The following is a 57,671-nucleotide window of genomic DNA, read 5'->3' on the forward strand; positions in this document are numbered from 1 at the left end:
GCGCGCTTCTGGCTTTCCACCGCATAGGCATCGCATTCATCGCGCGAAAAACCGTATTTGGTGGCAATCAGATCAGCCGAGACGCCCTGGGGCATGAAATAGGAGGGGATGGCCACCTGCGGCTCAATCGGCCAGGCACCGCCGGAAGCGCCAAGGCCGACACGGCTCATGCTTTCCACGCCGCCGGCGATTACCAGCTTGTGCTGGCCTGCCATGACCTGGGCCGAAGCCATGTTGACCGCGTCGAGACCGGAGGCGCAGAAGCGGTTGATCTGCATGCCCGGAACCGACTTGTCGTAACCGGCCGCAAACACCGCCGCACGGGCAATGTCGCCTCCGGCTTCCCCGACCGGGTCGACACAGCCCAGGACGACGTCGTCCACCCGGGTCGTGTCAAGACCGTTCCGGTCGCGGATCGCTTCCAGCGCGGTGGCCGCAAGCCGGACGGCGGGCACTTCGTGCAGCGAACCGTCCTTCTTGCCGCGTCCGCGCGGCGTGCGCACGTGGTCGTAGATATAGGCTTCGGGCATCAGATCCTCCTCTAGATCGGATTGGCCTCAGGTCTTATCCGGCAAGGGATGGCCGGGCATGAGGTCGTAAGGATGTTTCCAGCCGGGCAGAGCCTTGATCCGCCCCAGCCACTTGGTGACATTCGGATAAGCCTCGAGATCGATCCCGAGCTCACCTTCGTAAAAGAGGTAGCTGCACAGCGAGAAATCCGCGCTTGTCGGCTTCTTGCCGATGGCGAAGTCATTCTTCGCGAAATGCTTGTCCAGGATGGCAAGGGCGGATTTCGACCGCCCGTCGAGCCATTTGACCACGTCCGTCTCGCCGGTCTTCATCAGCGTGCGCAGGAAGCGCAGCGGGCCGAGCAAGCCGGAAACCTTCTGGTTGTCGAAGATCGTCCAGCGCAGGATTTCCCGCCGCTCTTCATCGTTTTCCCAGCCAAAGGCGCCGAACTTCTCGGACAGGTCGTCCATGATGACGGCGGACTGGGTCAGGATGTCATCACCATGCACAAGCACCGGCACTTCACCCATCTCGTTCAGCGTGTCCCGGAATTCTTCGGTTCGGGTGGCCCCGTTGAAGAAGTCGACCCACTCCGGCTTCCAGTCGGCGCCGCACAGCTCCAGCATCAGGGCCACCTTGTAGGAGTGTCCCGACTGGGCCATGCAGTGAAGAACGTATTCAGCCATAACTTGAAATTCCCCTCGCAAATCAAATTGGAACGCGACTATAGCCGCCGGTTTCGATTTGCGGGCTCAAATTTCCGCCATCAGCGAGCTGGCCCCCGGACGCTTTAAAAAGCGTCCGGGGCAACCGACATCATGGTTTCGGACCCGGACGAGATTCGGGCAAGATGCGCGCCCGTTTCCGGCAAGGTGCGTTCCATGAAGAAACGCCCGAAGGTCAGCTTGGTTTCCAGCCATTCGGCCTTTTCGCCTGCACCTTCCGCGACCTTTTCCTGAATGGCCTTTGCGATCTTCGCCCACATGTAGCCAAGGGCAACAAGCCCGAAGAGATGCATGTAGTCGACGGAGCCGGCGCCGGCGTTGTCCGGATTCTTCATGGCGTTGTTCATGAACCACATGGTCGCGGCCTGAAGATCGTCCATGCCCTTCTTCAATGGCCCGGTGAAGGCGGCAAGGGCTTCGTTGTCCTTGTTCTCCTTCAGGAAGGTATTGACCTCGTTGAAGAAGCTCATGACAGCCCGACCGCCGTTCGCGGGCAGCTTGCGGCCGACGAGGTCCAGTGCCTGGATGCCGTTGGCGCCTTCGTAGATCATGGCAATACGGGCATCGCGGACGAACTGCTCCATGCCCCACTCGCTGATGTAGCCATGGCCACCGTAAAGCTGCTGGGCATTGACCGCGTTGGCAAATCCGGTGTCGGTCAGAACGCCTTTGAGCACAGGTGTCATCAGCCCCATCATGTCGTCGGAGAACTGCTTGGACTTTTCGTCGTCGGACCTGTGCGAGACATCACCATGAAGCGCGGTCCAGATGACGAGAGCACGGGCAGCTTCGTTGAACGAGCGGATTTGCATCAGGGTGCGGCGTACGTCCGGATGCACGATGATCGGGTCGGCGGGCTTGTCCGGGTTTTTCGGTCCGGTGAGGGCGCGGCCCTGGATGCGATCCTTGGCGTAGATGACGGCATTCTGATAGGCGACCTCCGACTGGGAGAGCCCCTGAACCGCAACGCCGAGGCGGGCCTCGTTCATCATGGTGAACATGGCGCGCAGGCCCTTGTTCTCTTCCCCGACCAGCCAGCCGGTGGCATCGTCGTAGTTCATCACGCAGGTGGCGTTGCCGTGAATGCCCATCTTGTGCTCGATCGAGCCGCAGGAAACGCCATTGTTGTCCCCCACCGAGCCATCGTCGCCGATCGCGTTACGGGGCACGACAAACAGCGAAATGCCCTTGGTGCCTTCCGGGGCGCCCTCGATGCGGGCCAGCACCAGGTGGATGATGTTTTCCGCCATGTCGTGCTGACCGGCTGAGATAAAGATCTTCGTACCGGTAATCTTGTAGGAGCCGTCGGCTTGCGGCACTGCCTTGGTGCGGATGAGGCCGAGATCCGTTCCGCAGTGCGGTTCGGTCAGGTTCATGGTGCCGGTCCAGGTTCCGGCGATCATGTTGGGAAGGTATGTCTGCTTCTGATCATCCGTGCCGTGGATCGTCAGGGCCGCAACGGCCCCTGCGGTCAGGCCCGGGTACATGGAAAAGGCCATGTTTGCGGAAGAGGCAAATTCATTGAAGACGGTGGTCAGAGTATGCGGCAGGCCCTGTCCGCCGTAATTCGCGTCCGCCGACAAGGTGCCCCAGCCGTTTTCGCAAAACGCCTTGTAGGCTTTCAGGAAGCCTTTTGGTGTCGTGACCGTGCCGTCGTCGTTGCGCGTGCAGCCTTCGCTGTCGCCGGTCTGGTTCAACGGCTGGAGAACTTCTTCCGCGAACTTGCCACCTTCGCGCAAGATCGCTTCCACAAGGTCGAGAGGTGCATCGGAAAAACCTGGCAGGTTGGAATATCGGTCATAGCCGAACACGTCCTTCAACAGGAAAAGCGTGTCATCGACGGGAGCGGTATAGCTCGGCATGGAAATCCTCCCAGATCTGCCGTTTATGTCTCGACCTTACGTTTCCGTAAACGTCACCTTGAGGCCTATATACGCGTGTTGTTATTGCCCGGCAAGTGGTGTCCCAACGGAAGGGTTGTCAAAAAAATACGCCTAAAACATGCTGATGGGAATGATTTCCGAAGGTCCCGTACGCGAAATCGTGTTGCGAGGTGTCGTTTTTGAGGAATTTCTCAGTTTTGGAAAAAGGGTGTCAATTCTCGCAAAAATTGCAAGTTGGCGGACGCACAAACAAAAACCGCCGGCGTTGCCGCCAGCGGTTTCAAAACTCTGAGGTCGAAAGGAAAGGGACTTATGCCTCTTCCGCTTCCTTGTGCTTCAGCATGCCGGAAACGATCTCGACAGTGCGTGACAATTCCTCGATGGCCTGTTCGATGTCCTTGCGCTGATCTTCCAGAACGGCGATCTGCTCGTTGAACTTGGACAGGGCGACGCGGAGCTGGGTCACCTGACCGTCGCGCAGGTCGTAAAGGTCGAGCATGTCGCGGATCTCGGACAGGGAGAAGCCAACGCGTTTGCCCATCAGTACCAGTTTCAGGCGGGCACGGTCGCGGCGGTTATAGACGCGGTTCAGGCCGTCGCGCTTGGGGTTGAGCAACCCCTTGTCTTCGTAAAAGCGCAGCGTGCGCAGGGTGCAGTCGAATTCTTTCGCCAGGTCGCCGATTGTGAACTGGGTTTTCTTTGTGCTGTCGTCGTTTGCGGACACAACGTCCACAAGATCGTCTTCATTGAGGATCGAAAGCGCTTCGCTCATAGCAGTTTGTTCTCGTTTTTCAGCCGTTGTCCGGCTCATCGTTGATGTTTTGCAGTTTTCGAAACCCGCTCCGAAGACATGATCTCCAGTGCGTTCTCAGGCGATGCGGTTGTGTGCACAGTGGCTCAGCCGGTTTCTTGCGCACTGTTTAGCTTACGTTTGCGTTAAGGTCCAGTCACGGAAGGTCGCAGGGGGAAAATTCGTTAACGCAGCGTTTGCCGATTCGCGTCACCCTGATCGCGTGAACATCGGATTTTCATTCGAAAACGGTCTGTTTTCGCATTTAGCAAGGCCAATTAACGGCCTGTTTACCCTAAAACGACAAAGTCTTTCAAAACGCTGTGCCTGTCCCGTCCTCGGCGGAATCATGGCGCAGCCTGTTTCATCAGCGGTCTGAATGACCGTCAGCCCAGGGTCAAGAGATGCCGGCTTGGAAGAAAAACGAGGCAGGACGCCGCGGCCGTGATGCGTATGAAGGCGACGACTTTTACGATGCACCACGCCGCGAGCCGGCGCGAAACCGCATAGAACGGTTGACGCGCACTGCAACGGCGCTTGGCAAAAATGACCGTTATCCCTCCGAGGAACGTGACGAGGATCTCGACGCCGTGGCCGACGAGCTGGACCGGCTACTGGCCGACCAGGCGGAACCACGCCGGCCCGAAGTGCGTCGGCCGGAGCCTCACCAGTCTGCGCCGCGCCGCAGGGTGCCTCGTCGCGAGCCGGGCATTGATGAAGTCATGGGTGCGCTCGACCGATTGGACGAACAGGTGCAGGGGCTTGCGAGCCCGGACCCGCGGGAAGACTATCGTCAGGAGCATCGCGCGGACTACCGGGATGAGCCGCTTCGGCCGGCGCCGAAGCCACGTCCTCGCCCGGGGAGCTATGCCATCGACAATCTGCCGGCTGACGAACCCTATTATGACGAGGACGATGCCTACGAAGCGCAATATGCGCCGCAGCCCTCTCGCCAGCGCGACCGGGACGTACGCTCCAGAAGCGAAGCGTCCATGCATATCTACAAGGACCTTGGCCGCCGCATCGACGCATTGAGAGCGCCGCAGGAACAGGCCTTCAATCAGGTTCGCGATGAGCTTGGTTCGCTGCGCGAGGCACTTGGCGGCCTGTCGCGCGGCACCAACGAAACCGTGAGCCGGCAGAATGCGGAACTGCGTCGCCTGTCCGACATGGTCGAGCGTCTGCGTGCCGACAAGAAGAACGACCAGCTGGCCCGCGAGATCCGCAAGGAAGTCGCCGACCTGAAGGACATGGTCGGCCGCACGAACGTGGAAGGGGCACTCCAGACCCTGGAGCACGGGTATGCCCATATCCTGCAGCGCCTTGATGAATTGTCCCGTGCGTCTGTGGATCCCCGCGTCCTGCGCGGTGTGACCGCGCGCCTGAATGAAATCGAGGACGCCTTTGCCGCGCTGCCGCGGTCCGAGCACATGATGGTGCTGGAAGACCGGGTCGTCAGCATTGCCGAACGTATGGAAGAGCTCCTGCAGCGCAAGGGCCATGCCGATATCGAACCGCTTCGCGCGGAACTGCGTGAAGTGCGCGGTTTTGTCGAACAGATCGATATCAAGGGTCTTGTCGAGGGTATCGATGACCGGATGAAGTTCGTGTCCGGCCGCCTTGACGATCTGGAAGTCCTGGCCCGGGAACAGCGCGGCCTGGACAGCCGTCTGTCCGCCATGGAACAGCGCATGCCCGAGCCGGAAACGATCTCCAGGCTGCAGGGCCGCTTGGAAGACATCGTCGGCATGATGGCCGACGACCGTGCAGCTCCGGCGGACACTCAGCATCTGGGTCAGGTTGACCGGCGCCTCGACGAGATCGTTGACCGTCTCGAGAGGATGGAGCAGGCAGGTCCGCTTCCGTCGACAGACACGGGCGCCTTTGCAGCGCTGGAACAGCGTCTGGAAACGATCTCCGGCAAGATCGACGCGATCGAAAAGAAGTCTGCGCGCCCGGTGCCGGTTTTGGATGCAGCCGCGATGCGGTCCGGCGGCAATGCGCCGGACACCAAGTTCATGGCCCAGCTTCAGGAGCGGTTGAACGATCTGACTGCTCGTCTGGATCAGCCGAAAGACACGGTCACGACATCGGACCTCGACAAGCTGCGCGCCGAGATCGGATCCATGCGTGCCAGCGTGTCGGCACCGGCATCGACAGAAGCGCTCGAGCAGCGGATTGCCGATCTGGCACAGATCGTGTCGAAGGGGGCCGAAGTTACCGACGACAGCCGCTTCGAACAGCTTGGAGCCAAGGTTGCCGCGCTCGCGGAACAGATCGAAAGCACGTCCACTCAGGCGTTCAGCATGGAGCAGTTCTCACCGTTCCTGGAGCGGATCGAGAAGGGCCTGGAAAAAACCCGCTCAGACGTTGTGGGCATCGCCCGCGAAGCGGCAAGGGAAGCGATCGAAAGCGCACCGGCACCGAGAAACGGCCAGTACGATCAGGCCATCACGGAGCTTCAGTCTGATCTGAAGCGGTTGCTTGACGCTGCTGAAGGTACTGACGAACGGACGCGGAACACCTTTGACGGGGTCAAGTCCGTGCTGGGCTCTCTGACTGAGCGCCTGGACAACCTGGAACGTGCCGACCACTTCGGTGAAACGCCGGCCTCCAGCTTCTCCCCGATCAAGGTTGATGAACCGGCCCCGTTGTTCTCCAAGGCCCCACAGGCCAGGAAGACGGAAGGCGAGCAGCAGCCCGCTGATGCACCGCAGGCACCGCGTGCCGATGACCGGACCCGTGATCGCAAGGCAGACTTCATCGCAGCTGCCCGCCGTGCAGCACAGGCAGCTTCCGCGGAAGCTGCCCAGCTGGAAAAGCGGCAGAAGGTAACGGAAGAACCTGAAGCTGCCGACGAGGAACGCGGCAAGGCCCGTGTCGGCTGGCTGCGCAACGTTCTCAAGCGCGACAAGTCCGCAGCGAAGGAAGACAAGGCCGAGCCGGTCGGAGATCTGGAGCTGAATGCCGAGGACGTTGCCGATCAGGCGTTTGAAACCCAGGATTCTGCCGTTCTGCCGGGTGATCGCCCGGCACCGGAAGCTCCGCAAGCCTCCAGCGGCCGTCGTCGGGCCATTCTCTATACAGCTGCCGCCGTTGTCCTGTTGATCGGAACACTGCAGGTGTTCCGCCTGGCAACCGGTGGCCCGGAAGAGGCCGATCAGCTTGCCGCGAACACGCCGGAAACCGTTGAAGCGGTTCCTGCGCCGGAAATGGCAGACGCTGCTCCGGCACAAGCCGACGTGCAGCCGGACGTTGAGGTTACTAGCGAGGTCGCTCTGGCAGAAAGCCGCGGCGTCGGATCTGCGGCCGAAGGCGCAGAATCCGGGGCTGTCAGCGCGATGCCGGACGAGACAGCCGACACGATGTCAGAACAGGCCCAGGCTGTTGCATCAGCGCAGTCCGCGCCGCCGCAAACGACACCGGTCACCGAAAGCAGCAATGTTGAGGCTGCTTCCGCGTCCGGTCCGCTTGCCCCTGAAACCGAACTGGCGTTCGCGCCGCCCGCAGGCGTTGCAAGCAGCTTCGGCGAAGCAGGTGAAAGCACTGTGTCCGGGTTCCAACCGGCAAGCGAAGCCGGCGCTCCGGCAAGCCTCCTTGCAAACCTGCCGCCGGAAGGCGTTGGCCCGATGGCGCTGCGTAGCGCTGCTGCCAGTGGCAATGCGGCCGCAGAATTCCTGGTGGGTGTGAAATTCACCGAAGGCAGCGGTGTATCGGCGGATCTGTCCAAGGCAGCAGTCTGGTATCAGAAAGCGGCCGACAAGGGTCTCGCGCCTGCTCAGTACAGGCTCGCAAGCCTCTACGAAAAAGGCCGTGGTGTCGACAAGGACCTGCCAAAGGCAAAGGCCTGGTATTCCAAGGCGGCCGAAGCCGGTAATGCGAAGGCCATGCATAACCTCGCGGTTCTTTATGCCGAGGGAGGTGGTGAACAGCCCGACTATGCAGCTGCTGCCAAGTGGTTCGAAGAAGCCGCCAATTTCGGCGTCAAGGACAGCCTGTTCAACCTGGGCATCCTCTATGCCGGAGGCATCGGCGTCGATAAGGACCTGGTAGCCAGCTACAAATGGTTCGCGATTGCGGCCGATCAGGGCGATCCGGAAGCAGCCAAGCGCCGCGACGATGTCGCCAACATGATGGATCAGGAAACCCTGGCCAATGCCCGGCTCGCGGTTGAAAACTTCAAGCTGAAGACGCCGAACGCGGCAGCCAACAAGGTGACGATGGAGCCGGGTTGGGTGGACAGCGCTACATTGCCGGCGGAAAAGGTGTCGATCCAGGCACCCGACAACACGGCCATGGTCAAGGAAGCCCAGGACAAGCTCAACTACCTTGGTTTTGACACCGGTACCCCGGACGGCCAGATGGGTCCGCGCACCCGCAGCGCGATCCGCGCCTTCCAGCGGAGCATCGGAATGCCGGAAACCGGAGAAGTCGACAACCGTCTGCTGGACGAGTTGAAGAGCCAGGCGATCTAGACCATCCCTTGGTGTATCCTGGGTGGGCGCGACAAACGGCGACCTGATGAAACAAGCACCCAGCCAGGCCAGATGCCCGGCTGGGTGTTTTCACATTGCGGCCCGCATTGTTTTTTTCACGGCGACACGAAATGGAATTTTCTTCGGTAACGGCGCTAAAGGCAATTTGCCGATGGAAAAGGCAGAGCCTGAATGCAGTCAGATATTCGAACGTGAAGCCCTATGGGCGTGGTTTCAAAAACAGACCGGAACGCGGGATATTTGCGCAACGCAATGGTCGAATTCCGCCTGGCACTTGTCTAAAATCGGCGAACCGAACCAAACAGACCTGCTGGCCGGTTGACATGCTGGACTCTACAGGTCTTTAACCATTTCATCGTAATCTTTACGCAGTCATTTCTGCAGTTTTCCGGTTGATCCCGTGCAATTATACCTGCCCATAGCCGAGATTCCGGTGAATATCTTCGTGATATTCGGCATGGGCGGCGCCGTGGGTTTTCTGTCGGGGCTGTTCGGTATTGGCGGTGGCTTCCTGCTGACACCGCTTTTGATCTTCTCCGGTATCCCGCCCGCGGTTTCCGTTGCCACTGTCACCACGCAGGTGGTTGCCTCTTCATCATCGGCCGTCGTCACTTATTGGCGACGAAAGGCCATCGACCTGAAACTCGGCACAATCCTGCTCTGCGGCGGTGTCATAGGGTCGTTTATCGGCGTCATATTGTTTGAGGTTCTGCAGTCCATCGGTCAGCTGGATGTCGTGATTTCGCTGTCCTATGTGACGTTCCTGGGCGCCATTGGCGGCCTGATGCTGTTCGAATCCATCCGTGCCATCCGTCGGCGCAAGTCCGGCGTTGCGCCCAAAGCCCGCAAACCCGGTCAGCATAACTGGATCCACGGGCTGCCGCTGAAGGTCCGTTTCCGGCGCTCCAAGCTTTATGTGAGCATCATCCCGGTTGTCGGCCTTGGCGCGATCATCGGCTTTCTCGGCACGATCCTGGGGATCGGCGGCGGCTTCATGATGGTGCCTGCGCTGATTTACCTGCTGCGCGTGCCCACCAGCATCGTCATCGGCACATCCCTGTTCCAGATCCTTTTCACAATGGCAGCCGCGACCGTGTTCCATGCCATGGGCACGAAGACTGTCGACATCGTTCTGGCCATGACGCTGATGGTCGGCGGCGTGATCGGAGCCCAGTTCGGGGCTCGCATGGGCCAGAACCTGCGCGGCGATCAATTGCGTCTGCTGCTTGCGCTTCTGGTCCTGGCTGTCGGCTTGCGCTTTGCGGTCGACCTGCTGCTGACACCGGATGATTTCTATTCCATCGCGATCCGGAAGGGGGCAGGGGCATGAGCCGGCTGATCCTGCTTCTGTCAATTGTCGTTGGCCTGGTAACCGGCGCTGCTGCCCAGAGCCGGCCGAACCAGGAACTGGTGACGTCCCTGTCCTCGGATCTGATTTCGATCCAGTCCAATTTCACGGGCACGGAAATCGTCATCTTCGGGCAAGCCAGCAACATCGAGCGCCAACCCAACGATCCGAGCGGCTATGAACTGGCCATCGTCGTGGAGGGACCACCGCAGGACATCACCACGCGGCGCAAGGGCCGTTTTCTGGGCGTTTGGGTGAACCGGGAGGCCGAGCGATTCCAGAACGTTCCTTCCTACTACGCGGTCGCCAGCACCATCAATATCGGCAACCTTGCGAACCGCACGGTTCTTGACGACCTTGGCATCGGCCTCAACCACATCAACCTGGCTGTCTCGGGCGTTTCCAATGTCGCTCTGTCAGACAGGGATGATTTTCGCCGCGCCTTCGTCCGGCTGCGGGAGCAGATGGGTCTTTACTCGGAACAGCAAACGTCGATCACCTTTCTGACCGACACAATGTTCCGAACAAATATTCCCCTGCCAGCCAACATCCCCGTGGGCGACTACAAGGTCAAAAGCTTCCTCTTCCTCCACGGCGAGGTGGTGGCCCAGACGGAGCAGACGCTGGCTGTTGCCAAAAGCGGTTTCGAACAGGTCACCTTTGAACTGGCGCAGTCCTATCCGTTCTTCTATGGCCTCCTCGCGGTGTCACTGGCCATTTTCACAGGCTGGCTCGCCGGTGTGATCTTCCGCAAGGACTAGGCAGACCCGATCTCGGCCCGCCGATTTCGTCTTCTCGAGCCGATTGTGTCCTACCGGCTTACCCATCTGACTGACCGTCGAATGTTATCGTCGGAAACCGCATGTTCGCGCACTTTCCGCTGGCGCTTGCCGCCGCCGCGGCTATTCTCGAGTCCAAAGAATTTTCAGGCTGTTGGGGCAGGCGGACATGACAGAAGAACCCTCATCCACACCACGGGTGGAAACAGTTGTGAAACCTGACCCGACACTGGATGCAAAGGTCATCGATATCGCCATCCGCCTGGGCGTTCTCGGGCTCTTTGCCTATTTTTCACTTCAGCTCGTCGCGCCGTTCTTTCTGTTCCTGGTCTGGGCGGTTGTGCTGACGGTCGCACTCTATCCGGTGTTTGACTGGCTCGTCGCCAGGCTTGGTGGACGAAAGGTTCTTGCAGCAGTCCTGATCACGCTCTGCTGTCTTGCAATCGTGATCGGTCCCGTTGCCGTGTTGATCGTCAGTCTCGTGGACACGCTTCAGGGCTGGTACCACGGCATGGCGAACGGCGTCCTCAAGCTGCCACCCCTGCCTGAAAAACTCGCCGGGTTGCCGGTCGTCGGTGCCAAGATTTCCGAATTCTGGCAACTCGCCGGTCAGGGGCTGGAACAACTCCTGGCCAAGGTCGGGCCGACGCTGGTGCCGGCCGGCAGCCGCATCCTCGGTGTTCTGGCTTCGCTCAGTGGCAGCGTGCTGTTCTTCATCGTCTCCATCATACTCGCAGGCTGCCTGTTTGTACCGGCCCCGTCCCTGGCAAAGGGCAGCAAGCTGTTTGCCGACCGCATCATCGCGCCGCGCGGATCGGAATTTGTCGATCTGGCCGGTGCCACCATCCGCAACGTCTCGCGCGGTGTCATCGGTGTTGCTGTCGTCCAGGGGCTGCTGACGGGGATCGTGCTGATCGCGTTTTCCGTGCCGCTTGCCGGCGTCCTGACCTTCGTGGCGCTGATCCTGTGCATCATCCAGATTGGTCCGGCACTGGTGATTATTCCCACGATCATCTGGGCCTGGAGCTCCTGGGAACTGGTGCCCGCACTCCTGTTCACCGTGCTGATGGTTCCGGTGATGCTCATCGACAATGTCCTGCGGCCAATCCTGATGTCCCGTGGCCTCAACGTGCCGATGCTGGTGATCCTGATCGGCGTTCTCGGCGGCACCATTGCCTATGGCTTGATCGGTCTCTTCCTCGGGCCCGTCATCCTGGCGGTGTTCTACGAACTGATCATTGCTTGGGTGAAGGCAGGCGAGAAAAGGCCGCCTGAAGCGACGACCTTGCCCGATCGCTAGAGCGTCTGAAAATAGCCACTCACCGGATCTTCGGCGAGATGGCCGGAAATCATGGCCCAGGTTCCGTCAGCAATCAGTCCGTCGATATGTGCCTTGTGGATTGCTTCGTTTTCCCAGTTTTCGACAAGCGTGAAGCAGCATGCATCATCCAGGTCCTTCAGAACCTCGACACCCTGACATCCGGACACGCCCGGAAGATCGGCCGAAACCGAGTGCATGATGGCTTCAAACGCCTCTTGCCGGTCCTTGAGGGCCTTGAATTGAACGACAACTTTTATGGCCATGGAGGGTCCTTTCCGCGTCGGCTGTATGTTGCCGGCATGGGATAAACAGCCAAGGCAGCTGGCGACAGATCCATTCCTGCTGAACGGCTGCCCGATCCTGCGGAACTTTCCTCAAGTATCGTTCTGGCGAGGCGGGTCCAGCGTTTCGGCATATTGGCGCGGAGCCAAACCGAAAGCGGATTTGAAATCACGCGTGAAGTGGGACGTGCTTGCATAGCCGGCAGCCTCGGCTGCACGGGCCACGCTGACGTTTGACATAAGTAGGTGTTGCCGGGCGCGGTCGAGCCGTAGCTGCTTGCGGTATTGAAGAGGGGACTGACCGAAAAGAGCAGTGAAACCATGTGCGAAATGGGAGGGGCTCATGGCAACTTCGGCTGCGATTTCGGCAATCGTCAGGTCCGGTCGTGCCGCATGGGTCTCGATATAGCGCAAGGCCTTGACCAGCCTTTCATCCCTTGCGCTGACCAGGGTCCTCAAGACGCCAAAGGCGTCGGACCGCAGGATCCGGTAACAGGTTTCCTGCAGGCACAGCGGTGCCAGAACATTGCAGTCGGCTGGATCCCGAAAAGAGGTGACAAGGCGCAGCAGCGAACCGGCAAGTTCATCGTCCAGTGGTTCACAGGAGATAAGCGCGACTTTGGCCGGGGAAGACGCATGGGCATCGGTTTCGGCAAGGCGAACCAGTGTTTGAGCAATCAGCTCAGGTGACAATTGCAGTTTGAGGGCCAGATAGGGCTTTGCCGGTGTGCCCTCGACAACTGCGCTGTAAGGAGCCTCACCATGAAACGCGATCACGTGGCCGGGGTCATTGAGGATCTGCTTGTCACCCAGGCAAACGCGTTTCAGCCCGGATACGGCAACGGCGACGGAAAGTCCCTTGTTCCGGCCACGGTGATAGGGAAGGCATTCCGACAGTTTCAAAGCCCAGACGGAGCCGAGTGGGGACGGAGTGACCCCTTCCGTTTTCGCAAACTTCCGAACGGCATCACTCAGTGCAGCGATTGCCGGCGAAGCACTGTCGGTATGGACGGAGTGGCAAGCTTGTACGGGAGAATTCGTCAGCATAGCTCTGGCTTAGCCAACGGCAGCCATGAGCACAAGCGGCAGATGAAGTGTCAGTCCCCGACCAGACGGCTGGCAGTGAAGGGGAACAGGCGGTCATTACCGAGCATGAAAACGGAAAACTGCCGTCGCCGGAAGAGCATGCCATAGGCTTCATCGGTGACATTGAGCCCGCCGGTCAAGGCGCCAAAGGCGGGCAGGACAAGACGGGTGCCGTCGGTAACGAAGCAGGCCCGCCGGATCGAACGGCCGAAGCGGCGCACGCGAGCGGCCGGATGCAGATGTCCGCAGATTTCTCCTGCGGTCGACGTGGAACCGACCTTCTCGATTGGTTCGTGCCGGAAGGTCAGCGGGCCGATGGTGATTTCGTCGACCGTTACACCGCACAGGCGCACCGGTGCAATCGGATCGTGGTTTCCCGTGACCCAGATCCATTCACGGCCGAGCTGAAGGGTCGTCAGCATCGCGCGGTAGGGCGCCGGCAACCGGTCGGAGCCGTCGGGATCGTGGAAACTGTCGCCAAGGCAAATGACGCAAGCCGGATCGAAGGCATCGATTACGCCGGCAAGTTTCTCCAGCGTTGCTCCGGTGTCATAGGGCGGAAGCATCACGCCGCGCCGGGCGTAGCTGGACCCTTTTTCAAGATGGAGATCCGCGACGATCAGGGTGGACTCGTCCGGCCACCACAAGATCCCGCTGTCGTGCAGACCGACCAACTGGCCATTGATCTGAATGTCATGACATACCGGCGCAGCAGCATATTTGCGCAAATGGGATGTCAGGGCACTCATTCCATAGCCTCCAGTACGAGTTCTTCGGCTGCCTCTGCCAACAGCGTGTCCATGGCCTCCCCGTAGACCGGTTCCTTCCCTATTTCCAGGAGAATTGGCACGGCAAGGGGAGAGACGTGCGGGAGTTCAGTATGCGTGATTCGTCCGCGGATCCGGGCAAGAAGTTCCCCCAAACGCGAGATATCCAAAAGTCCTTCGGCGGCGTCGTTCCAGGTTGCCTTGAGTAATATGTGGTCTGGTTCATGGGCTCGCAGCACGTCATAGATCAGGTCCGAGGATACGGTTACCTGCCGGCCCGACTTCTCCAGCCCCGGATGGCGGCGTTCGATCAGACCGGCAATGACGGCACAATTACGAAACGTACGTTTCATGAGGCTGGATTCGGCAAGCCAGGCATCCAGATCGTCGCCGAGGATGTCTTCCTCGAACAATCGGTCGAGAGGGATTCTGCCGGAAGAAAACAGCAGAGACAGGTCTCCGAGGCCCCATATGGCAAGCGCATAGTCGTTGGCGACGAAGCCGAGCGGGTTCGCACCCAGCCGCTCCAGACGCTTGGTCAGCAGCATGCCAAGTGTCTGGTGCGCCAATCGTCCCTCGAACGGATAACAGACCATGTAGTGCTTGTTGGCGCGCGGAAACGTCTCCACCAACAAGCCGTCCCTTGCTGGCAGGACGGATTTCTCCCTCTGGATGTTCAGCCAGTCGCGCACTTGTTCGGGCAGCGCCTTCCAGCTCTCGGGTGTCGCCAGCATCGTGCGGACGCCTTCAGCGAGATAGGTGGAGAGCGGAAATTTTCCGCCCATGTAGGACGGGATCATCGGATTGTCCGATGTGGTGCGCGAGACATAGGCCTCGTTTTCGCGGATGCCCTCGAAACGCACCACCTCGCCGCCGAAAAGAAACGTGTCGCCCGGCGCCATCTGCTCCAGAAAATACTCTTCCATCTCACCCAGAACACGCCCGCCGCGGCCGACGGGTGTTCTTCGCCCGGCGGCCTTGGAGCGCACCAGCCGCACCTTGAGCATCGGTGCTTCGACGATGGTGCCGACATTCAGCCTGTATTGCTGCGCGATCTTCGGGTGGGAAATCCGCCAAAGCCCATCCTGGCCTTTCCGCAGCTTGGCATATTGATCGTAGCTTTTCAGTGCGTAGCCGCCGGTAGCGACGAAATCGAGCACCCGTTCGAAGGTCTCCCAGTCGAGATGCCTGTAGGTTTCAGAGGACCGAATTTCATTAAAGACATCCAACGCATCAAGCGGGTCTGCGCAGGCAAGGCCGAGCAGATGCTGGGCAAGCACGTCCAGCGCGCCCTGGCGCAGCGGCGGCGTGTCCTGGTCGCCGTGCATCGACGCGGCAAGGGCCGCCTGACACTCGAGCACCTCGAACCGGTTGGAGGGGATGAGGATCGCCTTTGACGGTTCGTCCATGCGGTGGTTGGCACGGCCGATCCGCTGGGCAAGGCGGCTGGCCCCTTTCGGCGCACCGATGTTGACCACCAGATCGATATCGCCCCAGTCGATGCCCATATCCAGCGAAGAGGTGGCAACCACCGCCTTCAGGGCACCGGTGGCCATGGCCGTTTCGACTTTCCGCCGCTGGCCGACATCAAGCGAGCCATGATGCAGCGCGATCGGCAGCGTATCGTCGTTTATGCGCCAGAGTTCCTGAAACACCATTTCGGCCTGGCTGCGCGTGTTGACGAACAGCAGCGATACGTTGTGTGCCTTGATCAGCTTGTAGATGTCGGCAATGGCATAGCGCGACGAGTGGCCGGACCAGGGAACGCGTTCTTCGCTCTCCAGGATCGAGATGTCGGGCTTGGCGCCACCGGCAACCTCAACGACATGAGACAGCGACCGGGCGTCCGGATTGGGCTGATCGACAAGATAGGCGCGCAGGTCATCCGGCTCGGCGACAGTTGCCGAAAGCCCGATAGTCCTGAGGTTCGGGGCAAGACGCCTCAGCCGTGCCAGGCCAAGTGCCAAGAGGTCGCCACGCTTGGAGGTCACCAGTGCATGCAACTCGTCCAGAATGACGGTTCGAAGCGAGGCAAACATCCGTGCCGAGGCTGGATCCGACAGCAGCAGGGCAATCTGTTCCGGCGTGGTCAGCAGAATGTCCGGTGGATTGAGCTTTTGCCGCTGGCGCTTGTGAGAGGGCGTGTCACCGGTGCGGGTTTCCAGCCGGACGGCAAGATCCATTTCCGAAACCGGAGCCTCCAGGTTGCGGGCAATATCGACCGCAAGTGCCTTCAGCGGCGAGATGTAAAGTGTGTGGATGCCATTGCCCGCGGAACCGGGTTTTCTTTTGCCCTGTGCTTCCAGTTCCACCAGGCTTGGCAGGAACCCGGCCAGGGTCTTCCCGGCGCCCGTAGGTGCAATCAGCAGCGTGGAATGGCCTTGTTGCAGATGATCGATCAGTTGCAGCTGATGGGGCCTTGGAGCCCATCCCCGCGAGGCAAACCAGCTTTGGAATCTGTTTGGTAGCAACTGCACGTCCATGGCTTTGGTTTTAGGCCAGGGATGGGTGAAAGGCGAGGGGGAATGTTCCTTGATTGTTCAGCTTGTGTTCAGGTGACCTTTGGTCAATTCTGCGCGAATATGACCTAGGGGAGGTTCTTTTGAAAACATTGGTATTTATGGGACTTTTGTCAGTAACCGTTCTGTCTGCAGGTGGAAGCGCAAATGCTTCGGAAAGCCTCAATTACCGTTGCAAACTCGGCAATGAGTTCGTCTTCATTGAAACGATCCCGGAAGAGGGACGCGCAATTCTCGAGGATATCAACGGCAAGACAATCCTGGTGCCGGACGGGCGGGGTGGTTACTTCAACGATGACGAGGAAATCTCTTTTGAGCGGGCTAAAGCCGTTCCTGAACTCTGGCTTGGCGATGTGTCACATAACTGCGAAATAGCGGCGCCAGATTCCATCGGGCAGAGCCAGGCAAGCAACGCAGTTGGAAAAAATGAAACGCAATTGGATCTCCAGGGCCAATCTCGGGGGGGCAAGTTGCGCGCAGGTCCGGGAACGAATTTCGCGCAGGTCGGCAGCCTTTCGGAGGGGACCTGGGTCACCATCCTGAAAAACAGTGGTGTTCGAATGGACGGCTACGACTGGTTTGAAGTTGTGGCCGACAGCGGATTGCGCGGTTTCCAGTGGGGCGGAATCATGTGTTCCAACGGCTCGAAGATTGCCGGTGTCGATCAAGCTTGTGGTGCGCAGGCGTCTGCGCAGCCGGCCACGAAAGTGGCTCAGCAACTCGGTGGTGGCTGGATGGCGTTTGCCCTGGCACCTGGTGGAGCCTTTGGTCATGGAGCTGCCCCCACCAGGGCAGCCGCGGAACAATTCGCCATGCAATATTGCGGCAACAATCAATGCCGGATTGCGGACGCCACCCAGGCAAGGTGCCATGCATTGGCTGTTTCGCCTTCCAGCAACGGTATTGGCGCTGGCGACAGCGAGCAGGCAGCGATGAACTTTGCCATGGGCTGGTGCTCGAACAGCGGCGCAAGCGGCTGCCGTATCGAGTATTCCTATTGCCAGTGAGCCACTTGCCAGTGAACCACGACGCCATGGCCATGCGACCTTTTCGCCGCATGGCCATGGCAGATCCGCAAATCAGACCTATCTAGCGACGGATGTCCGATCTACTGACGCTGACACCCGAAGGCCTCTATTGTCCTGAAGCAGGTGTCCATATCGACCCCGTCCGCCCGGTCGAAAAGGCGGTCATCACGCATGGCCACGCAGATCATGCGCGTTCGGGTCATGGCGCGGTGCTGGCAACGGGCCAGACCCTCGACATCATGGCAATCCGCTATGGCGAGAACTTCTGCGGATCGGCGCAGGCGATCGGATATGGCGAGACGTTGAGGCTTCGGAATGTCGAGATCTCGCTGCACCCTGCAGGTCATGTACTTGGCTCTGCACAGGTTCTGCTGTCATCTGCCGGGCGGCGAACCGTCGTATCGGGAGACTACAAACGGCAGGCAGACCCGACCTGCGCGCCTTTCGAAGTGGTGCCCTGCGATACCTTCGTTACCGAGGCGACCTTCGGCCTGCCGGTGTTTCGTCATCCCCCGGCGCGAGAGGAGATTGCCAAGCTGCTGTCGTCGCTGGAGCTGTTTCCGGAACAGACCCATCTGGTCGGTGCCTATGCGCTCGGCAAGGCGCAACGTGTTCTCGCAGAATTGCGGGCGGCCGGTTACCAAAAGATGGTCTACCTTCACGGCGCATTGGAGAAGCTGACGGCCTATTACCGAAGCCAGGGGATCGAACTTGGCGATGTCGAACCTGTCGGCCAGCGCGGCAAGGAGCTTGCCGGTGAAATCGTCATGTGTCCGCCCGGCCAGCTCTCGGACCGTTGGTCCCGCCGGTTCGGTGATCCGGTCGCGGCAATGGCCTCGGGGTGGATGCGTGTTCGGGCGCGGGCGCGACAAAGAGGGGCAGAGTTGCCTCTGATCCTGTCCGACCATGCCGACTGGGACGACCTTTGCCGCACCATTCTGGAAACGGGTGCCGAGCAGATCTGGGTGACCCATGGCGCGGAGGAAGCACTTGTCCACTGGTGCGAATTGAATGGACGAAACGCCCGCCCGCTCAATATGATAGGCTATGACGACGGCGAGGACGCCGACGTTGCGCGGGCCGCACAAGGCTGATCCGGCCCACGCGAAATTGCGGCATTTATTTCCTTTTGGGGGAGAGGCAGTCATGGCGGACGACGGTGAATTTGCAGGTGCCGGCAACGGCCAGACAAACGGCGCCGGGGCTGGTGCCAACGGCGAAGCCGAAGAGGCGATTGCACAGCTCTTTGACGACTATCAGGCCGGCTTCAACGATTATGACATCGACAGGATCTGCGACTGCTTCGCCCTGCCGACCATCATCTGGCAGCACGAGAAGGGGCATGTCTTCAACGACGACGAAGAGTTGATCGAGAACATCGAAGCGCTCCTTCAGGCCTTGGAGAAGGAAGGCGTGTCCCATTCGGACTTTCACGTCGTATCCAGCCACGTGAGCGGCTCGGTCGCACTGGTGACCCTCGATTGGAGCCAGGAAACGGCGGACGGCGAAGCCGTGTTCGAGTTCACCTGCCATTATCAGCTTATCCAGGACGGACCGGATTGGGTTATTGCCTGCATCGTCAATGAATAGAACGACAGGCCGGAGGGCAGGGTGCCTTGCCCTGCTGCCGATCCTTTGCCTGCTTTCGGTTCTGTCGGGAACCGCAGCGGGCGAAACGCGGGCTATCTATGGGGCATTGACGCCAGCACCGGAAACCTTGCGAGCCTGCACACTTCCGGAGATGACGCCTGGCAAGGTGTTACTGGAGACCGATTGCCGTTATACGGAACCGGTCGTCATCTCTGCCGACAACATCCTGCTGGATTGCCGCGGTGGCACTATCACGGGCATGCACCGGCGCGGCATTACCATTCGGCCAGGCCTGAAAAACATCACCATTCGCGATTGTCGCCTCGACGATACCGGCGGCATCCTGATTGAAGGTCAAACGCCGTCGGATGATGCGGCGGCGCGGGACGAGGCGCGGGCAAATTCGTCCCAAGGGGTTGTGCTCGACCATCTGACCATCACCAAGTCCTACATGACAGGCGTCTTTGTCGATCACTACGTCGTCGGCGCGACGATCCGTAATTCCATCGTTGCCGATGGTCATCATGTTGGTATCTATCTGGAGCATGGGTCGCAGAAGAACGTCGTTTCCGGCAATCTGATCCGCAACAATGGCCTCTTCACCAACAAGGGTATCCGGCGCATCGGCCCGACCCGCCGAGAAGGCCTGTCCGTGGATGGATCCGCGTATAACCTGATCGAAAACAACATCTTCGACAGCAACGCTTTCGGCGGCATCTTTCACTACAAGAACTGTTGGGAGTTCCACACCACCAACCCGGAAAGCCGACCGCGCCTGCAAGGATCGGACGGCAACGTCATCCGCGGCAATGTCTTTCGGAACATGGACATCGGCATCTGGGTTGCCTCGCGCCAGGCGCGCGATCTGGTGATGTGGGACTGCGGCGACAAGAGCCCTTACGACAGTCCGGTTTCATTGGCCCCGATGATGGGCGACCGCCCATGGGGGCAGTCCGACACTTTTCTGGGGTATCACTTCAACCCGGAACTCATCGCCGGTTTTGTCGACAAGAACGCGCTTGCTCCCAGATGGCCGTTTCCGATGGAGCTGCGCCTTTACGAGGATTTCGCCGAAGACAACACGTATCAGGACAACTGCTTCGAGAACCTTGTCACGGGCATCCGGATCGAGGACGACGGCAACACGGTCCGGGACAATCTGTTTGTGGGAGACTTCGAATACCTTTATCTCGGCAGTCCGTTCCGGGCAAAAATGCTGAACCGGCCGATAGAGGGAACAGTGATAGAAGGCAACAAGAATGCCTCGCCCTCGTCGCGAAGCTTCCTGCAGAACAGCTTTCTGGCCGATGACGAGCACAGGGACACTGTCATCGTCCAGCCCGATGCTGGTTCATCCGTGCCTGCGCCGGATACCTGCAAGACGGGACAGACCTAGACCGGTTCAAATGAAAAAAGCCGGTGACACGGGTCACCGGCTTTCTGTCAGGGCTTTGTTTTCGAGGCCTTGCGCTCGGCGCGCGACGGCTTGTTTTTCTTTGCGGCCTTTTTCTTGGGCGGCGCGGAGTTGGCAGCCGACCGGGTCCGCGGCTTGCGCCGGTCGCCGTCCGGGCCATCCGCGGCACGTTCCTTGCGCTTGGGAGCGCGGTCGCCGCCGTCGAGGTCGCGCGCCAGTTCCTTGGTGTTCAGAGGCTCGTAGGCAGGGTGGTGCGGCACGAAATCGTCGTCACCGGACCGGCGGCGGGATTTGCCACGAGGTCCGTCAAACTTGCCGCGCGGCCCGTCGAATTTGCCTTTGGGACCGTCGAACTTGCCTCTGCCCTCGCGCTTCGGCCGGCCGGATTTCATGCTGTCTTCGGCACCGAGGCTTTCATAATCCGGTGCATCTGCACCACGTGGACGGCGTTTGGGCGGGCCGGAACGGTCAGACCGGTCACGGCGGAAGCCGTCTTCCTTCGGCGGGGCAGGGATCTTGCCGCCACGTGCATCAAGCAGTGTGATGGTGGCATTTTCCTCGCCAGTGCCTTCGCGCTTGACCACATCGGCGAAGCGCTGGCCATGACTGCCGGCGATTTCGAAGTACAGCTCGTTCTGGAAGATCTTGATCGCGCCGACTTCCTTCTTGGTGACGTGACCGGCACGGCAGATCATCGGAAGAATCCAGCGCGGTTCTGCGCGCTGGCGGTGGCCGAGCGACAGCGAGAACCAGATGCCGTCTTCGAACTTGCCGGTGATTTCCGCATTGCGGCCGCCGCGCGAGCCGGCGTCCCTACCTCGGAGCGAGGTCTCATCGAGATCGGAAACTTCTTCCGGAGCGGGCAGACGCGACTGACGCAGCTTGACGAAGGCGGCAGCAAGCTGTTCCGGGCTGTGAAGCGCAAGCAGCTCGTTCGCGATCGCCAGTTCTTCTTCTTCCAGTTCCACCTTGAGTGCGGGATCGGCCAGAAGCCGTTCCTTGTCCTTGGCACGAATGTCGTCGGCGGTTGGAGCACCCTTCCAGGTCGCCGTGATGCCGGCAAAATGCAGCACGCGCTCTGCCTGGCGGCGGCGCGGGAAGGGAACCATGAGCACACAGGTGCCCTTGCGGCCGGCACGGCCCGTACGGCCGGAGCGGTGCAGCAGGGCGGCCTTGCCTGTCGGCAGGTCGGCGTGGATCACCAGATCGAGGTTCGGCAGGTCGATACCGCGTGCGGCAACGTCGGTTGCCACACACACACGGGCGCGGCCGTCCTTCATTGCGGCCAGTGCGCTGGAGCGCTGCTCCTGGCTGAGTTCGCCGGAAAGGGACACGATGGAGAAACCGCGGTTCGCGAGTCGCGATGTCAGCCGGCTGACAGCTTCACGCGTCGAGCAGAAGACGATTGCCTTTTCCGCTTCATGCTGGCGCAGCACGTTGATGATGGCGTTTTCGCGCTCGTTCGGGGCAACCGGATGCGCGACGTAGTCGATATCGCCGTGCTGTTCGCGAGCGTTGATGGTCGACAGGCGAACGGCATCTTTCTGGAAGCGCTTGGCGAGTTCTGCAATCGGCTTCGGAACCGTTGCTGAGAACATCAGCGTGCGCCGGTCCTGCGGCGCGGTATCCAGAATGAATTCCAGGTCTTCGCGGAAGCCCATGTCGAGCATCTCGTCGGCTTCGTCGAGCACGACAGCCTTGATCTCCGACAGGTCCAGTGCGCCACGTTCGATATGATCGCGCAGGCGGCCAGGCGTTCCCACGACAATATGAACACCGCGTTCCAGCGTCCGCCGTTCGGTGCGCGGGTCCATGCCGCCGACACAAGAGGCGGTTACGGCGCCGGCTTCATTATAAAGCCAGGTCAGTTCTTCCTTCACCTGAAGGGCAAGTTCGCGGGTCGGGGCAATGGCCAGCGCGATGGGAGCGCCTGCCTGGCCGAGACTGTCCTGGCCGTCAAGCAGCGTCGGGGCGAGTGCGAGGCCAAAGGCAACGGTCTTGCCGGACCCGGTCTGCGCTGACACCAGAAGGTCGGCTTCCGGCGGAGCGTCGCTTAGAACGCTTTCCTGCACGGAGGTGAGGTTTTCATAGCCACGTTTCGCCAGCGCGGCCTTCAGCGCCGGGGCGAGAGAAGTCAAATCGGTCATAGAAATCTTTCAACTGCTCCGGATCTTCTGCATGCCAGTCAGCAGTCTACCGGATAGGGCCATCCAGTTATCGGCCCATGGATGGCCGCGGCTTATACAGGCATTTTTCCTTGCCGTCCATCCCGCATTTTTCAGGCGTGAAAGTGGTGCACTGGCAAAAACAGCAGTGAATTTCCCGATCCGCTTGACCCACTATTGGTAATTATACCGTAGATTGGTGTCTGCCTATTTTTTCATCTTTAGGTTATTGAAAATATTAACCTGCCCTAGCGTTAGATTTTGCCACCTATTGTTCGGGGGCTAAAAATGCTGAAATCGATTCGAGTTCAGATTGCGCTGCTCGCAATGGTTCCGTTACTTGCTTTTGTAGTGGCCGGTGCGATTGCCTTGCAGGAAGCGTACACAGAAAGCCAGCAGGCGTCTGAAATCTTGCCTATTGTTGATCTTGCAGAAAAATCCGAAATGGTTCTGCATGAGCTGCAGAAGGAGCGCGGTCTGACAGCAGTGATGCTGGCATCAGGCTATGCGGATGAGCCGCGAAAGCTTCTTCAGGCGCAACGCGAAGCGACCGACGCAGCAGTGAAAGAATTGCATTCAGCCGTGGACCAGTTCGACATAGGCAATGAGCAATTGCTTTCAGAAGCTCGCGAAACGGCTGCCGGCATGGATGCTATTGCTTCGCATCGATCTGGAATTGATGGCAAGACCATCGATGGTGGCAAGAACCTGGCCTTTTATTCCGGAAAGGTGCGCGACCTCATTACGCTCGTCCAGTCCGCCGCGCAGGCAAGTTCAGATAACGCCTATGCCAACCAGATGAGCCCCTTCATTCTTTTGACGGAAGCCGGAGAAGCCGGAGGGTTGGAGCGAGCAATCGGTGGACAGCTTTTTGCACTTGTGGGCAAGAGTGGAGAAGTACCGCCAGATCGGTTCCTGGCCTATTTCGACCGCCTGTCGGTTGAAACCGCATTCCTGAACAATTTCAAACGGACCGCTACACCCGCGCAACTGGCGGCTTTCGAGAAACAGGTGGCCGGATCATCAGTCGAGCAGGTTTCAGAGTGGCGCAAGGTCTTGCGGTCGCTGCCTGAAACCAAGGATGGGCAGGGCATTGACGGGACTGTCTGGTTCGGCAAGGCTACCGAACGGTTGAACCTCATTCGCGCAGCCTCTCTCGAAATGCTCAAGGCAGCGGAAGCCCGCGCGGCAGTGATGGCCGATGAAGCAGCATCTCATCTGCGAAATGTTATTGTTGTAAAGTTGGCTGTCGTGTTGATCACCATCGCGCTCTGCATTTGGCAGATCGGCCGCGTCAACGGCATTCTGGGCAAACTTACAAGTGAGCTTGTCCGGATCTCGAAAGGCGATCTCGACTTCAAGATGTCGTTCACCGAGCGCGCGGACGCGATCGGCGATCTTGCCCGTGCTGGCGGTATCTTCCAGGAAAACGCGAGGGTTCGGGAGACACTCGAACGTGAAGCCGTGAAGGAACGCGACCGCGAGCGCATGCGCCAGAACCACGTCGAAAATCTTATCGAAAAGTTCCGCAACCTGATGGAAACCGTTACGGGCGACGTTGATAACCGGACTGCGGCCATGGCGGATATCGCAGCCCGCGTCCGGGAAATTTCGCAGGAGGCCTCGAACGCTGCTTCCGAAGCGAAAAACGCTTCGACGTCGTCGTCGAACAACGTTCAGACCGTTGCCGCTGCTGCCGAGGAAATGTCGGCGGCAATCCAGGAGATTATGAACCAGGCGGAACGGGCAAGTGGTGTTATCGACGAGGCAACAACTGTTGCGCAGTGCACGGATACCAATGTTTCCAGCTTGGCCGAAGCGGTTGAAAAAATCGACACGGTTGTTGAAATGATCCGGGCGATTGCCGAGCAAACCAACCTGCTTGCCCTCAACGCGACCATTGAAGCTGCCCGTGCAGGTGAGGCTGGAAGGGGCTTTGCCGTGGTTGCAGCGGAAGTCAAGGAACTCTCGACCCAGACCGCCAAGGCAACGGAAGAGATTTCAAGCCAGATTTCTGCCGTACAGGGGCTTACGGATGAGGCGGTGGATTCCATCCGAAGGATTTCCGGGTCCATCGAGTTGATCCACGAAGTCACCGGCGCCATCACCGTGGCAGTCGGCGAACAAAGTGTCGCCACGCAGGAAATCTCGCAAAGCATCACCATGGCGGCAAGCGAAACCAGCAACGCTGTCAGCAGTGCAGAAACAGTTGACCAAGCCATCCAGACAACAGCCGGTGAGGCGGAGAGGGTCGACACCATCGCCGGTGAGGTGAAGCAGGTGGCAGACCAGATGGCCCATGGCATTGAAGGCTTCCTTGAAGAAATGACGCGCGATGTCGAAGAGCGCCGCCGGGCAAGCCGCAAACAGGAAATGGGGCAGGAAGTCACGCTTGTGACCGAGGATGGCCGGTCTTTCGAAACGCGTCTGATGAACAGCTCGGAAGGCGGTATCGGTGTGATGTATTTCGACGGAGCGCGCGAAGGCCAGTTGCTGACTTACGAGGACTTTTCCGGCCGCAAATACCCGATGGAAATCAAATGGGTAAAGGAAGACACGGTCGGTCTGCAATATCGTGCCGAAGCGGACCGCGTGGCCGCGGCAGCCTGACAGGCTGCAAGCTGTCCCATGTAACGTCTGCCGGAACCCAGGTATTTGTTTTGACCGGACACCGAAAGGCTGTCCGGTCAAATCCTTTCTGGAAAAACCACCAGGGCTTGCAGTCCAGGCGCTTTCGCGGTTCGTATAGCGCTTATGCTGGCTTTTTCCCATCTGCTCGACCGGCTTTCGCTGGAACCCAGGCGCCTCGCCAAGGAAGCGCTCCTGATCCGTTATTTCCAGGAGGTCGCGGATCCGGACCGGGGCTTTGCCCTGGCCGCACTGACAGGCGGGCTGAGTTTCAAACACGCCAAACCTGCCCTGCTCAGGGCTTTGATCGGCGAGCGGACGGACCCGGAGCTGTTTGCGCTTTCCTATGATTTTGTTGGTGACCTGTCCGAAACTATTGCGTTGATGTGGCCGCAGGCTGCAAACGGAGAGGTTGCCCTGAAAGAAGCTGCCCCCAGCCTGTCTGAAGTGGTCAAGCGGCTGGAAGGGGCCGGAAAGAGCGAAGTGCCCGGTTTGCTGACCGACTGGCTGGACACGCTGGATGAGACCGGCAGATGGGCCCTTTTGAAACTGGTGACGGGCGGTTTGCGCGTCGGGGTATCTGCGCGCCTCGCGAAAACGGCCGTGGCAAAGCTCGGTGGACTGGACGTTGCTTCCGTAGAGGAGGTCTGGCACGGGCTGGAGCCCCCCTATGAGGCACTGTTCGCCTGGGCGGAAGGACTGGCCGGACAACCGCAAACATCCGATCCCGCACCATTCCGGCCGGTGATGCTGGCGCACCCCCTGGACGAGGACAGGGACACGGAGCTTCTGTACGCGGAGGACTTTGCGGTCGAGTGGAAATGGGACGGCATTCGCGTTCAGGCGGCAGCCGGTCTGACAGAGCGTGGCGACCGCGTACGCCGCCTGTTCAGCCGGACCGGTGAAGACATATCCAGGGCCTTTCCCGATATTCTGGATTTGCTGACATTCGATGCCTGCATTGATGGCGAATTGCTTGTGGTGTCGGACGGTCAGGTGCGTCCTTTTGCAGATCTGCAAAAACGCCTCAACCGCAAGACCGCCGGGCCAAAACTGATCCGCGAATACCCGGCAGCGATCCGTGCCTACGACCTGCTCAGTGTCGGCGGAACCGATTTGAGGGAGCTGCCGTTTGCAGAACGGCGCAAGGCGCTTGAAGCCTTTATCACCGGATTGCCGGAGGGAAGCATCGATCTGTCGCCCATGGTGAAGGTAACCGGATGGGAGGAAATCACCGCCGCGCGCACCGATCCCCATGCCCATCTGCCTCCTGCCGACGCCGATGCCGTTGAAGGCTTGATGCTGAAGCGGTGGGATGCGCCCTATGTCACCGGCCGGCCGAAGGGATTGTGGTTCAAGTGGAAACGGGAACCCTACCTGATCGATGCCGTGCTGATGTATGCGCAGCGCGGCCACGGCAAACGCTCATCCTTTTATTCCGACTATACCTTCGGTGTCTGGCGTGACGGGGAGGCGGGAGCCGAGCTGGTTCCGGTCGGCAAGGCATATTTCGGCTTTACCGATGAGGAATTGCGTGAAATCGACCGCTATGTGCGCAACAACACCATCAACCGGTTCGGACCGGTGAGGGAAGTCGTTCATAGCGCTGAAAAGGGGCTTGTGCTGGAGGTCGCCTTTGAAGGGCTCAACCGGTCCAGCCGGCACAAGTCCGGCGTTGCCATGCGTTTTCCTCGCATTTCCAGGCTGCGTTGGGACAAGCCGGCGGCTGAGGCCGACAGGCTGGAAACGCTTCAGGCAATGTTGCCAGGCGAAGAAGGGTAATTCGGTGTTCGACAACTCGCTTTTGAAAACCCGCCCTTAAGTCGTGCTTTGGCCATGGAAATATGGCACCCATGGCAAGATACAAACGGCCAGACGCTTGTGCCCCTGTTTCAACTGAAATGCCTGGGGTGCGAAAGCGCGAGGCCGGCAACCGGAGAGGCAATATGACGATCCGCAACAAATATCTGGCTCCCGTGGTCCGCGGGCTGGCCTTGGCCATTCTTCTGGCCCCGGCAGCTGTCGCCCAGGACAGCGTCTCCCCTGAAACCGCAGACGCAGTGACAAAGGGACAGGCGGACCGCTTTTCCCTGGTCAGGGTGGATGAGGATATACTCAGGGTGGACCGGCAGAACGGGACCGTCTCCATTTGCAAGGAGCAGAGCGACGCCTGGCGCTGCAATCCGGTGCCGCTGGCAGAAGATGCCTATCTTGCTGAAATCAACGAGCTGGCCGGTGAAGTGGATCGCCTGACAGCCCGTGTGGAGGAGCTGGAAGGCAACGGCGTAAAGTCCGACAAGCAATTGCCGCCCGGTTCCGCACTTGATCGCCCAAAGGCACCCGGCTCCAGTCAGGGCGGACGCAGCCCATCGACAACCGAGGAAGATGAGGAACTGGAAAAGGTTCTGACTTTCACAGAAAGCGCCATGCGTCGTTTCTTTGGCATGGTTCGCGATCTGCAGAAGGACTTCGAAGGGGAAGCCAACTGATCGCCTGAAGTCAGGATGAAAAAAACAGCGTGCCCCTGCCAGGGGCACACTGTGTCCGGCAAAGTTACTTGGCCGGGAGACGTCAGTCGATCAGCATCTTGTTGATGCTCTGATAGGCTTCATCCGGCTGTTCCACGGCAACACGCCTGGTCAGATCCATCGTCAGCGCGACAACATCCAGGACGGCGGCGAGACGGTTCGTCCGCGTTTCAAACAGGTGATGGCGCATCGAGAAGGTCTTTGGATTGACGCCGGTAAAGCCGGAAACCACCAGCATTGCGTCGCCGGTCTTCAGCGGTGTGATCCAGGTCAGCTTCATTTCAACGGCCACCCGGCCGAAACCGTTTTCCGTCAGATAGGCGTGTGTCATCGGCGTACGCTGCCAGACATGGGCTACGCCGTCCGTGCAGCAGGACAGCGCAAATCTGTCGTCGGCCTTGCCGTCCGGACCGATATCGCGTGGCAAAACGGTCCCCCGGTAGACGATCTGGGCGCCTTTCGACTGCAGGGCCGCAAGCGTCGCACGTGCATTTGCCGGTCCGGCGGAAATCCCCCTTGGTCCGGCCTCTGCAATCATTGGCGTCTGGAAGTCGCGGAAGCGCTGGCGCAAGGTCTTCGCGGCGCTGGCGCTCGGCTCATATCCGTCGAGAGCTGTTGCCGAAAGCGTTCCTGTGGCGGCGTCGCGCATTTCGTGAATGACAGTGAGCATATGCGGGCCGTCGAAGGCGATGCTGGAGTGCACCGTGATCAGGTCCCCCGTGCGCATCTCCTTGTGATAGCGCACGTGGCGCACCCGGCGAGCCCCCACGACGGTTTCGCTCAAGCCGGTCATCAGCCGGAACTGGCGATCTGCTTCCTCGAAGCGGCTGAAGTAGAACTGGACGTTCAGATGATCGTTTTCGTCACATTCCCAACGGTTCACAAATGAAAACAGCGTTGCCTGAATTGTCATAATTGCTTCGTGCACTCAGTGATTTTTGATTATGTGATGTGTATTGGACAGGTCATTTGTTGCTGTCTTTGCATTGATTATCAACAAGAAATGTAGATTCTGGAAAATTAGTTCAGGCAACGTTGAGGAAGCGGGTAAAATGAAAAGATCAACTGCGGCGGCGTGATTTAAACTTTAGGTTGTTTTTGTTGGTGGTTCTAACTTGACTATTTTTCTTGCGCGTAAAGGCAGCCTATTTGCCGTGCCAACAGCGAATGCGCAGCGCGTGAACATGGGGTGTTGGTCAAAAGCATGGTTTGACTTGCGCGTAACCCATGTTGCAAACATACTTCACAATGGCCGCAACAACGGGGCTTCGCCACAAAATCAAGAAGCGAGCGGGTGCAGGATGACTGCGACACATGGCTCTGGCGGAACCTGCGGGCCAAACGGACCGTTGAGGGAGGAATAACAACGTGTCGGCGACATCGTACCGGTTCATCATCGCGGATGATCATCCCCTGTTCCGGGGTGCTCTGCGTCAAACGCTCGAAACACAATACCCCGATGCTGTGATCGAGGAAGCCGGTGCGTTGGAGGACGTTACGGCCAAGCTGGAACAGGATGGCGAAGTCGATCTCATCCTGCTTGATCTGTCCATGCCCGGCATGCGCGGTTTTTCCGGGCTTATGTACTTGCGGGCCCAATATTCCGGCGTTCCTGTGGTGGTGGTATCGGCCAATGAAGATCCGCAGGCCATCCGGCGCGCGGTTGAATTCGGTGCTTCCGGCTTCATTCCGAAGTCTCACGGGATCGATGTCATCCGCGAGGCGATTTCGGAGGTCATGTCCGGCAACATGTGGACCCCGCCGGATGTCGACCTTGCCGCCGACGATGGCAGCGGTGATCTGGTCCAGCGCCTTGCAACGCTTACCCCCCAACAGGTTCGTGTTCTGATGATGCTGTCCGAAGGTCTTCTGAACAAGCAGATTGCCTACGAACTGTCCGTTTCGGAAGCGACCGTAAAGGCCCATGTATCCGCGATCCTGCAAAAGCTTGGCGTGGAAAGCAGAACCCAGGCCGTTATTGCAGCGTCCAAGATCGAGGCCGGGCAGTGGCAGGTTGGCGGCGAAACCGCAGAGGCTGCCCAGGCCCAGTGAGGCCAGGCACACGCGCCACGTTACTTTCTGGCAGCTCTACCTGGAAACGGTCTCCAATGCGGGAGACCGTTTTCTGCTTTGCGTGCTGAGAGAGACCTGCCCGGATGCAATTTCTGTAGGCCTTCAGGGCGAGCTTTCCAGTCAGGATTGCAAAAACATAGCGGAATCCGGACCACCGTTTTTACCGTAATTTCAGGGAATGGCTGTAACCGTCATTGCTGCGGGGCGCTGCCACGCAGAGTGCGAGTAGCCACCCGGAGAGAAAATGCGGTCCAGCTTCAATTGGCGACTGATCTTCAAGACGATCGGCATGGCCTTCGTGTTGCCCGGTCGTCAGCTCAAGGTGGACTTCCAGTCTGACGCGGACACGCAGACCGGACAGCAGGAAAGCAATCCTGTTCGCGCCTTCATGCTCGCGTTCGGTCACCCGGTGGTCGACGAACTCCTCGCCCGCAAGGTACGTGCAGCGCAGATCGCAAGTATCGCGCGCCTGACACCCTTTATCGTGCTGGCAAACGTCGTCAACGTAATCGTCATTACGCTCGCGTTTCAGCACTTCATGCCGTTCAGTTTCATTGCGGTCTGGATTGCGGCCATTGGAGCTTTTCTTGCCTACACTCTGTACAAGTGGCTGAAAGCGAACAGATCGCCAATTCATCTTGCCTCGCGGCGATCGCTGAACAAGGCGGTCTTGCACGCGACGATTTTCAGTGGTCTTTGGGCGGTCGTTCCAATTGCCGCATTCGGCTATGGCGATCCCGATGGCATCTGGATTGCCTCCTGCGTCACCACCGGCATGCTGTGCGGTGGTGGCTTTACGCTGGCAACCGTGCCGCAGGCAGCCTTTCGCTGGGTCGCGATCCTGTTCCTTGCATCGCTCGTATCGTTCGCAATCGGACGCAGCGCGGAGCTGTGGCCGCTGGTCTTCCTGTTGAGCAGCTACACGCTGGTGGTGGTCGGCAGCGTTGCTTCGGCAGGCTGGCTGTTTGCCTCCCATTTCCTTGCTGAAGCCGAGCTGGAACAACGCGGTGAACTGATCGCCCTGCTGCTGAACGAGTTCGAAGAAAAGTCCAGCGACTGGCTCTGGAAATCGGATAGCCACGGTAATCTGCATTCCATTTCCGACCGGTTCTTACATGCCAGTGGCCGGGACCGGGCGGAACTGGAAACCATGCGCATGGTCGATCTGGCCTATTCCCTGGACGAGAACGATGCGCGTTCAGCCGTGATCAGGCTGGAAAACGCCATGAAGCGTCAGCAGGCTTTTCGCGAAATCGTCATCGGGGTGGACGTGAACGGCGAGGAGCGCTGGTGGTCCCTGGCAGCACGTCCGGTCTACGACGACCATGGTTCCTTTACCGGTTACCGCGGTGTTGCTTCCGACATCACCGAAGCCCGCAGGGCAAGCGCCCTTGTTTCTCACCTGGCCGAGCACGATTCCCTGACGGGGATCGGCAATCGGAGCTGGTTCCTGAAACAGGCCGAGGCGCAACTGGAAGAGCAAAACCAGAATGGCCAGAACACACTGACGCTCTTCCTCATTGACCTCGACAATTTCAAGGTCGTGAACGACACCAGCGGTCACCCGGCAGGGGATGAACTTCTGCGGCAGGTCGCAAGCCGGTTTACCGCCCTTGGCGAAGGCAGGACGATGCTCGCACGTTTCGGTGGCGATGAATTCGCCGCGCTCGGCCGTTTCGTCAGCGATCAGGCGGCTCTTGCATTTGCCGAGGAACTGGTTGCCGTGACACGCAAGCCTTTCCGGATTGGCCGTCGCGACTTCGCCATTGGTGCCACCGTCGGGTTCACCCGTCTGTGCGACAGCAAGGACACTGTCGACGATCTGATGCGCAAGGCTGACATTGCGCTTTACAAGGCAAAGGAAGGCGGCCGGGGACGGTCGCTCGCCTTCGAGCAGGACATGGAGCGTGAGGTCCGCGAGCGCCGCGAACTGGAATCGGATCTGCGCGAAGCATTCGAATACGGCAAGCTCAATGTCGATTTTCAGCCGATCGTGGACGCCCGGTCCGGCAAGGTGGTGTCCAGCGAGGTCCTGCTCCGCTGGCTGCATCCCGAGCGTGGTGAGGTGCCGCCGGACGTGTTCATTCCGATTGCCGAACACGCCGGTCTGATACTGCCGCTCGGCAGTTGGGTTCTGAGGAAAGCCTGTGCAGCAGCAGCCCAATGTCCTGAACTGGAGAGCGTTGCGGTCAACCTGTCGCCGGTCCAGTTCATGGATCCAAATCTGGTGGAACAGATCCTGACCGTGCTGCAGGAAACGGGGTTCCCGCCGGAACGCCTTGTCCTGGAAATCACCGAATCCGTGTTCCTGCGCGATTTCGGCACAGCATCGATCAAGCTGCAGAAACTGCGTGACCTTGGTATCCGCATCGCGCTGGACGACTTCGGCACGGGCTATTCGTCTCTTTCGTATCTGCGGCACTACAAGTTCGACAAGATCAAGATCGACAAATCCTTCGTCGATGAAATCGGCGAACGCAGCGACGGTCTGGCGATCATCTCTGCAGTCATTGCGCTTGCGCATAACCTTGGTCTGGAAGTCACGGCAGAAGGCGTGGAGCGCCAGTTTCAGGTGGATGCTTTGCGCACGCTCGGCTGCGACACCATGCAAGGCTATTACTTCGGCAAGCCGGATCCCAATCCGATGCGGGTTGCCCAGATCCGCAGGGAAGACTGGCACGACCGTTCGCCGAGCACCGCGCCGAAGAACCCTGGAGCGCTCCGCTCCGCTTCCTGATGCATTGGTGCCGACAGCGTCCGGATCCCGGGCTCCAACGCGGCTTATTCGGCCGCCTGGCCTGCCTGGCAGCGGGCCAGATGGGCACGCAGGGCAGCTGGTTTCAACGGCTTGTTGAAGAAGGCGATGTCCTTTTCCTCGGCTTCCGTGCGCACAGGCCGGCTTCGGTCCGCGGTGATCAGGATCGCGGGGATCTGGCGACCGAATTTCCATCTCAGTTTCAAGATCGCCTCGATACCGGTGCCATTGTCGAGGTGATAGTCCGCCAGTATGACGTCCGGCGTCAGGCCGGCTTTGCTGAGCTCGTTTGCCGCCTCCACGTCATCGGCAGCTGCAATCACCTTGCAGTTCCAGTTCGTAAGCAGGTGGCGCATGCCGCTCAGGATGTCCGGCTCGTTGTCGATGGCCACAACGCAAAGACCATCAAGCTGGCCAGCCATGGTTGGGGCCTGCGGAATGGGAACGAGATCGGGCATGTCCGCGGAACGAGGCAGTTCGACCGAGAAGCACGAGCCCTTGTTGGCTTCCGAGCGGAGTTCAACCGGGTGGTTCAGAACGTGGCTGATGCGCTCGACAATGGACAAGCCTAGCCCCAGCCCCTTGGCAACGCGCATGCCGTCATCCAGCCGGTGAAATTCCTGGAAAATCGCCTTTTGCTTGCTTTTCGGGATGCCCATGCCGGTGTCGTGAATTTCCACGATCACCCGATTGCCGCGTCGGCGGCAGCCCACAAGGACGCGGCCTGACTGAGTGTATTTCAAGGCGTTCGAAACGAGGTTCTGCAGCAGGCGCCGCATAAGGCGCCTGTCTGTCCGCACCGAAAGGGACGTCGGCACGATCCGCAGTTCCAGTCCCTTTTCCTTGGCGACAGGCTGGAAATCGAGATCTATTCCGCGCAGCAGTTCGTCCAGCCGGAAGACCGTCGGTTCCGGTTTCAGGGCGCCGGTGTCGAGCCTGGAAATATCGAGGACGGCGCCGAGAATGTCCTCGACCGATTCCAGCGCCATTTCCACATTGCGGACCAGCGAGCCGTCGTCGCCGTCCTTAAGCTTGTCGACCAGAACCGAGGCGTAAAGACGGGCGGCATTCAGAGGCTGCAGGATGTCATGCCCGGCCGCTGCCAGGAAACGGGTCTTGCCGATATTGGCTTCTTCCGCTGCGTGGGTGGCCTCCACCAGGCGCTCGTTGACGTGGGTGAGTTCTTCCGTGCGTTCCCTGACCCGGCGTTCCAGCGTCTCGTTGGCGCGGGCGAGCGCTTCTTCCGCCAGAACCCGTTCGGTGATGTCTGTATAGGTGGTCACGATGCCGCCGTCGGGCATCGGACTGATGCGGACTTCGAACACCGCTCCGCTTGATTCCAGTTTTTCCTGAAAGGTTTCCTGGATCAGCACCAGTTTCTCGATCCGGTCGGCGACGATCGCTTCCACAGGCCCGGGGCCATGCTCGCCCCGTTCCGCGTTGAAACGCAGGATCGCATCCAGTGTGGTGCCGACCTGACCATATTCGGCAGGCAGTCCCAGCAGGTCGCGGAACTGCCTGTTCCAGCAGATCAGACGCAGATCCCGGTCGAACACTCCGATGCCCTGGCGCACCTGATCGAGTGCCGTCTGCAGAAGGTCGCGGTTGTACTGAATGGCGATGGAGGCGTCGTCGAGCAGCTTCACTGCGCCCTTGGTCGACGGGTCGTGCCGCTTGAGCATCAAGGTCAGCACAAGGCGGGACGAGGCCGCGCCAATGGCACTTGCCAGAAGTTGCTCGGAAAAGCGCAGCAGGTTGGCGTCCGCCAAAGTTTTCGGATCGAGTTCGATACCTCGTTCGCTCGCAAACCGCCGGAACGAACGGGCCGTCCGTTCTTCGCCGAGATAGCGTGCGACGGTTGCCTGCAAGTCTCCGGCGGTAACGGACGTACGCCAGTACCGCAGGCTGGGGGAGGGCGCGAACTCGGCCGGTACGAAGACGTTTGCCTGAAGGGTTTCCGCAGGCAGAGGCTTTCTCAGGAAGGAGCCGCCTACAAACAGGACAATGTTGACGAAGAGGCTCCACAGGGTGCCATGGATAAACGGATCCATGGTGATCCCGAGAAGGGCTTGCGGGTTCAGCTCGCTAATGCCGAACGGGCCGGTTTCCAGGAAACCGTCGGAAATCAGGCCGGATTTGGCGAAGGTCGGTAGCAGCAGCGTATAGGCCCAGAAGACAAACCCGCCGCTCAACCCGGCGATGGCCCCCAGAGACGTGGCCCGGCGCCAGAAGAGGGCGCCGACGAAAGCAGGAGCGAATTGCGCGATTGCTGCGAAGGACAAAAGCCCGATGGAAACGAGCGCCGCGGTATTGCCGGCCGCCTTGTAGTAGGCATAGGCCAGCAGAAGGATGCCGAAGATGGCGAGGCGGCGGATCGTGAGCAGCCGGTCGCTCATGTCCTGGCCGCCGATGTTGACGATGTCGTCCTCGCTGTGCCGGCGCAGCAGGAGCGGAACAACGATGTCGTTGGAAATCATGATGGCCAGCGCAACCGTCGCCACGATGACCATGGCTGTTGCCGCCGAAAGGCCTCCGATAAAGGCAAAGAGGGCAAGCCACGGATGTCCGGCGTCTATGGGCAGGGCCAGAACGAAGGTATCCGGATTGACGTCCTGTCCGAAGCGCAGCAGGCCGGCAGCCGCAATCGGGATCACGAACAGGTTGATCAGCACCAGATAGAGCGGAAACATCCAGGTCGCGCGGCGCAGCTCGGCGTCTGAATTGTTCTCCGTCACCGTGACGTGGAACTGGCGCGGCAGCAAGAGCACCGCAAAGGCCGACAGGCACGACATGACGAGCCAGTTGCCGATGTTCAGCGGTTTTTCGAAAATCTGCGCGACTTCAGGCGCTTCCGAGATGGAACGGATCAGATCGACCGGGCCGTCGAAAAGCGAGTAGGTGACCCAGAAGCCGACCGCGAGAAAGGCAATGAGCTTGACCACCGCCTCGGCTGCGATCGCCAGCATCAGCCCTTCCTGGTGCTCCGTCGCATCAATGTGTCTTGTCCCGAACGCCCAGCTGAAGATGGCCATGCCGAGGGCAATCAGCAGGGTGACGTCATCGAACACCGGCGTGAAGATGTCACCGGGGGAAATCAGCGGGCCGATCATGGTGGTGATCGACAGCGACACGGCTTTCAGCTGCAGGGCGATGTAGGGAATGACGCCAATGACCGCAATCAGTGTGGCAAGTGCTGCGACCGACTGGCTCTTGCCGTACCGCGCACCGATGAAATCGGCGATCGACGTGATGCTTTCTGTCTTGGAGATCTGGATAATCCGCTGCAGCAGCGGATAACCGAGCGCGAAAACAATCAAGGGGCCGATATAGATGGTCAGGAATTCGATGCCCGTCCGGCTGGCGTTGCCGACTGAGCCGTAGAAGGTCCAGGAAGTACAATAGACCGAGAGCGACAGGGCATAGATGAAGGGGCGGCCGCCCGTACGCGACGAATACCGGCGCGGCATCCGGTCGCCGAAGCTGGCGATGGCGAACAAGCACAGGATGTAGGCCGTTGCGGCCAGTATCACGAGCCATCCATGCAGCATGATCTGGTAACCGTCCTCCCGAGCGGCTTGGGGTCCGTCGGCCTCTTGTCGGGCCGGCTCGAACCTGTTTACCGGCAACCCCTTACGCTGCCTTGTCCGATCCGACCACAGCCAAATCGATCTGTCTATTCGCCTTGCGACTGATCTGCTTTCAAGGCTTTCCCAAGGTATGTGAATTGATCACCTTCGGTGAAGTCTTCTTCACATCCTTTCATGGAACATTGGCAAGCAAACCCGATAAGGTGGCGCCAATTGACAATGAAGGATCTGCCACGTGACCAGCCTGATCGAGCGATTGAGCCCGGAAGCCAGAACCGCACCTGAAAGCGGTATCGTCGAAGTTTTCAATGCCGGACGTGACCGGAAAGATCTGATCCCGCTCTGGGCCGGCGAAGGCGATCTGCCGACGCCCGAGTTCATCCGCGCAGCCGCAAAAGCGTCGCTCGACCGGGGCGAGACGTTCTACACATACCAGCGCGGCATCCCGCAGCTGCGCGAGGCACTGGCGGCCTATCATCAGGATCTTTACGGCAAGCCTTTCTCGCCGGAACGATTCTATGTGACCGGATCGGGCATGCAGTCCATTCAGCTGGCCGTGCAGGCGGTTGCAGGAGCCGGGCGCGAAGTGATCGTGCCGACGCCGTCCTGGCCGAACATATCGGCTGCCATCGAAATTCACGGGGCGCGTTCGGTCAGTGTGCCGATGCGGGAGGAAGATGACGGCTGGCGGCTGGCCATCGAGGACGTCGAAGCAGCGATCACACCGCACACGACCGCGCTCTTCCTGAACTCGCCCTGCAACCCGACCGGATGGGTTGCAAGCGAAAACCTCTTGAAGGCTTTTCTGGATCTCGCGCGAAAGCATGACCTTTGGATCATCGCGGACGAAATCTATGCACTGTTCTATTACGGGGAAGGGGAGCGTTCGCCCTCCTTCTACGATATCGCCGAAGAAGACGACCGCATCATCTTCGTGAATTCCATGTCCAAGAACTGGGCAATGACCGGGTGGCGGGTCGGCTGGATCTCGGCGCCGCCGGAACTCGGCCAGGTGTTTGAAAACCTGATCCAGTATTCCACGTCGGGTGTTCCGTCCTTTTCGCAGTGGGGCGCCGTTGCCGCCCTGACCGAAGGGCGCACGTTCCTGCAGGAGCAGGTCGCACGTGCTCGCAAGGGGCGTGACTGTGTTCTCAAAGGATTGCAGGGCCTTAACCGCGTGAAGGTGCTGCCGCCCGACGGCGCGTTCTATCTCTTCTTTTCCATTGAGGGCGTCACGGACACGCGCAACTTTGCGCTGGACCTTGTTCGCCAGACAGGTGTGGGTCTTGCACCGGGCACTGCGTTCGGCAAGGGCGGCGAACATCACCTTAGGTTATGCTATGCCCGGCGCGAGGATCACCTGGAGGAAGCAGTGCGTCGAATTAGCACTTGGATACCAGAGATTTAGAGCCCTGACGGGTTGCTGGCCTACGGGAAAACCCTTAAACCTAGACGGGACGAGAATTCCATTTGGGTGCGGGGACGGTGGGCGACGACGTTTTAGATCACGATGATGACAATGCAGCCGTAACGGAAGCGCGTCTTGCCAGTGTTTTCGATACCGCGGCCGACGGTATTGTCGTGATCAATGACCGTGCGCAGGTGCTGGCCTTCAACAAGGCCTGCGAACGGCTTTTCGGCTATGAAGCCGCGGACCTTCTGGGACGCAATGTCAACAGGATCATGCCTGCAGAATATGCCAACGCGCACGATCACTACGTGAACAATTATCTCACCACCGGTCATAAGAAGATCATTGGTATCGGCCGCGAGGTCCAGGCCCGCCACAAGGACGGCACGGTCTTTCCCATCGAGCTGTCTGTCGGTGAGGCATGGACACCGGCCGGACGACAATTCATCGGCATTCTTCGCGACCTGCGCTCGCGCCGACAGATGGAAGACCGGTTGGCCAAGACTCAGGCACAGCTTCTCCACATGACCCGGATCAGCGCACTGGACGAAATGGGCGCGGCGATTGCGCATGAGCTCAACCAGCCGCTGACCGCTGTACTGCTTTACCTGCAATCCGTATCGCGCAAAACCCGTGCCGATAAATCCCTGGATCCCTTCATCATCGAGGTTATCGACAAGGCGGTACGCGAAGCCGAGCGGGCGGGAGAAATCATCCAGCGCATGCGTCAACTGGTGGAAAAGAAAACGCCCAATCGCCAGTCGATCGAAGTGCGGGACTTTGTCACCAGCTGCCTGGAAATGGCGGAACTCGGCAGCGGCAATGGCAGATCGATCATGAAGGCCGAGATCGCAAGAGGACTGCCGCCACTAATGGCCGACCCGGTGCAGATTCGGCAGATTCTCATCAACCTGCTGCGCAATGCGCGCGAAGCGGTCTGCGATCAGGCCGACCGCAAGGTAGTGCTGGCCGTATGCCGGAATGGAGATCGCCTGGAATTTCGGGTTACGGACAACGGCCCGGGCGTTCCCGAAGAGCTGGTTGATAACCTGTTCCGGGCCTTTACGGGTGCCAAGCACAAGGGGGTTGGCCTGGGCTTGGCGATATCCCGTTCGATTGCTCAAAACCATGGTGGTGATTTGCGCCTGGAGAAGGGGGCAAACGGACGAGGAGCCTCCTTCGTGTTGTCTCTGCCAATAGACCCGCCCGAAGAAGATGTTGCAGAAAGAGCCGAAACGAACGGTTCGAAAGAAATGAGCTGAGGAAGTGATGGACATGAAAGCTGACGCGGAGGCCATATACATCGTTGATGATGATCCGGCGGTGCGCGACGCCCTGTCGGTGCTTTTCAATATGGAAGGCTATGTGGTCGAAACCTTCTCGGATGGCGACACTTTCGTGCAGTCTGCAAGCAAGGCTGTTCCTGCCTGTGTCATGCTGGATGTCCATATGCCTGGGCGCTCCGGTATCGAGATTCTCAAGGCGCTGAATGCCGAACACTATCCGGCGCCGATCTTCATCATTTCCGGCCAGGGCGACATTCCGATGGCTGTTGAAGCCATTCGCAACGGCGCCTTTGACTTCGTGGAAAAACCGTTTTCCGCCGAAACCGTGCTGGAGCGGGTGAAGGAAAGCATCGCCATCACCAAGCAGCGTCAGGACGAGGTCGTCACGGCCTCCTTCCAGGGAGCGGATCTGCTGACCCGCCGTGAGCTGGAAGTCCTGAAGGAAATCACCGACGGAGCTTCCAACAAGGAAGCCGGCCGCACTCTTGGAATCAGTCCGAGAACGGTAGAAGTGCACCGGGCGCGGATCATGGAAAAACTGGGTGCACGCAATGCGGCGGATCTCGTTCGCATTGTTTTGGGCCACTCCGCCTCGGGATAAGCCGGGTTCAGGTGAACGGCTGGAATGCATTTCCGGATGACCGGCATGCCGAAACGTATTTCTGCGTACATCCGGCAAGCAAAAAATCGCGTATGTATGATTGATCGTCTGCGTTGGGGGCAGGCTTTGAGGATCTACATTCGTGGTTGTTCACATTGTTGAAGATGATGAAGCAGTCGCCGATGCATTGGCGATTGCGCTCGAAGATCTCGATCATCATCCGATAACTTACAAAGATGCGGAGAGTTTTTTCGCCGGCGGTATTCCTTCGTCGGACGATTGGGTGATCGTGGACATCGGCCTTCCTGACAGATGCGGCACGGATGTCGTTCGTGAACTCATGGGCCTGCCAACACCTCCGAGCATCCTTGCCATTTCCGGCAAGTCGAGAGTGAACCTGTTGCAGCAAATTCGTGAGCTTCCGGGGCTCAAGGTCCTGAGGAAACCGCTGTCGATAGACATGCTGACGGCGGCCATGGCTCAGAAGGCGATCATCTGACCTCTCCGCCTGCTTGACCCAATTTCAGAAAATTGAGTGTGCGAGATTGAGCGCTGCCGATTTTGGCGGGCGTTGGCTTCGCGCGCCCGAAACGCGCAGGCAGTCCCGGCCTGATTAGACCTTAGTCGGCTGCGTCGTTACAGCTCATATGTAGTTTATCTTACGCAGTCGACCGAATTACGTTGTGTGCACTCCGCGTTTTAGAGTGCATCCTGCAAGCTGCGGGGTGTCGGACGGGACACCTGCAAGCAGTGGTCGATTTTTCGAGCGGTGCGGAAATGGAAGCACCAAGGAATGGAGATCACCCGCTGACGTAGCAAATGAAGGCCGTGCCACAGGCACGAAGGAGGGACATATGGCTTATTTCGACGCGGGTACCCCCGGCCAGGGCGCAGCACCAAGAATGACAGGTGCTCCCATCTGCACACCCAGCAAGACATCGTTTTCGGAATTTGGCGGCAAGGCTGTCCAATACGATACCCATGCGGTGATCTATTACGAAGGCGATCCCGCAAAGCGGCTCTATGAGTTGGTGAAGGGCTCGGTGATGCTCTACAAGCTGCTGCCGGACGGACGCCGCCAGGTTGTCGAAGTCCTTCGTCCCGGTGACATTTTCGGTCTCGCCGGCAGTGACGAGAACGACTGCACCGCCGAAACACTCACCAATGCCGAAATTCAGGAAATCGATCTGAAGCAGGTCGAACGTTCCGATGCGCTTCAGCGCACGCTCACCAGATGCCTGACCAACCAGATGCGCGTGCTGCACGAACATGCGGTTCTGCTTGGCCGCAAGTCCGCCGTCGAACGGGTTGCAAGCTTTCTGATGCATCTCGTTCCGGATCGCGGTGGTGTCGGCTGCATCGGGCCGATTGACGACAGCGACGACGGGTTCGACCTGAGACTGCACATGACCCGGCAGGAAATTGCCGACTATCTGGGGCTGACCATCGAAACTGTCAGCCGCGTTGTGTCCGATCTGAAACGCCGGGGCGTTATCCGCGTCGACCGCGCCGACCAGATCCATCTCAACAAGGTCTGCAGCCTCTGTCAGATGACAGGTATGCACTGACCCGTTGTTTAATAGTCGACCTGGAAAGGGCTGCGATTTTCGCGGCCCTTTTTTGTTGTCGATCTTCGGCGATCCGTAAGCTGGCAAGTTCGGTAGTCAGCCCCGAGGTCTCGCCTCGGGGCCATTTTCTTCAAACCGCGGCAGAATGCCGAGCCTTGCCACTTGCCTGGCTCGCCGCCAGGTAGGCGTCAAAGGCGGCGGCTGCGAGACGTACGTAAGGCCGTCCGGCCTCAGTTACCTCAACCCTGGCAGTTTCATTGCCCACTTCCAGATGGACCAGGCCGTCGGCGGCCAGGTCCTGCAAGGCATCGAAAGCATCGTTCAAGTGACTTGTCGGCAGGCCGAAAGCACGGCAGGCCGGTACGAGATCGCAGGCATAGTTGGTCATCAGCTCTTCGATGATCCGTGCCCGCAAACGGTCGTCGGCAGAAAGCGCCAAGCCCTTGGAAACCGGCAATTCGCTCGCCATGATTGCCCGGCGCCAGTTGCCGACATCAGACATGTTCTGAACATAGCCGGCAGACAGACGTCCGATGGAAGAGACGCCGAAGCCAACGAGTTGTTCGCCCTGGTCCGTCGTATAGCCCTGGAAATTGCGCTTCAGGGAGCCGTCCGAAAGGGCGATGGCCATGCTGTCGTCCGGCCGGGCAAAATGATCAAGCCCAATGGCGACATAACCGGCCTTGAGCAGTTCCGCGCGGGCGAGGTCCGCAAGGGCCAGCCGTTCGGCGGCATTCGGTAAAGTGCTTTCGTCAATCAGGCGCTGATGCTTGCGCATCCAGGGCACATGGGCATAGCCGAACAGGGCAATGCGCCCGGGTGCCAGCGAGAGCGTCTTTTCCACCGTATCGAGTATCGTTTCCGGCGACTGGCCGGGCAATCCGTACATCAGGTCGAAATTGAGCGCGGTGACACCGGCTGCTGTCAGAAACTCTACGGCCTGTTTGACGACCCTGTAGGGCTGAAGACGGCCGATAGCCTTTTGAACGTCGGGATCAAAGTCCTGAACGCCAAGGCTGGCACGGTTCACTCCGATGATGGCCAGCGTCTCGGCGAGCTGTTCCGTAACAAGCCTCGGATCGAGTTCGATGGCATGTTCCAGGTCCGGTGCAAGGTCGAAATTGACACGCATCAGGCCGGTGAGGTCGATCAGGCTCTGCCGTGGCAGAAGGCTGGGGGTGCCGCCGCCCCAGTGAATGTGCCGGACAGGACCGGCATTCGGCATGTGCCCGGCAACCAGATTGATTTCCTGGCCGAGTGTCGCTGCATAGGCCTTGAGCGGCGCATCCTGACGGGTCGCCTTGGTATGGCAGCCGCAATAATGGCAGAGCTCACGGCAATAGGGGACATGCAGGTACAGCGAAAGCGAATCCTGCGGCGAAAGCGCCTTGAGCCAGTCCGCATAAACGCCGGCCGTTACGCCGTCATGAAAATGCGGTGCTGTCGGATAACTTGTATAGCGCGGTACGTTGCGCATGGCGTAGGAGAGCGGATCTTTCATCATGTGTCGATCTATCCGTCCTTCGCCCGGTCGTGCCTTGATATCGCTCAAGTCCAGCCGTTTGAAAGACACGCAATTTGATGGAGAGCTGTGGGGTGACCGATTTGCTTGTCGCAACTGAGCCGACCCGGAAACCTGAGGGTCTGGAGCGCTATCGCCTGCACGGTTCGCCTGACAGCGCCAATTTCATTGTCAGGATGATATTGGAAGAACTGGGTCTGCCCTATGACTACGTGGCTGTTGACAGGTTGATCTCCGAACAGAATTCGGAAGCATATCGGCGGCTCAATCCTCAAGGTTTGATCCCGGTTCTGGAAGTGCCGGGTCAGGATGCCCCCATGTTCGAAACCGCCGCGATCGCTCTGCATCTGGCAGATGCGCACGGCCGTTTGGCCCCGGGGCTGGCCTCTCCACAGCGCGGTCGATTTCTGAAATGGCTGTTTTTTCTCTCAAACACCCTGCATTCCGACCTTCGGATCTCCTTCAAGCCGGAAAGATATGTTCGCGAACCGGAGACGGCCTTGAGCCTTCACGCTGGGCTGACCCGCCGGATCGCCGGCAGTTTCGCGCATCTGGAAACTGAACTTGCCACTTGGAGTGGACCATTTCTCCTGGGACAGGACCTTTCCATCCTCGACCACTATCTTGCTGCCTGTGCCAGGTGGGCGCAGATCTATCGTAATGAGGGCAAGTGGTCCCTGGCGGCGACGCCCCACCTGCGCGCCCTGTGCGAACAACTGGAAATGCGCCCGGCGATACACAGGGCCTGTGAACTGGAAGGAATTGAGGGTAAACCTTTCACAGAGCCCCGTCCTGTGCAGTTGCCGGGGACAACCGCCTGATAAAATACAGGCCGTACATGTTGATCCATGCAATCAACCATGCGCTGGCCGATCAATCCATTTATAGCTCAAGGAGCCATTCCAAGCTCAACGGTTCCCGATGCCTGCCAATTCGTTTCAATCTGCCGCCGGAAGACTTGCGGTCACACTTCTCATTGCCGCTGCCGGAGGAGCAACATTCAACCTGTTCGGGCTTCCCGCGGCCTGGCTGTCGGGCGCTATGGTCTTCGTTGCCATCGCAACGCTTGCGCAAGTGCCGACGCTCATGCCGGTCCCGCTGCGAGACGCGCTCTTCGTCATGATCGGCATCTCCATGGGGGCGGGTGTCCATCCCGATATCGTTGACCGGGTGGCGGAGTGGCCGGTGTCCATGGCCATGCTGATCGCTGTCATGGTGGCGGTCACGTTCGCGGGCTACGCGGTTCTGCACTACGGGGCAAAATGGTCCAGGGAAACGGCCTATTTCGGCGCCATTCCCGGCGCACTTTCCTATGTCATAGCCCTTGCCACCGAACGAGGGGCGGACCTTCCCCGCATCGCTTCCAGCCAGTCCTTGCGTCTGTTCGTTCTGGTGGCGGTGCTGCCTTTCGCCGTTGTGTCCTCCGCAGAACCGGCAGGCGGTGGCAGCGGCACGATTTATGTCTCCGGTCTCAAAGACTTCCTGATCGGGATACCGCTCTGCCTCGCGGCAAGCTGGCTTGCCATCAAGGCCAGAGTTCCAGGTGGCGGTCTGACAGGGGCGTTTTTCATGAGTGCCGGCCTCAATGCATCCGGTCTCTTGGTCCTTGTCCTGCCGGGCTACATCGTGCTGCCGTGTTTTGTCATGATGGGCGCTCACATCGGTTGCCGCTTTGCGTCCATGACACTGCGCCAGTTTCTCAGCGTGCTCGGCGCATCCATGGCCGCCTTTGCGGCGGCGTTCCTGACCTCGCTTGCCGGGGCGTGGATCGTTGCCGAACTGGTGGACATTCCCTTTGGCCAGGCCCTGCTTGCCTATGCGCCGGGCGGACTTGAGGTGATGACGCTGCTCGCATTCATGCTGGATCTCGACCCCGCCTTTGTGGCTGCGCACCAGATCGCCCGCTTTACCGGAATGGTGCTGCTGCTGCCTTTCATCACCGGACTTGTTCTGGGGCGTCGAAGCAACTGATCCTGCTTGGCGGTCCTGAGTGCGGAACAAAGAACCGCCGATCTGCAGGTTGAGTGACGCTTCTCAAGGGTGGATGAAGTGGAGCGTGTTGAAACTCCGGCGCCATTTGGCCACACGTCCTGACATCGCTGCCGGATCGTTCGACCGCAGCGCTTCGGCTATCAGTTTGGCCAGCTCTGGCATGTCGACCGTCGTCATGCCCCAGCGGACCAGTTCCGGTGTTCCGAACCTCAGGCCGTTCATGTCACCGTCGACGGACGCTATCGGCAGTCCGATTCCGCACGCCAGAAACCCTGCCTGGCGAAGCTTCTTCGAAGCTGCCTGACCGCCGCCGAGGGCTGCCGCTTCCAGGGCAAACTGATGTGAAGCGGTTGTCCCCTTGGCGGTAGTGAACACCGGCATTCCCTCTGCTTCGAGAGCAGCGGCGAGCGCACCGGCGCTGGCGGCCATTTCGGCAGCGTAGGCCTTGCCGAAATCGCGCCAATCCAGAAGGGTGATGGCGAGCGCGGCAGACTTTGCAACGTCAAAGTTGGCTGTCAGCCCCGGAAAGGCAATCTTGTCGAGCTTTCGGGCAAGATCCTGGTCATTACTGACGATCAGCCCGCCAGCGGGACCACCCAGGCTCTTGTAGGTGCTCATGGTCATGAGATGTGCGCCTTCCGACAGCGGGTCGGAAAAGACGCCACCGGCAATCATGCCGCACTGATGGGCTGCATCGAAAAGGACAAAGGCGCCGACTTCATCGGCGATGGCCCGAATTTCTTTCACCGGGTGCGGGAACAGGTTGAGGCTCATGCCGATGGTAATCAGCTTCGGCCGAACCTTCAGGGCCAGGGCGCGCAGACCTTCCAGATCGATCGTGTAGCCGTCGGCATCGACCGGTGCTTCGTGGATATCCAGGCCATAAAGACCGGCACAGCCCGGCGCATGGTGAGTGACGTGGCCACCGACGGACGCAGGCGGTGCGATGATGGCGTCGCCCGGCTTTGTGGTTGCCATGAATGCATAGAGATTTGCCAGCGCGCCCGAGGCGACCCGGATTTCCGCATAAGCCGACTGGAAGATCTCGCAGGCAAGGTTCGCTGCAATCACCTCGATTTCCTCGATGGCTTCGAGGCCCATCTCATATTTGTCACCCGGGTAGCCGAGCGAGGGACGGGACCCCATGCCGCTTGCCAGCAAGGCTTCTGCGCGCGGGTTCATCAGGTTGGTTGCGGGGTTGAGATTGAAGCAGTCTTTCTCGTGGATGGTCCTGTTGGCCTCGGCCAGCGCTTCGATGCGCGCGGCAATTGCTTCGGATCCGAGAGGCGAAGTTGCCTGGGTGATCTCGTCGATACGGGTGGCAGCCACAGCGGGGAGCCAGGGGCATTTGTCTTGCGCGGTCATGTCGGAACTCCGGTTCTATTTGGACAAAGTGTCCATCTCCGCTTGTGTTCGCGCAAATCAGATTTTAGAAATTCGAGGGCTAGAAAAAATAGGTCTTACAGATGTCGGTAGCTCCTCCCGTCCCCAGACTGCCTTCGCTGAACGCACTGAGAGCGTTCGAAGCGTCCGCGCGCCTCGGTGGGTTTGCACAGGCCGCGGCGGAACTGCAGGTTACACCCGGAGCCGTGGCAGCGCAGATCAAGGCGCTGGAGCAGGAAATCGGCGCGGCCCTGTTCGTGCGGCATGCCAAGGGGGTCCGCCTGACGGCCACTGGCCAGCGGGCACTGCCGGGTTTTGTCGCCGCATTCGACCAGCTTGGAACTGCGGTGCGCGACCTGAGGCGTGATGCTGCACCCGGCAGGATACACATTGCGGCTCTGCCGGCCCTGGCGCAGCTTTGGCTGGCCCCCAGACTGCCGCAGCTACGCGAGAAGTTGCCGGAGATCGACATTTCGGTCACAGCCCTTGAAACACCGCCGAACCTGAAGCGGGTGCCATTCGATCTCTGCCTGTTCTACTGCGACAGCGTTCCGGACAACGGGATCGCGTTTTCGGGAGACGAATTGCTGCCGGTCTGCACACCGGCGCTTGCAAAGGCGCTCAAGCAGCCTGGTGATCTGAAAGAGGCGGTTTGTCTGACGGACACGGCCTGGGCAGACGATTGGCGAATATGGGCGGATGAAGCTATGTCGGGCGAGGGGTTTGCGCCACGCGGACCTGTCTTCTCGCTTTATGCTCTTGCGGTCGAAGAAGCACTGAACGGCGCAGGCGTACTTATGGCGCACCGCTCACTTGTCGCAGATCAGCTTGCCGCCGGCACCCTGGTGGCGCCTCTTGCAGCAGTTGTCCCGCTACAGCGTCAGATCTGCCTGTGGGCCCTTCCGGCAAGCCGGGGCAAAGGTGCGGCCGGTCAGGTGCTGCAGGCCTTGCGTCAGATGGGCTAGGTGCCTGAAAGGTTGTTCCAGTTTCAAGTGCGCCGGGTCTTCGCCTTGTTGCCGCGCCACAGGATGAACAGTCCCGATCCGACGATGACGGTGCAGCCAACCAGCATCTGCGCGTCGATCCGCTCGTTGAACCAGACGGCGCCGAGCAGGACGCCGAACAGGAGCCGCGAATAGCGGAACGGTGTGACGGTGGCGATTTCTCCGGTGCGCATGGCCTTCATCAGAGCGCTATAGGCAAAGACACCACAGAAGACTGCGGTTCCGAGGGCGAGAAGGGCGGTTGTGTCAGGCACCACGAAGGCGGACCTGTCCCAAAGACCATAGACAAGACCGGCGATTATGATCGTCAGGAAACCGTAGAACCCGAGGATATTGGTGCTGAGGGTCGCCGGCGCAGCGCGGCTGGCAAGGTCGCGGCCGGAGAAGCCAAGCATGCCGATGACGGCCAGGACCGAAAGCAAAGAAAAGCTGTCGCTGGTCGGCCGGAGCACGATCAGGACGCCCACAAGGCCGATAAAGATTGCTGTCCACCTGCGCCACCCGACCTTTTCGCCAAAGAACAGGGAAGCGCCCAGCACAACGAATATCGGTGTTGCCTGGAGAATGGCAGTGGTCGAGGAGAGCGGCGTCAGGGCCAACGCCAGAACATAGAACAGCCGGCCGACCAGTTCGAAGGCGAAGCGAACTCGCATGACAGGCGAGAAAACGTCCCGGTTGAGAACTTTTTCGCCCGTGACAGTGGCAAGGCCGAAGAAAGCAATGGTTCCGCCGACGCCGAACAGCACAAGGATTTCCGCCACGGGCAACTGTGCCGCAGCCTGCTTCACGAAGGCATCTTCCAATGCGAAGGCGGCCATCGCAGCCACCATCCAGAGGCTGCCGATGATATTGGGATGGAGGCTTGCGCCATTTTGAGATGCAGCGTTCAAGGGAGGGGTCCCGTGTCGAGGTGGAAGGTCGTCAGCGGCAGATCAGGGGCCATCGGACGCGCCAGAAAGCAACGCCCTTCAGCGGAGGGAAGAACGGCGTAACACGTTTCCCGCTCCTTGGCTTCGGAAAACCGCAAGGCCGGCGGATGAGCAAGGGGGCCAGGACGTTGCCGCAAACCGGCCTACGTCCTTCAGGCGGGCGTCACATCCCTTTCACGGCGTGCCTTCATCTTGCCCGCGACAATTTACGCAATGCAATCTGACCTTTGGAGGCTGTTCCGACATCGCCAATTGCTGGCATGTTGATATGAATCAACGCGGCATTTTCAGAGTCGTGTGCATGGTCGTGCCATCGTTGGCACCTTGTAACGATTTCAAGACTGGGGCGCTAAAATGGCACAAAACAAGGCCAAAATGATCTCGCTCGAGGAAGGCGGCTTCGCCATCTTCCTTGTGCTGCTTGCGTTTGCCTGCATCATCGTGGCAGGCAAGACATTCGATCAGGTCATGGCATTCCACGCTGGCATAGGCGCATTGTTCGCCGCCGTCAGCGTGTTTCTGATTTTCAAGAACTACTTCGATGACGGCGGGGAAGTGATTCCGGCCGAAATCGACGGCAAACCAAACTACAACATCGGACCGATCAAATTCGGTGCGGTCGCGGCAATGTTCTGGGGCATTGCCGGTTTCACGGTCGGTTTGATCATCGCTCTTCAGCTGGCCTGGCCTGCGCTGAACTTTGATTTGCCGTGGACCAATTTCGGGCGCCTGCGCCCGCTGCACACCTCCGCGGTGATTTTCGCCTTCGGCGGCAACGTGCTGCTGGCAACGTCCATGTATGTTGTCCAGCGTACCTGCCGCGTGCGCATGCCCGGCAAGATCCTGCCCTGGTTCGTGATCCTGGGTTACAACGCCTTCATCGTGATCGCGGGAACGGGTTATCTGCTCGGCGCGACACAGAGCAAGGAATATGCCGAGCCGGAATGGTATGCCGACCTGTGGCTGACCATCGTCTGGGTGGCCTACCTGCTGCTGTTCCTGGGCACGCTCTGGAAGCGCAAGGAACCGCATATCTACGTGGCCAACTGGTTTTATCTGGCGTTCATCGTCACGATTGCCATGCTGCACATCACCAACAACCTGACCATTCCGGTCTCGATCTACTCGACCAAGTCCTACATCGTCTGGTCGGGGGTTCAGGACGCCATGGTGCAGTGGTGGTACGGCCATAACGCGGTGGGCTTCTTCCTGACCGCCGGCTTCCTTGCCATCATGTACTACTTCATCCCGAAGCGCGCGGAGCGGCCGGTCTATTCCTACCGTCTTTCCATCGTGCACTTCTGGGCGCTGATCTTCATCTACATCTGGGCAGGTCCGCACCACCTTCACTACACGGCTCTGCCGCAGTGGGCGTCTACGCTGGGTGCAACCTTCTCCATCATCCTGTGGATGCCGTCCTGGGGTGGCATGATCAACGGCCTGATGACGCTTTCGGGTGCATGGGACAAGCTGCGGACCGACCCGGTTCTGCGCATGATGGTGGTTTCGGTCGCCTTCTACGGCATGTCCACCTTTGAAGGTCCGCTGATGTCGCTGCGCTCGGTCAACTCCCTGTCGCACTACACCGACTGGACCATCGGTCACGTGCACTCCGGTGCCCTGGGCTGGGTTGGCTACATCTCGTTCGGCGCGATCTACTGCCTGATCCCGTGGCTCTGGAACAAGCGTCAGCTGTATTCGCTGAAGCTCGTGAACCTGCACTTCTGGCTGTCCACGATCGGTATCGTTCTCTACATCACCGCGATGTGGGTGTCCGGTATCATGCAGGGCCTGATGTGGCGCGCCTACGACCAGCTCGGCTTCCTGGAGTACTCCTTCGTGGAAACCGTCGAGGCGATGCATCCCTTCTACATCATCCGTGCTCTTGGCGGTGCGCTCTTCGTGCTCGGCGCCGTGATCATGGCCTACAATCTCTGGATGACCGTCCGTCACGGCGAGGCTGAAGAAGCCGATGCCACGCCGGCTGGCTCCCTGGCTCCGGCCGAATAAGGGAGGGACAGACTATGTCTGCATGGAAAAAACACGAAGTCTTTGAAAAGAACTCCTTCGTTCTCTTGATCGGCATTCTGGTCATGGTCGCCATCGGCGGCCTGGTCGAGATCGCTCCGCTCTTCTATCTGAAGAGCACGATCGAAAAGACCGAAGGCGTGCGGCCCTATACGCCGCTCGAACTGGCCGGACGCAATATCTACATCCGCGAAGGCTGCTATCTGTGCCACTCGCAGATGGTGCGTCCGATGCGCGATGAAATGGAACGCTACGGTCATTTCTCGCTGGCTGCGGAATCGATGTACGACCATCCGTTCCAGTGGGGGTCCAAGCGTACCGGTCCGGATCTGGCCCGCGTCGGTGGCAAATACTCCGACGACTGGCATGTGGAGCACCTGAAGGACCCACGCTCGCTGGTTCCAGCGTCCATCATGCCCGGCTATCCGTTCCTGGCTGAAAACCGCCTCAACACCCGGGACATCGAGTCTCACCTGACGGTCAACACCGTGATCGGCGTGCCCTATACCGAAGAGCAGATCGCAAATGCCGCATCTGACATCCTCGGTCAGGCGAGACCGGATACGGAAGCGGCCGATGGCTTCGAGGAACGCTGGCCGAATGCCACGATCCGCGATTTCGACGGCAACCCGAGGGAAGTGACCGAGATGGACGCGCTTGTCGCCTATCTCCAGGTTCTGGGTACCATGGTCGATTTCTCGATCTATGACGACAAGGCAAACGCGAGGTAAGGGCGATGAACGAGACATACTCAGCATTCGCAGGCTTCGCACAAACCTGGGGCCTACTCTACTTCATGATCCTGTTTGGCGTCGTTCTGGCCTACGCATTGTGGCCGAAGAACCGGAAAAAGTTCGACGACGCTGCTCAAATCCCGTTTCGGGAGGACTGATCCATGGCAGACACACATAACAAGGAAGTCGACCAGATCTCCGGGGTCGAAACCACCGGCCACGAATGGGACGGTCTGAAAGAACTGAACAATCCTCTGCCGAAATGGTGGCTGTATCTGTTCTACGCCTGCATTGTCTGGGCGGTGATCTACTGGGTTCTCTACCCGTCCTGGCCGCTGGTCTCCAGCTACACCACCGGTGTACTGGGTGCCAACCAGCGGACCGAGGCGATCGCAGCCTACGACAAGGGGATCTCCGACCGGTCGGTCTTTGCCGACAAGATCGTGGCAGCCTCGCTTGAGGACATCTCCACTGATCAGGAGCTGCTGCAATTTGCCCGGGCCAACGGCCAGGCAGCTTTCGGTGACAACTGTGCACCGTGCCACGGTTCCGGCGGCACGGGTGCGGAAGGTTATCCGAACCTGCAGGACGACACCTGGATCTGGGGTGGCACGCTGGATAACATCCACACCACGCTGGAATTCGGTATCAGGTCCGGTCATGACGAAGCACGCATCGGCGAAATGCCAGCCTTCGGCCGTGATGAGCTGTTGAGCCGCGAGGAGATCAATCAGGTTGCCAACTTCGTCGCATCCCGCGCGGGACTTGAGACCGACGAAGGCGTCGATCTGGCAGCGGGGCAGACCGTCTATGACGACAACTGCGCAGCCTGCCACGGCGAAGACCTGAAGGGCATTCAGGATGTCGGTGCGCCGAGCCTGCTGTCTGCCAATTACCTCTATGGCAAGTCGCTGGACGCCATCAAGGCGCAGATCAACAATCCGCGCAACGGCGTGATGCCGGCCTGGGTCGATCGTCTCGATCCGGCGACCATCAAGTCGCTGACGGTCTACGTCCACTCCTTCGGGGGCGGGCAGTAATTCCTGCGGATCTGGTGCGACAAATGCGCCAGATAGCCTGAACGATTTGATCCGGCGCAAAGTGTGACGCTTTGCGCCGGTTTATTTTGAGCACTCGCTGCTAATGGTGGGTGGCGAATGATTTTCCAAAGATCCTATTGGGGCAGGATCGCGTTGAAGAGGACGGACGGTATGTCTACGGACACCGAGACGCATGAGGGCGCGCAATCCGATGAATGGTTTGCATCAGCCAAAAAGATCTATCCCATGGCGACGCACGGCCTGTTCCGCAGGATCAAGTGGGCGCTGCTGTTCATCACGCTGGGCATCTATTATTTCCTGCCTTTCATCCGGTATGACCGCGGCCCGGATGCTCCAAGCCAGGCTGTTCTTGTCGATATGGAAGGCAGCAGGGCCTATTTCTTTTTCATCGAGATCTGGCCGCAGGAAGTTTACTACCTCACCGGTCTCCTGATTCTTGCAGCGCTGGTACTGTTCCTGATGAACGCGGTCGCAGGACGCGTCTGGTGCGGCTATCTGTGCCCGCAGACGGTTTGGACGGACCTGTTCCTCTGGGTCGAGCGCAAGGTGGAAGGCGACCGGCGCGAGCGCATCGTGCTGGACAAGGACCCCTGGACCTTCGACAAGGTCCGCAAGCGCGTGACAAAGCATTTCCTGTGGCTGATGATCGCCTGGTGGACGGGCGGTGCGTGGGTGCTTTACTTCAACGACGCACCGACCCTGGTATGGGAACTCCTGACCTTCCAGGCACCGATGATTGCCTATGTCTGGATCGCCATCCTGACCACGACGACCTATCTCCTGGCAGGCTTCATGCGGGAGCAGGTGTGTATCTACATGTGCCCGTGGCCGCGCATCCAGGCGGCCATGACCGACGAGAAGGCCCTCAACGTCACCTATCGCTGGGACAGGGGCGAGCCGCGTGGTTCCCTGAAGCAAAACAAGAAACTTGCCGACCAGGGCATGCCTGCTGGCGATTGCGTGGACTGCTACCAGTGCTTCCAGGTCTGCCCGACCGGTGTCGACATCCGCAAGGGCATGCAGCTCGACTGCATCCAGTGCGGCCTGTGCATCGATGCCTGCGACAACGTCATGGAAAAGATCGGCAAGCCGAAGGGACTGATCGGCTACGATACGGACGAAAACATCCAGCGCCGCCTGGAAGGCAAGGAATCGGTCTACGAGATCGTCCGCGTTCGAACGGTCATTTATGTCGGCATCATCGCCGTGGTCTGCGGTATCATGCTGTTCGCACTGCTCAATCGTGATTTCGCCGATATCAGCGTTCTGCATGACAGAAACCCGGTGTTCGTCGAGCAGTCGGACGGGTCCGTGCGCAACGGCTATACAGTGCGTCTGTCGAACAAACGCCGCCACGAGCGCCATTTCATGCTGCATGTGGAAGGCATGCCGGCCAACACGATGGTGGAAGCCGTCGGTACGGAGGACACCTTCGCCGGCCGTCCGATCATCTCTGTCGGTCCTGACACGACCCGGGAAGTCCGTATTCTCGTGACATCGCCGCCCTGGGCAAAGATGCCACATTCGACGCCGGTTACCTTCCGGATCACCGAAAGCGTCATGGGCGAAGTGGTCACAGCCAAAGACACGTTCAAGGCACCGGAAAAACCTTGAGGAGCAAAGAATGACGATGGTTCAATCGAACATGAAAGATCCCAAGGCGATCACCGGAAAGACGGTCCTGGTCTGGCTTCTTGCCTTCTTTGGCGTGATCTTTACCGCCAACGCCGTGTTCATCTATCTCGCGCTCGGGTCTTTCCCGGGCGTGGTGGTGGAAAGTTCCTATGAAGCCGGACAGGCCTACAACCAGGAAATCGCGGCCGCCAAGGCTCAGGCAGACCTGAACTGGCAGGTCTCGACCGAATTTACCCGCACCAGCAGTGCGGATGGCAAGCTGGTCGTCACGGCCAACGATGCGCAGGGAACGCCGCTTTACGGGGTGGTCCTTCATGCCCTTTTGCGCAATCCGGTTCATGACGACGCCGACGTGAAGGTCGATTTCACGGCTGACGGCGGTGGGCGCTATGTCGGAGCAGTCGAGAACCTTGCCGACGGCAACTGGACACTCATCCTGGAAATCGAACAGGATGGCGAACGGAAATTCCGGTCCGAGAACCGGATCTTCGTCAAGAACTGAGGCACGTACCGTGACGGTCCATCAGCGTGATTGGCAGGCATTCGTGACGCCGGGCGAAGACGGTGCGGTCCACATGGACCTTGCCGTCGACGGCATTACCTGCGCTGCCTGCATGGGAGACATCGAGCGAGGTCTGAAACGGCTTCCGGGCATCCGGGCGGCACGCGTCAACCTGACCAGCCAGCGGCTCGCCGTCGACTGGTCGGAAGACCAGACCGGGGCTGACGAGATCGTCGCCGAGCTGGAACGTCTCGGATACAAGGCCCACCCGTTTGATCCGGCAAGCCAGAAGGAGCGTCAGGACAAGACCGGCAAACAATTGCTGCGCTGCCTGGCGGTTTCCGGCTTTGCCGGCATGAACATCATGCTGCTGTCCGTTTCCGTGTGGTCGGGCAATGCCACCGACATCACCCCGGAAACCCGGGATTTCTTCCACTGGCTGTCTGCGCTGATCGCCTTGCCGACAGTTGCCTACTCCGGGCGGCCGTTCTTTCGCAGCGCCTTCAACGCCCTGGCTGCCGGCCGGTTGAACATGGATGTGCCGATCGTGATCGGCGTGACACTGGCGGTCGCTCTGTCGGTCGTCCAGACCATCCAGCACCAACATCACGCCTATTTCGAATCCGCCGTTATGCTGCTGTTCTTCCTGCTGGTCGGGCGGTATCTCGACCACAACATGCGGGGGCGGACGCGGTCCTTTGCAGAGAACATCGCCGCGCTGAAGGCGGAAGTTGCCGCGCTGATCCATTCCGACGGCGCTGTCCGCGAAGTACCGCTTTCAAAAATCGCCGCAGGTGACCTGGTTCTGGTATCGGGCGGCGAGCGGGTGCCGGTGGATGGTGTGGTTGAAACCGGTGTTTCCGAGATCGACCAAAGCCTTGTGACCGGTGAAAGCGTGCTGGTGCCGGTTGCGGCCGGTCAGCGGGTCTACGCCGGTACCTTAAACGGAGCAGGGGTGTTGCAGGTCCGGGTTCAGGCTGCTTCCGGCGCGACGTTGCTGGATGAGGTCAACCGCCTGCTGGAAGCTGCATCCCAGGCCAAATCCAAATACGTGCGCATTGCCGACCGCGCCGCCCGCCTTTATGCGCCCCTGGTGCATGGTGCGGCTGCGCTGACATTTCTTGGCTGGTTGCTGGCCGGGCTCGACTGGCAGCCAGCCCTGATCATCGCCATTTCCGTCTTGATCATCACCTGTCCCTGCGCGCTCGGTTTGGCGGTTCCTGCTGTGCAAGTAGTGGCATCCGGGCAGCTCTTCCGGTGTGGAATCCTGCTCAATTCTGGCGATGCCATCGAACGATTGTCGGATATCGACACCATCCTGTTCGACAAGACCGGTACGCTGACGCTTACCGAGCCGGATCTGTGCGGTTCCATCGATCCAGATGACGAAACGCTTGCGCTGGCCGGACGCCTTGCCCTGGCAAGTCGGCATCCCTTGTCGGCAGCCCTGGTCAAGGCAACAGGAGCGTTGCAGCCTCTGCCGGACGTCAGCGAGACATCCGGGGCGGGTCTTGAAACCCTGGTTGCCGGACAGCGTCTGCGGCTTGGCAGCCCGCTGTTCTGCGAAGCATCCGACGAACAGGTCGAGGCCGCACTGCAGTCGAACCCGGGAGCCTCTCTGCTTGCTATCCGCTTTGGCAGGGATCCTGCCCGCCTGTTGGCCTTCCGGCAACGGCTGCGGCCGGATGCCAGGGCAGTGGTCGATCAGTTGAAATCAGCCGGCTACGCGCTTGAAATTCTCTCCGGGGATACGAAACCTGCTGTGGCCGATTGCGCGGCTGTGCTGGGTGTATCGGACTGGCGCTCGGGCATGAAGCCCGCCCAGAAAATTGCGCGTCTCGAAGAACTCCAGGCCAGTGGCCGCAAGGTCCTGATGGTTGGCGATGGCCTGAATGATGCACCGGCGCTGGCCGGGGCGCATGTCTCGCTGTCGCCTGTCTCGGCCGTGCATCTCAGTCAGGCCGCTGCAGACGCCGTTTTTCTCGGTGACAAATTGCAGCCGGTGGCCGATGCGCTCAGGCTGTCGAAACGGGCAAGGGCGGCAATCGAGCAGAACCTCTGGATCTCGGTCGTCTACAACATCATTGCCGTGCCCATTGCCGTGGCCGGTTTCGTCACACCTTTGATGGCGGCAGCAGCGATGTCCGCATCGTCGCTGGCAGTTACCGCAAACGCCCTCAAGCTGCGCTGGGGAGAGGGCGGCAGGAACGCGGGAGCGAACGCACCCACGTTGCGACAGCAACAGGCTGCTGAATGAGATCGACATGGACGTTCTGATCTATCTGATACCGATTGCACTGCTCTTGGGAGCGCTGGGGCTGGGGGCTTTCCTCTGGTCCTTGAAAAGCGGCCAGTATGACGATCTCGAAGGTGCCAAATGGCGCATCCTTGACGACGACGACCTGCCAGACAAGTAGTTGCCGGCAATCTTGACTTTGTGTTCCCGTGCGCCTAGCCCCATGCATTCCTTTAGGTAACTGGAGCTATGCATGGATTCGTTTCCGGACGCGCACAAACCGGGCTACGCCGTTTATTCCAGAACGTCGCTGGCCATCTACGATGCCCTGGTGCTGGGTTTGTCGAACCGCTGGATCTGGCGTTGTCCGAGCTCTCATCTGGTCGCGCGCTATGACCAGCATGTTTCCGCCAAGCACCTGGATATCGGCGTGGGCACCGGTTACTTCCTGGACAAGACCAGGTTTCCCGTTGCAGATCCAAGGGTGACGTTGCTCGATCCCAACCGGGAGTGCCTCGACAAGGCTGCCGCCAGGATTGCCCGCTTGAACCCCGTCACCGTTCAGGCAGATGCACTCGTGCCGTGGCCAAAAGACATCGGCAGTTTCAAGACCATCGGCCTCAACTACGTGCTTCATTGCCTTCCGGGCACCATGACTGAAAAGGCAGTGATCTTCGATCATGCGGTACCGCATCTCGAAGATGGAGCAACGGTCTTTGGCTCCACCATCCTGCAAGGCGATGCGCCGCGGTCCGGTGCCGCCCGCAAGCTGATGCAGATCTATAACCGCAAGGGTGTCTTTTCGAACGAAGCCGACACGCAGGACACTTTGCGAGCGGAACTTGAAAAACGCTTTGCCGAGGTGAAGATTGAAAGGATCGGGTGCGTGGCACTCTTCAGTGCCCGGAAGCCGCGCCTTGCCTGAGCCCTGCCGCGGCAAGGCACAACGGGCAGCTTAGGAGAGGACGTTGGACAGGGCCATGCCTGTGGCAAGCAGGACGAGCCCTATGCCGGCAAGCAGAAGGAGATTGTCTCTCAGTCTTGCATTTGTGCCGAGGTCGGACGGTTCATGCTCCATAGGGAGCGGATCGTCTTCCCCGAACGTTTCAGGATCCCGGGACATGGTTCTTACAATCGTTTGCAAAAGGCTGCTCATTCAGTTCGATTTCTTGCCTGAAAGATGGGGGCGTACAATTGAAAGTCCCGTTAATATCGAACCAGCCAAAAGATTAATTGAGCGCAATATTACCAATAGGTGAAATCCCTCAGTGTATTGCGAGTAATTTCTCAGCCTTTCCGAAACTATTCAAAGTCGATGCCGCGTCGGCGGATGATTGTGGGCGCCTCGCGGCCGGAGACTAACTCATTGTTCAGACTTTCATGGCAAAGGTTAAGTCAAACAAGGAGGACTAGGTGAGCCTGGATCTTGCCTCTCTGACATTCTTGCTGGTCGAAGACAGTGCTTACATGCGGACCATCCTGCGCACCATGCTGCAGGGGTTCGGT

At 59.5% G+C, this 57,671-nt stretch carries 47 protein-coding genes (2 of these 47 only partly in view); 32 read left to right on the plus strand and 15 right to left on the minus strand.

Features of this window, described 5'->3' with window-relative positions; genetic code table 11:
- The 4 genes from J7447_RS01325 to J7447_RS01340 form a co-directional block, all read right to left on the minus strand.
- On the minus strand, positions 1–530 hold the start of the coding sequence (locus J7447_RS01325) for an acetyl-CoA C-acetyltransferase (protein WP_209168514.1). 679 nt of this gene lie to the left of the window's left edge; only the first 530 of its 1,209 coding nucleotides appear in the window; it begins with the start codon at positions 528–530; the stop codon falls past the left edge of the window.
- Between the two features lie 27 nt (positions 531–557).
- A complete protein-coding gene (locus J7447_RS01330) occupies positions 558–1,196 on the minus strand; it encodes a glutathione S-transferase (protein WP_023001779.1) in 639 nt (212 codons plus the stop codon).
- Positions 1,197–1,300: 104 nt separating this feature from the next.
- The gene (locus tag J7447_RS01335; RefSeq protein ID WP_209168515.1) at positions 1,301–3,097 is read right to left on the minus strand and encodes an acyl-CoA dehydrogenase C-terminal domain-containing protein; all 1,797 of its coding nucleotides are present in this window, start codon (positions 3,095–3,097) and stop codon (positions 1,301–1,303) included.
- A gap of 331 nt (positions 3,098–3,428) precedes the next feature.
- Positions 3,429–3,890 (minus strand): MerR family DNA-binding transcriptional regulator, encoded by a 462-nt coding sequence (locus J7447_RS01340; RefSeq protein WP_023001777.1) that lies wholly within the window; start codon positions 3,888–3,890, stop codon positions 3,429–3,431.
- A gap of 422 nt (positions 3,891–4,312) precedes the next feature.
- Between J7447_RS01340 and J7447_RS01345 the strand changes: the two genes are divergently transcribed.
- From J7447_RS01345 to J7447_RS01365, 5 genes are all read left to right on the plus strand, one after another.
- Entirely contained in the window at positions 4,313–8,383 is a 4,071-nt protein-coding gene (locus J7447_RS01345; RefSeq protein ID WP_209168516.1) for a peptidoglycan-binding protein, read from the plus strand.
- 46 nt (positions 8,384–8,429) lie between these two features.
- Positions 8,430–8,726: a hypothetical protein gene (locus J7447_RS01350; RefSeq protein ID WP_209168517.1), complete on the plus strand. Its 297-nt coding sequence runs from the start codon at positions 8,430–8,432 to the stop codon at positions 8,724–8,726.
- Positions 8,727–8,804: 78 nt separating this feature from the next.
- The gene (locus tag J7447_RS01355) at positions 8,805–9,734 is read left to right on the plus strand and encodes a sulfite exporter TauE/SafE family protein (RefSeq protein WP_031269647.1); all 930 of its coding nucleotides are present in this window, start codon (positions 8,805–8,807) and stop codon (positions 9,732–9,734) included.
- Positions 9,731–10,513, plus strand: coding sequence for a TIGR02186 family protein (locus J7447_RS01360; RefSeq protein ID WP_023001774.1), 783 nt, complete (start codon positions 9,731–9,733; stop codon positions 10,511–10,513). Before J7447_RS01355 ends, J7447_RS01360 begins: the two co-directional genes overlap by 4 nt.
- Positions 10,514–10,700: 187 nt before the next feature.
- Positions 10,701–11,831 carry an AI-2E family transporter gene (locus J7447_RS01365; RefSeq protein ID WP_209168518.1) on the plus strand — a complete coding sequence of 377 codons (1,131 nt, stop codon included), beginning with the start codon at positions 10,701–10,703 and terminating at the stop codon, positions 11,829–11,831.
- Here the strand turns inward: J7447_RS01365 and J7447_RS01370 are convergent.
- The 4 genes from J7447_RS01370 to J7447_RS01385 all read right to left on the minus strand — a co-directional run bounded on the left by J7447_RS01370 (position 11,828) and on the right by J7447_RS01385 (position 16,469).
- A complete protein-coding gene (locus tag J7447_RS01370; protein ID WP_209168519.1) occupies positions 11,828–12,115 on the minus strand; it encodes an antibiotic biosynthesis monooxygenase family protein in 288 nt (95 codons plus the stop codon). The two genes, J7447_RS01365 and J7447_RS01370, sit on opposite strands and share 4 nt — an antisense overlap.
- A gap of 111 nt (positions 12,116–12,226) precedes the next feature.
- On the minus strand, positions 12,227–13,180 hold the full coding sequence (locus J7447_RS01375; RefSeq protein ID WP_209168520.1) for an AraC family transcriptional regulator: 954 nt from the start codon (positions 13,178–13,180) through the stop codon (positions 12,227–12,229).
- A 50-nt stretch (positions 13,181–13,230) separates the two neighbouring features.
- Positions 13,231–13,968 carry a ligase-associated DNA damage response endonuclease PdeM gene (gene pdeM, locus J7447_RS01380; RefSeq protein ID WP_023001770.1) on the minus strand — a complete coding sequence of 246 codons (738 nt, stop codon included), beginning with the start codon at positions 13,966–13,968 and terminating at the stop codon, positions 13,231–13,233.
- Positions 13,965–16,469, minus strand: coding sequence for a ligase-associated DNA damage response DEXH box helicase (locus J7447_RS01385; protein ID WP_209168521.1), 2,505 nt, complete (start codon positions 16,467–16,469; stop codon positions 13,965–13,967). The genes pdeM and J7447_RS01385 overlap by 4 nt, the downstream gene beginning before the upstream one ends.
- 137 nt (positions 16,470–16,606) lie before the next feature.
- On the opposite strand from J7447_RS01385, the gene J7447_RS01390 reads away from it, so the two are divergent.
- The 4 genes from J7447_RS01390 to J7447_RS01405 all read left to right on the plus strand — a co-directional run bounded on the left by J7447_RS01390 (position 16,607) and on the right by J7447_RS01405 (position 20,519).
- A complete protein-coding gene (locus tag J7447_RS01390; RefSeq protein WP_209168522.1) occupies positions 16,607–17,512 on the plus strand; it encodes a DUF4189 domain-containing protein in 906 nt (301 codons plus the stop codon).
- Positions 17,513–17,604: 92 nt separating this feature from the next.
- Positions 17,605–18,627 (plus strand): ligase-associated DNA damage response exonuclease, encoded by a 1,023-nt coding sequence (locus J7447_RS01395; RefSeq protein ID WP_209168523.1) that lies wholly within the window; start codon positions 17,605–17,607, stop codon positions 18,625–18,627.
- A gap of 52 nt (positions 18,628–18,679) precedes the next feature.
- A complete protein-coding gene (locus J7447_RS01400) occupies positions 18,680–19,123 on the plus strand; it encodes a DUF4440 domain-containing protein (protein WP_209168524.1) in 444 nt (147 codons plus the stop codon).
- Positions 19,116–20,519 (plus strand): right-handed parallel beta-helix repeat-containing protein, encoded by a 1,404-nt coding sequence (locus J7447_RS01405; protein ID WP_209168525.1) that lies wholly within the window; start codon positions 19,116–19,118, stop codon positions 20,517–20,519. The genes J7447_RS01400 and J7447_RS01405 overlap by 8 nt, the downstream gene beginning before the upstream one ends.
- 47 nt (positions 20,520–20,566) lie before the next feature.
- Here J7447_RS01405 and J7447_RS01410 read toward each other — a convergent pair whose 3' ends face one another.
- Positions 20,567–22,684 carry a DEAD/DEAH box helicase gene (locus J7447_RS01410; protein WP_075281402.1) on the minus strand — a complete coding sequence of 706 codons (2,118 nt, stop codon included), beginning with the start codon at positions 22,682–22,684 and terminating at the stop codon, positions 20,567–20,569.
- Positions 22,685–22,990: 306 nt separating this feature from the next.
- Here J7447_RS01410 and J7447_RS01415 point away from each other — a divergent pair, with 306 nt between their 5' ends.
- The 3 genes from J7447_RS01415 to J7447_RS01425 all read left to right on the plus strand — a co-directional run bounded on the left by J7447_RS01415 (position 22,991) and on the right by J7447_RS01425 (position 27,819).
- Positions 22,991–25,312, plus strand: coding sequence for a nitrate- and nitrite sensing domain-containing protein (locus tag J7447_RS01415; RefSeq protein ID WP_209168526.1), 2,322 nt, complete (start codon positions 22,991–22,993; stop codon positions 25,310–25,312).
- Between the two features lie 144 nt (positions 25,313–25,456).
- Complete coding sequence (locus tag J7447_RS01420; protein ID WP_209168527.1) at positions 25,457–27,112, plus strand: cisplatin damage response ATP-dependent DNA ligase; 1,656 nt, start codon at positions 25,457–25,459, stop codon at positions 27,110–27,112.
- Positions 27,113–27,276: 164 nt separating this feature from the next.
- The gene (locus J7447_RS01425) at positions 27,277–27,819 is read left to right on the plus strand and encodes a hypothetical protein (RefSeq protein ID WP_209168528.1); all 543 of its coding nucleotides are present in this window, start codon (positions 27,277–27,279) and stop codon (positions 27,817–27,819) included.
- Between the two features lie 82 nt (positions 27,820–27,901).
- Here J7447_RS01425 and J7447_RS01430 read toward each other — a convergent pair whose 3' ends face one another.
- Positions 27,902–28,771 (minus strand): thioesterase family protein, encoded by an 870-nt coding sequence (locus tag J7447_RS01430; RefSeq protein ID WP_023001760.1) that lies wholly within the window; start codon positions 28,769–28,771, stop codon positions 27,902–27,904.
- A gap of 455 nt (positions 28,772–29,226) precedes the next feature.
- Between J7447_RS01430 and J7447_RS01435 the strand changes: the two genes are divergently transcribed.
- Positions 29,227–29,910, plus strand: a complete 684-nt coding sequence (locus J7447_RS01435; protein ID WP_023001759.1) for a response regulator transcription factor — start codon at positions 29,227–29,229, stop codon at positions 29,908–29,910.
- A gap of 265 nt (positions 29,911–30,175) precedes the next feature.
- Entirely contained in the window at positions 30,176–32,668 is a 2,493-nt protein-coding gene (locus tag J7447_RS01440) for an EAL domain-containing protein (RefSeq protein ID WP_209168529.1), read from the plus strand.
- A 44-nt stretch (positions 32,669–32,712) separates the two neighbouring features.
- Here J7447_RS01440 and J7447_RS01445 read toward each other — a convergent pair whose 3' ends face one another.
- Entirely contained in the window at positions 32,713–36,234 is a 3,522-nt protein-coding gene (locus J7447_RS01445) for a PAS domain-containing hybrid sensor histidine kinase/response regulator (RefSeq protein ID WP_031269641.1), read from the minus strand.
- A gap of 274 nt (positions 36,235–36,508) precedes the next feature.
- On the opposite strand from J7447_RS01445, the gene J7447_RS01450 reads away from it, so the two are divergent.
- The 5 genes from J7447_RS01450 (at position 36,509) to J7447_RS01470 (ending at position 41,139) form a co-directional block, all read left to right on the plus strand.
- Positions 36,509–37,681 carry a pyridoxal phosphate-dependent aminotransferase gene (locus J7447_RS01450; protein WP_353653736.1) on the plus strand — a complete coding sequence of 391 codons (1,173 nt, stop codon included), beginning with the start codon at positions 36,509–36,511 and terminating at the stop codon, positions 37,679–37,681.
- A 77-nt stretch (positions 37,682–37,758) separates the two neighbouring features.
- Positions 37,759–38,946 (plus strand): PAS domain S-box protein, encoded by a 1,188-nt coding sequence (locus tag J7447_RS01455; RefSeq protein ID WP_023001754.1) that lies wholly within the window; start codon positions 37,759–37,761, stop codon positions 38,944–38,946.
- Between the two features lie 7 nt (positions 38,947–38,953).
- Complete coding sequence (locus J7447_RS01460) at positions 38,954–39,571, plus strand: response regulator (RefSeq protein WP_023001753.1); 618 nt, start codon at positions 38,954–38,956, stop codon at positions 39,569–39,571.
- A gap of 142 nt (positions 39,572–39,713) precedes the next feature.
- Positions 39,714–40,070: a response regulator gene (locus J7447_RS01465; protein ID WP_062489950.1), complete on the plus strand. Its 357-nt coding sequence runs from the start codon at positions 39,714–39,716 to the stop codon at positions 40,068–40,070.
- A 355-nt stretch (positions 40,071–40,425) separates the two neighbouring features.
- Positions 40,426–41,139: a helix-turn-helix domain-containing protein gene (locus tag J7447_RS01470; RefSeq protein WP_208984447.1), complete on the plus strand. Its 714-nt coding sequence runs from the start codon at positions 40,426–40,428 to the stop codon at positions 41,137–41,139.
- Between the two features lie 130 nt (positions 41,140–41,269).
- Here J7447_RS01470 and hemN read toward each other — a convergent pair whose 3' ends face one another.
- Positions 41,270–42,643, minus strand: a complete 1,374-nt coding sequence (hemN, locus tag J7447_RS01475) for an oxygen-independent coproporphyrinogen III oxidase (RefSeq protein WP_209168530.1) — start codon at positions 42,641–42,643, stop codon at positions 41,270–41,272.
- Positions 42,644–42,735: 92 nt separating this feature from the next.
- On the opposite strand from hemN, the gene J7447_RS01480 reads away from it, so the two are divergent.
- A complete protein-coding gene (locus J7447_RS01480) occupies positions 42,736–43,482 on the plus strand; it encodes a glutathione S-transferase family protein (RefSeq protein WP_209168531.1) in 747 nt (248 codons plus the stop codon).
- 100 nt (positions 43,483–43,582) lie between these two features.
- Positions 43,583–44,632: an AbrB family transcriptional regulator gene (locus J7447_RS01485; RefSeq protein WP_075281397.1), complete on the plus strand. Its 1,050-nt coding sequence runs from the start codon at positions 43,583–43,585 to the stop codon at positions 44,630–44,632.
- 63 nt (positions 44,633–44,695) lie between these two features.
- Here the strand turns inward: J7447_RS01485 and J7447_RS01490 are convergent, their stop codons facing one another.
- Positions 44,696–46,018, minus strand: coding sequence for an aminotransferase class I/II-fold pyridoxal phosphate-dependent enzyme (locus J7447_RS01490; RefSeq protein ID WP_209168532.1), 1,323 nt, complete (start codon positions 46,016–46,018; stop codon positions 44,696–44,698).
- Between the two features lie 101 nt (positions 46,019–46,119).
- On the opposite strand from J7447_RS01490, the gene J7447_RS01495 reads away from it, so the two are divergent.
- Entirely contained in the window at positions 46,120–47,001 is an 882-nt protein-coding gene (locus tag J7447_RS01495; protein WP_209168533.1) for a LysR family transcriptional regulator, read from the plus strand.
- A gap of 23 nt (positions 47,002–47,024) precedes the next feature.
- On the opposite strand, the gene J7447_RS01500 is transcribed toward J7447_RS01495, so the two are convergent.
- Positions 47,025–47,930, minus strand: a complete 906-nt coding sequence (locus tag J7447_RS01500) for a DMT family transporter (RefSeq protein ID WP_023001745.1) — start codon at positions 47,928–47,930, stop codon at positions 47,025–47,027.
- A gap of 393 nt (positions 47,931–48,323) precedes the next feature.
- Here J7447_RS01500 and ccoN point away from each other — a divergent pair, with 393 nt between their 5' ends.
- The 9 genes from ccoN to J7447_RS01545 all read left to right on the plus strand — a co-directional run bounded on the left by ccoN (position 48,324) and on the right by J7447_RS01545 (position 57,090).
- Complete coding sequence (gene ccoN / locus J7447_RS01505) at positions 48,324–49,979, plus strand: cytochrome-c oxidase, cbb3-type subunit I (RefSeq protein WP_075281394.1); 1,656 nt, start codon at positions 48,324–48,326, stop codon at positions 49,977–49,979.
- Positions 49,980–49,993: 14 nt separating this feature from the next.
- Positions 49,994–50,728 (plus strand): cytochrome-c oxidase, cbb3-type subunit II, encoded by a 735-nt coding sequence (gene ccoO, locus J7447_RS01510; protein ID WP_077290595.1) that lies wholly within the window; start codon positions 49,994–49,996, stop codon positions 50,726–50,728.
- A gap of 5 nt (positions 50,729–50,733) precedes the next feature.
- A complete protein-coding gene (locus tag J7447_RS01515; RefSeq protein WP_006933670.1) occupies positions 50,734–50,889 on the plus strand; it encodes a cbb3-type cytochrome c oxidase subunit 3 in 156 nt (51 codons plus the stop codon).
- A gap of 3 nt (positions 50,890–50,892) precedes the next feature.
- Positions 50,893–51,771, plus strand: coding sequence for a cytochrome-c oxidase, cbb3-type subunit III (gene ccoP / locus J7447_RS01520; protein ID WP_023001742.1), 879 nt, complete (start codon positions 50,893–50,895; stop codon positions 51,769–51,771).
- Between the two features lie 171 nt (positions 51,772–51,942).
- A complete protein-coding gene (gene ccoG, locus J7447_RS01525; RefSeq protein WP_075281454.1) occupies positions 51,943–53,406 on the plus strand; it encodes a cytochrome c oxidase accessory protein CcoG in 1,464 nt (487 codons plus the stop codon).
- 10 nt (positions 53,407–53,416) lie between these two features.
- Positions 53,417–53,929: a FixH family protein gene (locus J7447_RS01530; RefSeq protein ID WP_077290594.1), complete on the plus strand. Its 513-nt coding sequence runs from the start codon at positions 53,417–53,419 to the stop codon at positions 53,927–53,929.
- Positions 53,930–53,939: 10 nt separating this feature from the next.
- Positions 53,940–56,186, plus strand: coding sequence for a heavy metal translocating P-type ATPase (locus J7447_RS01535; protein WP_353653737.1), 2,247 nt, complete (start codon positions 53,940–53,942; stop codon positions 56,184–56,186).
- A gap of 7 nt (positions 56,187–56,193) precedes the next feature.
- Positions 56,194–56,346, plus strand: a complete 153-nt coding sequence (gene ccoS, locus J7447_RS01540; RefSeq protein ID WP_023001738.1) for a cbb3-type cytochrome oxidase assembly protein CcoS — start codon at positions 56,194–56,196, stop codon at positions 56,344–56,346.
- A 72-nt stretch (positions 56,347–56,418) separates the two neighbouring features.
- On the plus strand, positions 56,419–57,090 hold the full coding sequence (locus J7447_RS01545; RefSeq protein ID WP_209168535.1) for a class I SAM-dependent methyltransferase: 672 nt from the start codon (positions 56,419–56,421) through the stop codon (positions 57,088–57,090).
- Positions 57,091–57,120: 30 nt separating this feature from the next.
- On the opposite strand, the gene J7447_RS01550 is transcribed toward J7447_RS01545, so the two are convergent.
- Positions 57,121–57,321, minus strand: coding sequence for a hypothetical protein (locus J7447_RS01550; RefSeq protein WP_023014640.1), 201 nt, complete (start codon positions 57,319–57,321; stop codon positions 57,121–57,123).
- A 311-nt stretch (positions 57,322–57,632) separates the two neighbouring features.
- On the opposite strand from J7447_RS01550, the gene J7447_RS01555 reads away from it, so the two are divergent.
- On the plus strand, positions 57,633–57,671 hold the start of the coding sequence (locus J7447_RS01555) for a response regulator (RefSeq protein ID WP_051990227.1). Its footprint extends 438 nt past the window's final position; only the first 39 of its 477 coding nucleotides appear in the window; its start codon is at positions 57,633–57,635; the stop codon falls past the right edge of the window.

The sequence above is a fragment of the Labrenzia sp. R5_0 genome (assembly GCF_017743835.1).
Lineage (GTDB): Bacteria > Pseudomonadota > Alphaproteobacteria > Rhizobiales > Stappiaceae > Roseibium > Roseibium algicola.

What these genes read in the sequence shown, in the direction of transcription:
- J7447_RS01410 (WP_075281402.1), bottom strand. Translation starts at nt 22,684, where the DNA reads ATGACCGATTTGACTTCTCTCGCCCCGGCGCTGAAGGCCGCGCTGGCG.
- J7447_RS01405 (WP_209168525.1), top strand. Translation starts at nt 19,116, where the DNA reads ATGAATAGAACGACAGGCCGGAGGGCAGGGTGCCTTGCCCTGCTGCCG.
- ccoS (WP_023001738.1), top strand. Translation starts at nt 56,194, where the DNA reads ATGGACGTTCTGATCTATCTGATACCGATTGCACTGCTCTTGGGAGCG.
- J7447_RS01400 (WP_209168524.1), top strand. Translation starts at nt 18,680, where the DNA reads ATGGCGGACGACGGTGAATTTGCAGGTGCCGGCAACGGCCAGACAAAC.
- J7447_RS01425 (WP_209168528.1), top strand. Translation starts at nt 27,277, where the DNA reads ATGACGATCCGCAACAAATATCTGGCTCCCGTGGTCCGCGGGCTGGCC.
- J7447_RS01490 (WP_209168532.1), bottom strand. Translation starts at nt 46,018, where the DNA reads ATGACCGCGCAAGACAAATGCCCCTGGCTCCCCGCTGTGGCTGCCACC.
- ccoP (WP_023001742.1), top strand. Translation starts at nt 50,893, where the DNA reads ATGGCAGACACACATAACAAGGAAGTCGACCAGATCTCCGGGGTCGAA.
- J7447_RS01360 (WP_023001774.1), top strand. Translation starts at nt 9,731, where the DNA reads ATGAGCCGGCTGATCCTGCTTCTGTCAATTGTCGTTGGCCTGGTAACC.
- J7447_RS01395 (WP_209168523.1), top strand. Translation starts at nt 17,605, where the DNA reads ATGTCCGATCTACTGACGCTGACACCCGAAGGCCTCTATTGTCCTGAA.
- J7447_RS01365 (WP_209168518.1), top strand. Translation starts at nt 10,701, where the DNA reads ATGACAGAAGAACCCTCATCCACACCACGGGTGGAAACAGTTGTGAAA.
- J7447_RS01495 (WP_209168533.1), top strand. Translation starts at nt 46,120, where the DNA reads ATGTCGGTAGCTCCTCCCGTCCCCAGACTGCCTTCGCTGAACGCACTG.
- ccoO (WP_077290595.1), top strand. Translation starts at nt 49,994, where the DNA reads ATGTCTGCATGGAAAAAACACGAAGTCTTTGAAAAGAACTCCTTCGTT.
- pdeM (WP_023001770.1), bottom strand. Translation starts at nt 13,968, where the DNA reads ATGAGTGCCCTGACATCCCATTTGCGCAAATATGCTGCTGCGCCGGTA.
- J7447_RS01445 (WP_031269641.1), bottom strand. Translation starts at nt 36,234, where the DNA reads ATGCTGCATGGATGGCTCGTGATACTGGCCGCAACGGCCTACATCCTG.
- J7447_RS01550 (WP_023014640.1), bottom strand. Translation starts at nt 57,321, where the DNA reads ATGAGCAGCCTTTTGCAAACGATTGTAAGAACCATGTCCCGGGATCCT.
- J7447_RS01485 (WP_075281397.1), top strand. Translation starts at nt 43,583, where the DNA reads ATGCCTGCCAATTCGTTTCAATCTGCCGCCGGAAGACTTGCGGTCACA.
- J7447_RS01470 (WP_208984447.1), top strand. Translation starts at nt 40,426, where the DNA reads ATGGCTTATTTCGACGCGGGTACCCCCGGCCAGGGCGCAGCACCAAGA.
- J7447_RS01330 (WP_023001779.1), bottom strand. Translation starts at nt 1,196, where the DNA reads ATGGCTGAATACGTTCTTCACTGCATGGCCCAGTCGGGACACTCCTAC.
- J7447_RS01545 (WP_209168535.1), top strand. Translation starts at nt 56,419, where the DNA reads ATGGATTCGTTTCCGGACGCGCACAAACCGGGCTACGCCGTTTATTCC.
- J7447_RS01390 (WP_209168522.1), top strand. Translation starts at nt 16,607, where the DNA reads ATGGGACTTTTGTCAGTAACCGTTCTGTCTGCAGGTGGAAGCGCAAAT.
- J7447_RS01530 (WP_077290594.1), top strand. Translation starts at nt 53,417, where the DNA reads ATGACGATGGTTCAATCGAACATGAAAGATCCCAAGGCGATCACCGGA.
- ccoN (WP_075281394.1), top strand. Translation starts at nt 48,324, where the DNA reads ATGGCACAAAACAAGGCCAAAATGATCTCGCTCGAGGAAGGCGGCTTC.
- J7447_RS01440 (WP_209168529.1), top strand. Translation starts at nt 30,176, where the DNA reads ATGCGGTCCAGCTTCAATTGGCGACTGATCTTCAAGACGATCGGCATG.
- J7447_RS01515 (WP_006933670.1), top strand. Translation starts at nt 50,734, where the DNA reads ATGAACGAGACATACTCAGCATTCGCAGGCTTCGCACAAACCTGGGGC.
- J7447_RS01430 (WP_023001760.1), bottom strand. Translation starts at nt 28,771, where the DNA reads ATGACAATTCAGGCAACGCTGTTTTCATTTGTGAACCGTTGGGAATGT.
- J7447_RS01340 (WP_023001777.1), bottom strand. Translation starts at nt 3,890, where the DNA reads ATGAGCGAAGCGCTTTCGATCCTCAATGAAGACGATCTTGTGGACGTT.
- hemN (WP_209168530.1), bottom strand. Translation starts at nt 42,643, where the DNA reads ATGATGAAAGATCCGCTCTCCTACGCCATGCGCAACGTACCGCGCTAT.
- J7447_RS01345 (WP_209168516.1), top strand. Translation starts at nt 4,313, where the DNA reads ATGCCGGCTTGGAAGAAAAACGAGGCAGGACGCCGCGGCCGTGATGCG.
- ccoG (WP_075281454.1), top strand. Translation starts at nt 51,943, where the DNA reads ATGTCTACGGACACCGAGACGCATGAGGGCGCGCAATCCGATGAATGG.
- J7447_RS01460 (WP_023001753.1), top strand. Translation starts at nt 38,954, where the DNA reads ATGGACATGAAAGCTGACGCGGAGGCCATATACATCGTTGATGATGAT.
- J7447_RS01350 (WP_209168517.1), top strand. Translation starts at nt 8,430, where the DNA reads ATGAAACAAGCACCCAGCCAGGCCAGATGCCCGGCTGGGTGTTTTCAC.
- J7447_RS01370 (WP_209168519.1), bottom strand. Translation starts at nt 12,115, where the DNA reads ATGGCCATAAAAGTTGTCGTTCAATTCAAGGCCCTCAAGGACCGGCAA.
- J7447_RS01415 (WP_209168526.1), top strand. Translation starts at nt 22,991, where the DNA reads ATGCTGAAATCGATTCGAGTTCAGATTGCGCTGCTCGCAATGGTTCCG.
- J7447_RS01385 (WP_209168521.1), bottom strand. Translation starts at nt 16,469, where the DNA reads ATGGACGTGCAGTTGCTACCAAACAGATTCCAAAGCTGGTTTGCCTCG.
- J7447_RS01375 (WP_209168520.1), bottom strand. Translation starts at nt 13,180, where the DNA reads ATGCTGACGAATTCTCCCGTACAAGCTTGCCACTCCGTCCATACCGAC.
- J7447_RS01420 (WP_209168527.1), top strand. Translation starts at nt 25,457, where the DNA reads ATGCTGGCTTTTTCCCATCTGCTCGACCGGCTTTCGCTGGAACCCAGG.
- J7447_RS01335 (WP_209168515.1), bottom strand. Translation starts at nt 3,097, where the DNA reads ATGCCGAGCTATACCGCTCCCGTCGATGACACGCTTTTCCTGTTGAAG.